General features: G+C 60.4%; 52 protein-coding genes, 1 tRNA gene and 1 riboswitch (2 of these 54 only partly in view). Of the genes, 29 read left to right on the forward strand and 24 right to left on the reverse strand.

The window, feature by feature from the left end; translation table 11 throughout:
• On the reverse strand, nucleotides 1–462 hold the beginning of the coding sequence (locus N434_RS08425; protein ID WP_181423913.1) for an LTA synthase family protein. Its footprint begins 1479 nt before the window's first position; 462 of the gene's 1941 nt are visible here — the first part of the coding sequence; its start codon is at nucleotides 460–462; its stop codon lies beyond the left edge, outside the window.
• A gap of 223 nt (nucleotides 463–685) precedes the next feature.
• On the opposite strand from N434_RS08425, the gene N434_RS08430 reads away from it, so the two are divergent.
• The gene (locus N434_RS08430; RefSeq protein WP_110757121.1) at nucleotides 686–2365 is read left to right on the forward strand and encodes an NAD+ synthase; all 1680 of its coding nucleotides are present in this window, start codon (nucleotides 686–688) and stop codon (nucleotides 2363–2365) included.
• A 280-nt stretch (nucleotides 2366–2645) separates the two neighbouring features.
• On the opposite strand, the gene N434_RS08435 is transcribed toward N434_RS08430, so the two are convergent.
• Nucleotides 2646–3023 (reverse strand): glyoxalase superfamily protein, encoded by a 378-nt coding sequence (locus N434_RS08435; RefSeq protein ID WP_065115805.1) that lies wholly within the window; start codon nucleotides 3021–3023, stop codon nucleotides 2646–2648.
• Between the two features lie 191 nt (nucleotides 3024–3214).
• On the opposite strand from N434_RS08435, the gene N434_RS08440 reads away from it, so the two are divergent.
• Nucleotides 3215–4045, forward strand: a complete 831-nt coding sequence (locus N434_RS08440; RefSeq protein ID WP_110757123.1) for a TolB family protein — start codon at nucleotides 3215–3217, stop codon at nucleotides 4043–4045.
• 72 nt (nucleotides 4046–4117) lie between these two features.
• A riboswitch (cobalamin riboswitch) is annotated at nucleotides 4118–4299 on the forward strand.
• Between the two features lie 97 nt (nucleotides 4300–4396).
• Nucleotides 4397–5113, forward strand: coding sequence for a 5,6-dimethylbenzimidazole synthase (gene bluB / locus N434_RS08445; protein ID WP_181423914.1), 717 nt, complete (start codon nucleotides 4397–4399; stop codon nucleotides 5111–5113).
• Nucleotides 5114–5383: 270 nt separating this feature from the next.
• Here the strand turns inward: bluB and N434_RS08450 are convergent, their stop codons facing one another.
• Nucleotides 5384–6484, reverse strand: coding sequence for a DUF2865 domain-containing protein (locus N434_RS08450; protein WP_181423915.1), 1101 nt, complete (start codon nucleotides 6482–6484; stop codon nucleotides 5384–5386).
• A gap of 136 nt (nucleotides 6485–6620) precedes the next feature.
• The gene (locus N434_RS08455; protein WP_110757237.1) at nucleotides 6621–8936 is read right to left on the reverse strand and encodes an NADP-dependent malic enzyme; all 2316 of its coding nucleotides are present in this window, start codon (nucleotides 8934–8936) and stop codon (nucleotides 6621–6623) included.
• A 229-nt stretch (nucleotides 8937–9165) separates the two neighbouring features.
• Between N434_RS08455 and N434_RS08460 the strand changes: the two genes are divergently transcribed.
• A complete protein-coding gene (locus tag N434_RS08460) occupies nucleotides 9166–10005 on the forward strand; it encodes a UDP-2,3-diacylglucosamine diphosphatase (RefSeq protein WP_181423916.1) in 840 nt (279 codons plus the stop codon).
• Between the two features lie 286 nt (nucleotides 10006–10291).
• Here N434_RS08460 and dgcA read toward each other — a convergent pair whose 3' ends face one another.
• The gene (dgcA, locus tag N434_RS08465) at nucleotides 10292–11275 is read right to left on the reverse strand and encodes an N-acetyl-D-Glu racemase DgcA (protein WP_110757128.1); all 984 of its coding nucleotides are present in this window, start codon (nucleotides 11273–11275) and stop codon (nucleotides 10292–10294) included.
• Nucleotides 11276–11418: 143 nt separating this feature from the next.
• Here dgcA and N434_RS08470 point away from each other — a divergent pair, with 143 nt between their 5' ends.
• From N434_RS08470 to N434_RS08490, 5 genes are all read left to right on the forward strand, one after another.
• Entirely contained in the window at nucleotides 11419–12579 is a 1161-nt protein-coding gene (locus N434_RS08470; protein ID WP_110757129.1) for an ABC transporter permease, read from the forward strand.
• A gap of 10 nt (nucleotides 12580–12589) precedes the next feature.
• Complete coding sequence (locus N434_RS08475) at nucleotides 12590–13426, forward strand: ABC transporter ATP-binding protein (RefSeq protein ID WP_110757131.1); 837 nt, start codon at nucleotides 12590–12592, stop codon at nucleotides 13424–13426.
• Nucleotides 13427–13433: 7 nt separating this feature from the next.
• Nucleotides 13434–14804 carry an MlaD family protein gene (locus N434_RS08480; RefSeq protein ID WP_065115797.1) on the forward strand — a complete coding sequence of 457 codons (1371 nt, stop codon included), beginning with the start codon at nucleotides 13434–13436 and terminating at the stop codon, nucleotides 14802–14804.
• Between the two features lie 27 nt (nucleotides 14805–14831).
• Nucleotides 14832–15425: an ABC-type transport auxiliary lipoprotein family protein gene (locus N434_RS08485; RefSeq protein ID WP_181423917.1), complete on the forward strand. Its 594-nt coding sequence runs from the start codon at nucleotides 14832–14834 to the stop codon at nucleotides 15423–15425.
• 104 nt (nucleotides 15426–15529) lie between these two features.
• On the forward strand, nucleotides 15530–16498 hold the full coding sequence (locus tag N434_RS08490) for an alpha/beta hydrolase family protein (protein ID WP_110757238.1): 969 nt from the start codon (nucleotides 15530–15532) through the stop codon (nucleotides 16496–16498).
• Between the two features lie 30 nt (nucleotides 16499–16528).
• On the opposite strand, the gene N434_RS08495 is transcribed toward N434_RS08490, so the two are convergent.
• A complete protein-coding gene (locus N434_RS08495) occupies nucleotides 16529–16963 on the reverse strand; it encodes a PACE efflux transporter (protein WP_065115795.1) in 435 nt (144 codons plus the stop codon).
• A 360-nt stretch (nucleotides 16964–17323) separates the two neighbouring features.
• Here N434_RS08495 and N434_RS25740 point away from each other — a divergent pair, with 360 nt between their 5' ends.
• Nucleotides 17324–17482 (forward strand): hypothetical protein, encoded by a 159-nt coding sequence (locus N434_RS25740; RefSeq protein WP_181423918.1) that lies wholly within the window; start codon nucleotides 17324–17326, stop codon nucleotides 17480–17482.
• Nucleotides 17483–17633: 151 nt separating this feature from the next.
• A complete protein-coding gene (locus tag N434_RS08500; protein ID WP_046798386.1) occupies nucleotides 17634–17885 on the forward strand; it encodes a hypothetical protein in 252 nt (83 codons plus the stop codon).
• A 175-nt stretch (nucleotides 17886–18060) separates the two neighbouring features.
• Here the strand turns inward: N434_RS08500 and N434_RS08505 are convergent, their stop codons facing one another.
• The 3 genes from N434_RS08505 to N434_RS08515 form a co-directional block, all read right to left on the reverse strand.
• Nucleotides 18061–18249 carry a hypothetical protein gene (locus N434_RS08505; protein ID WP_110757135.1) on the reverse strand — a complete coding sequence of 63 codons (189 nt, stop codon included), beginning with the start codon at nucleotides 18247–18249 and terminating at the stop codon, nucleotides 18061–18063.
• 293 nt (nucleotides 18250–18542) lie between these two features.
• Complete coding sequence (locus tag N434_RS08510) at nucleotides 18543–18767, reverse strand: hypothetical protein (protein ID WP_110757137.1); 225 nt, start codon at nucleotides 18765–18767, stop codon at nucleotides 18543–18545.
• Nucleotides 18768–18978: 211 nt separating this feature from the next.
• Nucleotides 18979–19221 carry a hypothetical protein gene (locus N434_RS08515; protein WP_065115792.1) on the reverse strand — a complete coding sequence of 81 codons (243 nt, stop codon included), beginning with the start codon at nucleotides 19219–19221 and terminating at the stop codon, nucleotides 18979–18981.
• 370 nt (nucleotides 19222–19591) lie between these two features.
• Between N434_RS08515 and N434_RS26225 the strand changes: the two genes are divergently transcribed.
• Complete coding sequence (locus N434_RS26225) at nucleotides 19592–19726, forward strand: UCP034077 family protein (protein ID WP_502695774.1); 135 nt, start codon at nucleotides 19592–19594, stop codon at nucleotides 19724–19726.
• Nucleotides 19727–19895: 169 nt separating this feature from the next.
• On the opposite strand, the gene N434_RS08525 is transcribed toward N434_RS26225, so the two are convergent.
• Together N434_RS08525 and N434_RS08530 are read right to left on the reverse strand one after the other, a co-directional pair.
• Nucleotides 19896–19971: transfer RNA gene (locus tag N434_RS08525), tRNA-Lys, on the reverse strand.
• A gap of 154 nt (nucleotides 19972–20125) precedes the next feature.
• Entirely contained in the window at nucleotides 20126–20380 is a 255-nt protein-coding gene (locus N434_RS08530) for a GlsB/YeaQ/YmgE family stress response membrane protein (protein WP_065115791.1), read from the reverse strand.
• 147 nt (nucleotides 20381–20527) lie between these two features.
• Here N434_RS08530 and N434_RS08535 point away from each other — a divergent pair, with 147 nt between their 5' ends.
• The 3 genes from N434_RS08535 (at nucleotide 20528) to N434_RS08545 (ending at nucleotide 27000) form a co-directional block, all read left to right on the forward strand.
• Nucleotides 20528–23140, forward strand: a complete 2613-nt coding sequence (locus N434_RS08535; RefSeq protein WP_110757139.1) for a mechanosensitive ion channel family protein — start codon at nucleotides 20528–20530, stop codon at nucleotides 23138–23140.
• Between the two features lie 349 nt (nucleotides 23141–23489).
• A complete protein-coding gene (locus tag N434_RS08540; RefSeq protein WP_110757140.1) occupies nucleotides 23490–26003 on the forward strand; it encodes a GcvT family protein in 2514 nt (837 codons plus the stop codon).
• 163 nt (nucleotides 26004–26166) lie between these two features.
• Nucleotides 26167–27000 (forward strand): response regulator, encoded by an 834-nt coding sequence (locus N434_RS08545; RefSeq protein ID WP_003524770.1) that lies wholly within the window; start codon nucleotides 26167–26169, stop codon nucleotides 26998–27000.
• 16 nt (nucleotides 27001–27016) lie between these two features.
• On the opposite strand, the gene N434_RS08550 is transcribed toward N434_RS08545, so the two are convergent.
• Complete coding sequence (locus tag N434_RS08550) at nucleotides 27017–28573, reverse strand: phospholipase D family protein (protein ID WP_110757142.1); 1557 nt, start codon at nucleotides 28571–28573, stop codon at nucleotides 27017–27019.
• A 159-nt stretch (nucleotides 28574–28732) separates the two neighbouring features.
• On the opposite strand from N434_RS08550, the gene N434_RS08555 reads away from it, so the two are divergent.
• Genes N434_RS08555 through N434_RS08565 form a run of 3 tightly spaced genes read left to right on the forward strand, consistent with a single transcriptional unit; the run spans nucleotide 28733 to nucleotide 30047 of the window.
• The gene (locus tag N434_RS08555; RefSeq protein WP_110757144.1) at nucleotides 28733–29047 is read left to right on the forward strand and encodes an ArsR/SmtB family transcription factor; all 315 of its coding nucleotides are present in this window, start codon (nucleotides 28733–28735) and stop codon (nucleotides 29045–29047) included.
• Nucleotides 29044–29397, forward strand: coding sequence for an SRPBCC family protein (locus tag N434_RS08560; RefSeq protein ID WP_065115787.1), 354 nt, complete (start codon nucleotides 29044–29046; stop codon nucleotides 29395–29397). The genes N434_RS08555 and N434_RS08560 overlap by 4 nt, the downstream gene beginning before the upstream one ends.
• Before the next feature lie 41 nt (nucleotides 29398–29438).
• The gene (locus N434_RS08565) at nucleotides 29439–30047 is read left to right on the forward strand and encodes an ATP-dependent Clp protease proteolytic subunit (protein ID WP_065115786.1); all 609 of its coding nucleotides are present in this window, start codon (nucleotides 29439–29441) and stop codon (nucleotides 30045–30047) included.
• A 10-nt stretch (nucleotides 30048–30057) separates the two neighbouring features.
• On the opposite strand, the gene N434_RS08570 is transcribed toward N434_RS08565, so the two are convergent.
• Together N434_RS08570 and parE are read right to left on the reverse strand one after the other, a co-directional pair.
• Complete coding sequence (locus N434_RS08570; protein ID WP_110757146.1) at nucleotides 30058–30948, reverse strand: NAD-dependent epimerase/dehydratase family protein; 891 nt, start codon at nucleotides 30946–30948, stop codon at nucleotides 30058–30060.
• A 233-nt stretch (nucleotides 30949–31181) separates the two neighbouring features.
• Complete coding sequence (gene parE, locus N434_RS08575) at nucleotides 31182–33296, reverse strand: DNA topoisomerase IV subunit B (protein ID WP_065115784.1); 2115 nt, start codon at nucleotides 33294–33296, stop codon at nucleotides 31182–31184.
• 225 nt (nucleotides 33297–33521) lie between these two features.
• Here parE and N434_RS08580 point away from each other — a divergent pair, with 225 nt between their 5' ends.
• From N434_RS08580 to pyrG, 4 genes are all read left to right on the forward strand, one after another.
• Nucleotides 33522–34403, forward strand: coding sequence for an alpha/beta fold hydrolase (locus N434_RS08580; protein ID WP_065115783.1), 882 nt, complete (start codon nucleotides 33522–33524; stop codon nucleotides 34401–34403).
• A gap of 212 nt (nucleotides 34404–34615) precedes the next feature.
• Nucleotides 34616–35386, forward strand: coding sequence for a triose-phosphate isomerase (gene tpiA / locus N434_RS08585; RefSeq protein WP_110757147.1), 771 nt, complete (start codon nucleotides 34616–34618; stop codon nucleotides 35384–35386).
• Between the two features lie 115 nt (nucleotides 35387–35501).
• Nucleotides 35502–35966: a preprotein translocase subunit SecG gene (gene secG, locus N434_RS08590; protein WP_059760449.1), complete on the forward strand. Its 465-nt coding sequence runs from the start codon at nucleotides 35502–35504 to the stop codon at nucleotides 35964–35966.
• A 159-nt stretch (nucleotides 35967–36125) separates the two neighbouring features.
• Nucleotides 36126–37754 (forward strand): CTP synthase, encoded by a 1629-nt coding sequence (gene pyrG / locus N434_RS08595; protein ID WP_181423919.1) that lies wholly within the window; start codon nucleotides 36126–36128, stop codon nucleotides 37752–37754.
• A 99-nt stretch (nucleotides 37755–37853) separates the two neighbouring features.
• Here pyrG and N434_RS08600 read toward each other — a convergent pair whose 3' ends face one another.
• Nucleotides 37854–38786, reverse strand: a complete 933-nt coding sequence (locus tag N434_RS08600) for an alpha/beta hydrolase (protein WP_110757151.1) — start codon at nucleotides 38784–38786, stop codon at nucleotides 37854–37856.
• Nucleotides 38787–38993: 207 nt separating this feature from the next.
• Nucleotides 38994–40385: a class II fumarate hydratase gene (gene fumC, locus N434_RS08605; protein WP_110757152.1), complete on the reverse strand. Its 1392-nt coding sequence runs from the start codon at nucleotides 40383–40385 to the stop codon at nucleotides 38994–38996.
• 410 nt (nucleotides 40386–40795) lie between these two features.
• Between fumC and N434_RS08610 the strand changes: the two genes are divergently transcribed.
• Complete coding sequence (locus tag N434_RS08610; RefSeq protein ID WP_502695773.1) at nucleotides 40796–42742, forward strand: L,D-transpeptidase family protein; 1947 nt, start codon at nucleotides 40796–40798, stop codon at nucleotides 42740–42742.
• Between the two features lie 295 nt (nucleotides 42743–43037).
• On the opposite strand, the gene N434_RS08615 is transcribed toward N434_RS08610, so the two are convergent.
• On the reverse strand, nucleotides 43038–43739 hold the full coding sequence (locus N434_RS08615; protein WP_110757154.1) for a phosphoglycolate phosphatase: 702 nt from the start codon (nucleotides 43737–43739) through the stop codon (nucleotides 43038–43040).
• 190 nt (nucleotides 43740–43929) lie between these two features.
• Between N434_RS08615 and rpiA the strand changes: the two genes are divergently transcribed.
• The 4 genes from rpiA to N434_RS08635 all read left to right on the forward strand — a co-directional run bounded on the left by rpiA (nucleotide 43930) and on the right by N434_RS08635 (nucleotide 48436).
• Entirely contained in the window at nucleotides 43930–44625 is a 696-nt protein-coding gene (gene rpiA / locus N434_RS08620; RefSeq protein ID WP_003524809.1) for a ribose-5-phosphate isomerase RpiA, read from the forward strand.
• 16 nt (nucleotides 44626–44641) lie between these two features.
• Nucleotides 44642–45211 carry a DUF2059 domain-containing protein gene (locus tag N434_RS08625; RefSeq protein ID WP_003524811.1) on the forward strand — a complete coding sequence of 190 codons (570 nt, stop codon included), beginning with the start codon at nucleotides 44642–44644 and terminating at the stop codon, nucleotides 45209–45211.
• Nucleotides 45212–45422: 211 nt separating this feature from the next.
• A complete protein-coding gene (gene gor / locus N434_RS08630) occupies nucleotides 45423–46811 on the forward strand; it encodes a glutathione-disulfide reductase (protein ID WP_110757156.1) in 1389 nt (462 codons plus the stop codon).
• 248 nt (nucleotides 46812–47059) lie between these two features.
• The gene (locus N434_RS08635) at nucleotides 47060–48436 is read left to right on the forward strand and encodes a class II 3-deoxy-7-phosphoheptulonate synthase (RefSeq protein ID WP_065115776.1); all 1377 of its coding nucleotides are present in this window, start codon (nucleotides 47060–47062) and stop codon (nucleotides 48434–48436) included.
• Nucleotides 48437–48505: 69 nt separating this feature from the next.
• Here the strand turns inward: N434_RS08635 and N434_RS08640 are convergent, their stop codons facing one another.
• From N434_RS08640 to N434_RS08665, 6 genes are all read right to left on the reverse strand, one after another.
• Nucleotides 48506–50245 carry a TadG family pilus assembly protein gene (locus N434_RS08640; protein ID WP_110757157.1) on the reverse strand — a complete coding sequence of 580 codons (1740 nt, stop codon included), beginning with the start codon at nucleotides 50243–50245 and terminating at the stop codon, nucleotides 48506–48508.
• Nucleotide 50246: 1 nt separating this feature from the next.
• Nucleotides 50247–50669, reverse strand: a complete 423-nt coding sequence (locus N434_RS08645; protein WP_065115774.1) for a TadE/TadG family type IV pilus assembly protein — start codon at nucleotides 50667–50669, stop codon at nucleotides 50247–50249.
• 241 nt (nucleotides 50670–50910) lie between these two features.
• Entirely contained in the window at nucleotides 50911–51753 is an 843-nt protein-coding gene (radC, locus tag N434_RS08650) for a RadC family protein (protein WP_110757242.1), read from the reverse strand.
• Between the two features lie 13 nt (nucleotides 51754–51766).
• Entirely contained in the window at nucleotides 51767–52600 is an 834-nt protein-coding gene (gene map, locus N434_RS08655) for a type I methionyl aminopeptidase (protein WP_110757159.1), read from the reverse strand.
• Nucleotides 52601–52631: 31 nt separating this feature from the next.
• The gene (gene sfsA, locus N434_RS08660) at nucleotides 52632–53351 is read right to left on the reverse strand and encodes a DNA/RNA nuclease SfsA (protein WP_110757161.1); all 720 of its coding nucleotides are present in this window, start codon (nucleotides 53349–53351) and stop codon (nucleotides 52632–52634) included.
• 32 nt (nucleotides 53352–53383) lie between these two features.
• Nucleotides 53384–55243 (reverse strand): PHA/PHB synthase family protein, encoded by a 1860-nt coding sequence (locus N434_RS08665; protein ID WP_110757162.1) that lies wholly within the window; start codon nucleotides 55241–55243, stop codon nucleotides 53384–53386.
• Between the two features lie 184 nt (nucleotides 55244–55427).
• Here N434_RS08665 and N434_RS08670 point away from each other — a divergent pair, with 184 nt between their 5' ends.
• Nucleotides 55428–55808 (forward strand): hypothetical protein, encoded by a 381-nt coding sequence (locus tag N434_RS08670; RefSeq protein WP_262517021.1) that lies wholly within the window; start codon nucleotides 55428–55430, stop codon nucleotides 55806–55808.
• A 434-nt stretch (nucleotides 55809–56242) separates the two neighbouring features.
• Here N434_RS08670 and fnrN read toward each other — a convergent pair whose 3' ends face one another.
• A complete protein-coding gene (fnrN, locus tag N434_RS08675) occupies nucleotides 56243–56968 on the reverse strand; it encodes a transcriptional regulator FnrN (protein ID WP_110757164.1) in 726 nt (241 codons plus the stop codon).
• A gap of 213 nt (nucleotides 56969–57181) precedes the next feature.
• Between fnrN and hemN the strand changes: the two genes are divergently transcribed.
• Nucleotides 57182–57403: the 5' portion of an oxygen-independent coproporphyrinogen III oxidase gene (gene hemN, locus N434_RS08680; protein WP_110757166.1), read on the forward strand. Its footprint extends 1128 nt past the window's final position; only the first 222 of its 1350 coding nucleotides appear in the window; it begins with the start codon at nucleotides 57182–57184; its stop codon lies off the right edge, out of view.

Here is a 57403-nt window from a genome sequence, read left to right on the forward strand (position 1 = left end):
GGCCACCAGCACCGCCGTCAGCGGCTGCGCCTTGAGCATCGTGGGCAAAAGCTCGAGAATTTGGCGGCCGAACAGCAGGTCGGAGGGATAAAGCGGATCGGAGAGATAGGTCTGTTTCTGCGCGGAAATCAGTCCCGTCAGCGCGCAGAGCGGCGCAATCAGGATCAGGGACAGGTAACGCCTGCCAAGAAGTGCATCCAGCGCCACGAGAAGGGCAAGCACGGCGGCGATGGTGGTCATGCCGGGGCGGGCGGCGGAGGTGAGGAAAGCACCGATGTCATGGAGCGAACCGCGGGCGATCCATTCCAGTGCCACGACGAGCACGATGGAGGCGACCGTCAGATTGGCAAGCGTATAGGCCGTGCCCGAAAGCTTCGAAAGGCTCCTTGTCCATGCAGGCGAAAAGACGAAACCAGCCTTTTCGGAAGCCGTTGTTTTTGGCGCCGAATGTCTCAAACCCATACTCCGGTATTGCAGGCGGCACGACCGATCCGGGGAGGTGAATCGGGGTGTCGCAAAAGTGTCATGTAACTGTCACATAAGCGCGATGAACGCGACATGAACTTTGCGCAACCTGACCGGTGCGGCGATAACCTTAGCGTGAACGCCCGCTGGCCATGCGTAACGGGCGTCGCCATGCAATTGTCGCGTTGCGGAGCGGCCACGGGCGCGGTATTGAAAAACCATGAGCGACAGACACGATATCCAGAACCATCTCCGGATTGCCGTCGGGCAGTTCAATCCCACCGTTGGCGACGTGGCGGGCAATCTCGTCAGGGCGCGTGAGGCAAGGGCCGATGCGGCAACGCAGGGTGCCGATCTTCTGCTTCTGACCGAGCTGTTCATTTCAGGCTATCCGCCTGAGGATCTGGTGCTGAAGCCGGCTTTCCTGAAGGCCTGCCTTAAGGCTGTGGAAGAACTGGCAGCGGACACCGCCGATGGCGGGCCGGGTGTCGTCATCGGTTTTCCACGCCAGGGCGAGACGGGCCGGCACAATTCGGTGGCGCTTCTGGATGGCGGCAAGATCATTGCGCTGCGCGACAAGATCGACCTGCCCAATTACGGCGAGTTCGACGAGAAGCGGGTTTTCGCCGAAGGTTCGATTTCCGGCCCCTATAATTTCCGCGGTGTGCGGATCGGCATTCCGATCTGCGAGGAAATCTGGAATGACATGGGCGTGTGCGAGACGCTGGCCGAAAGCGGAGCGGAAATCCTGCTGGTGCCGAACGGTTCGCCCTATTATCGCGGCAAGCTGGATGTGCGCCATCAGGTGGCGCTCAGGCAGGTGATCGAGAGCGGCCTGCCGCTGGTTTTCGCCAACCAGCTGGGCGGGCAGGACGAGTTGGTGTTTGACGGCGCAAGCTTCGCCTTCAATGCCGACAGGACGCTTGCCTTCCAGATGAGCCAGTTCGAGGCCACGCTTGCCGTTACCGACTGGAAGCGCACGGAAGAAGGCTGGCGCTGCGAAAGCGGACCTTTCTCGAAAATTCCCGAAGGCGAGGAGGCGGATTACCGTGCCTGCATGCTGGGCTTTCGCGACTACGTCAACAAGAACGGCTTCAAGAGCGTGGTTCTCGGCCTTTCCGGCGGCATCGATTCGGCGATTTGCGCCGCACTTGCCGTTGACGCGCTGGGCGAGGAGCGGGTGCGCTGCATCATGCTGCCCTATCGTTATACCTCGGAAGAATCGCTGAAAGACGCCGCCGATTGCGCGAAAGCGCTGGGCTGCCGGTACGATATCGTGCCGATCGTCGAGCCGGTGGAGGGTTTCCTTTCGGCGCTTTCCGATCTCTTCGAGGGTACGGAAGAGGGCATTACCGAGGAAAACCTGCAAAGCCGCACGCGCGGCACCATTTTGATGGCCGTCTCGAACAAGTTCGGCTCGATGGTGGTGACGACGGGCAACAAGTCGGAAATGTCGGTGGGTTACGCCACGCTTTATGGCGACATGAATGGTGGTTTCAACCCCATCAAGGACCTCTACAAGATGCAGGTCTATGCCATTTCCAGCTGGCGCAACGCCCATGTGCCGCCGGGCGCGCTCGGCCCTTCCGGCGAGGTCATCCCCGCCAATATCATTTCCAAGGCGCCATCGGCCGAATTGCGACCCAACCAGACCGACCAGGATTCGCTGCCGCCTTATCCGGTGCTGGACGATATTCTGGAATGCCTTGTCGAGAAGGAAATGTCGGTCGAGGAAATTCTGGCGCGAGGCCATGATGTGGCAACCGTGCACCGGGTGGAGCATCTGCTCTATCTCGCCGAATACAAGCGCCGGCAATCGGCTCCGGGTGTGAAGATCACCAAGAAGAACTTTGGGCGTGACCGGCGTTATCCGATCACCAACCGGTTCCGGGATCGGTGATTAAGGCGGTTTCCGGAAGGGGGCCTTTAACGCCGGTCCTGTGTCATCCAGAGTAATTGTCTGTAAGGCGGCGCGGCAAGTTTCTTCTCCCCGCTGGGGAGAAGGTGGCCCGAAGGGTCGGATGAGGGGGCAACGTTGCCGTACCTCACGATCCTTGCCCCCTCATCCCGCTGCCGCGACCTTCTCCCCATCGGGGAGAAGAAACAAGCGGCATGCGCTCGGTCCACGATGGGGGTTCATGAATGGCGCAGAGAAAACCCCGCGCCACTCTTCACTCACCTCAAATAACCTGCCCCACATCGATGCGGTTGCCGTCAGGATCTTCAAACACGAAGGCCCTGAGGCCATAATCCTTGTCCTGCAGGGCCTTGATGATGCGCAGCCCATGGCTTTTGCAAATCTCATGCAGCGTATCGACATCGCTGACCAGCATATGCGCCACGTTGAAGGGCGCTGCCTTGTGGGTGGGCTGCAATGTCAGGTGCAATTCGGCATTGCCCTGTTTGAGGATCATGAAGCCGACGGGGTTGCCGTTTTCGAAGGTTTTTGTGAAGCCCAGCACACCGACATAAAAGTCATGGGCCTTTTCGATATTCTTGACAGGAAGCATTGCGGCGATCCGCCCGAAGCGGATGCCGTGATCGGCGATGGTATTCATCGCGGAACCTCGGATCTGGGAGAAACGGGAAGGGTTACGGGCGGTGCCGGAACGCTGGCGTTTTTTCCGATTTGAATTTGCAGGACGGTGCCTGCGGCCATAGGATCATAATCACCATGGCGGCGAAAGCAAACGGAATGTCTGCGTCTGCCAAGGGTTCGTCCAGACTATCGACAGCCCCGGGAGGCAGCATGCGCAGTTCCATCGAAATCTTCAACATCCGCACCCGGCAGATGCGGGTGGTGTGGCAGACGCCGGAGCTGTTCGAAGCGCCGAACTGGTCGCCGGATGGCAAATATCTGCTGTTGAACAGCGAGGGGTTGCTCTATCGCCTGTCTCCATCCGGTGATGCTTCACCGGAGAAGGTCGATACCGGTTTTGCGACGCAATGCAACAACGACCACGGCATTTCGCCTGATGGTTCGCTTTATGCCATTTCCGACAAGGTGGAATTCGGCAAGAGCGCCATTTATCTTCTGCCATCGGCGGGCGGTGCGCCAAGGCTGATGACGAAAAACCTTCCTTCCTACTGGCATGGCTGGGCGCCGAACGGCAAGAGTTTCGCCTATTGCGGCATTCGCGATCAGGTCTTCGACATCTATTCCATGGATATCGACAGCGGTATCGAGACGCGCCTGACCCATGGCGAGGGCCGCAACGACGGGCCGGATTATTCGCCCGATGGTGCGTGGGTCTATTTCAATTCCAGCCGCACCGGACTGATGCAGATCTGGCGGGTGCGGGTGGATGGCTCCGCTGTGGAGCGCATTACCGACAGTTCCTATGGTGACTGGTTTCCGCACCCGTCTCCCAAAGGTGACAAGGTGGTGTTCGTCTCCTATGACGGCGACGTTTTCGACCATCCGCGTGATCTCGATGTGCGCGTGCGGCTGATGGATATGGATGGCGGTAATGTCGAAACGCTGTTTGCGCTTTTCGGCGGCCAGGGCACGATGAACTCGCCCAACTGGTCGCCGGACGGTGATGAGTTCGCTTATGTGCGTTATTTCCCAGTGGGGTAATGTGATTGCGGTTTCGTCAAGGTCACATTGCCGCACCGCCTTAGCGATACTTGCATTCGCAAGTCTTCTTGATCATAAGTTTCCTCGTCAGGTGCCCGCCCTTGTGGCGGGAGAATCGGGAATCCGGTGAAAGACCGGAACGTGCCCAGCGCTGTGAGGCGGATGCTCTTTTCACAAGCCACTGAAGTCATTCGGGAAGGCGAAGAGGGCGGATGAAGCCGAGTCAGAAGACCGGCCTGACAGGATAGACCGAACCGCGCGGACGGCGGCAGGTTGCTGAAGAGGCGCGTCGTGCATGCGAAAACCGGCATGGTTTCGGCATCCGCGCGCCCGCATTGTTGGGGTTAAACGATGCCGACCGACCCGTCCGCTGGTAATCCATTGCAAGCCAGCCCATTCGATCATGCGCTTTCGCCCGCCCAGCCGTTCTCCGGTGCGGAGCGGGAGGCGATCTACCGCGCCATCGAGACACGCCGCGATGTGCGCGACCAGTTCCTGCCTGATCCGCTGCCGGATGAGCTTGTCGAGCGTCTCCTGAAGGCGGCGCATTCGGCTCCCTCTGTCGGTTTCATGCAGCCGTGGAATTTCACGCTCGTCACCGATGGCGCCGTGCGCCAGGCCGCCTTTGTGGCCTTCAGCCGGGCCAATGAGGAGGCGGCGGCGATGTTTGCGGGCGAGCGGCAGGCGCTTTATCGCAGTCTCAAGCTCGAAGGCATCCGCAAGGCGCCGCTCAGCATCTGCGTCACCTGCGATCCCACACGCGGCGGTAAAGTGGTGCTGGGGCGCACCCACAATCCGCGCACGGATGTCTATTCCACCGTCTGCGCCATCCAGAACCTCTGGCTCGCCGCCCGCGCCGAAGGCGTCGGCGTCGGCTGGGTCAGTATTTTCCACGACAGCGATATTCGCGCCATTCTCGATATTCCCGAGCATATCGAAATTGTCGCCTGGCTGTGCCTTGGCCGGGTCAACGAACTTTATACCGAACCGGAACTGGCGGTGAAGGGCTGGCGCCAGCGTGTGCCGCTGGAGGAACTGGTGTTTCGCAACCGCTGGGGTGGGCGGTAAGAAATGTGATGCGCATAGCGTCGCCTCTCGTTTCACAACGCACGTTTGGGCATGATGGCGGAGGAGAGGAAACGCTGCTTTTTGACGCAGCAGCGGCCGCGCGTTTCTTCTCCCCGGCCGGGGAGAAGGTGGCCCGAAGGGTCGGATGAGGGGGCTAGCTCTCGGTATATCTCTACCCTCGCTCCCTCATTCCGCTGCAGCGGACTTCTCCCCCTCGGGGAGAAGAAACAAGGGGTGGGCGCTCGCCCCGTTGCGCGGGCGGAAGAGATTTCACTGCTGTGGCTGAATGCCTTTCAGAGCCGGGTTCTTCAGGTCGATCCGGCCCGTCTGGTCAGGCAGGAATTTCGGGCCGATGACGCGCACCCTGGTGTCGTTCGGATCATAGTCGCGTTCAGGAACGGGTTGCTCCGGCGGCTTTGCGGCCTGCTGTTCAGCGGGTTTCCGGGGCTTGTCACCTTGCGGTGATGGAATTCTGGTGATGCCGGAATAGGGCTTTTCGGATTCCGGCCGGGCGGCCTCTTCCTGCTTCTGCATGTCCTCGTGATAGGCGGCCATATTGCAGGCGCAGCCCGGCGCCTTTGCCGAGGCGTTCCTGTAGGCAAAGGCGGTTGGCAGGTCCTTGTAGGGTTTGCCGGTTTCGGCGGAGACCATGTCGGCGGTTTCCTGATCCGTCATGGAGTGAAAATAAAGCTCGGTCTGTGTGCCCGGGCACATTTTCTGGCACTGCTCCGCCTGGGCGCGGAAATCGAGCGGCGAAGCGTTGGAGGCGATCGGGAAAAACGAGCCGTCGCAGGTGCGCACGCAGAGTGTGCGAAGCCCGCCCTCGGCGGCGGCGTTGGGGTAGGGCGATAGCCCCGCCTGTCCCGGCTCACCACCGTTCTGCCGGAAGGCATCGGGATAACGCGTCACATCGGGCGCAGGCGACACTTGCGGGTTGATATCCTCTGCGGGGCTGCAGCCATTGGCATCGAGGGCCGCGAGAATGCGCTGGCGCCTGATGTCGCCGTCGTCACTGCGCGCGGCCGCCATGGCATCGTCGCGGTCGCGGATGATGGCGTCGCGTTCGGCTTCGGCATCCGCCAGCGCATCGCCGATCTCGGTGCAGAGGCCGGCATTGGGGTTGCCGTAGACAACGACGCTGCCGGATGAGCAGCCATAGCCGCGCAGGTCGTTCCTGATCTTGCGGATGACGATGTTCTGGCGGGCGAGCGCATTGGCGTAACGCCGAACCTCGGCCGTATTGCCGATGACACGTGGCGGTTCGCGCAATTGCGCATAAAGCGTATCGCAGACCTGATCCGCGAAAGCGGCGGCCGGGGCGAGGAAAACAAGGGGAAGCAGGAGGCCGATGATGCGGCTGCGCCGGGTCAATTGTGCGATCCGTTCGATGTCCCCGGCCGGTGGCAGGGGTGTTATACTTCACGAAATCCGTATTTCAGGAAGATAACATAAGCTGTTGCCGCAAGGCGGCAACAGCCTGTTCAAAATTGCGTTAATGCGGCCTCTATCACACCGAAGGATGCGAGGCCTGCACTACGGCAAACGCTGCCATGTTGACGACGCCGCGCGAGGTGACGCTGGGCGACAGGATGTGGGCGGGCAGGGCCGTGCCGAGCAGGATTGGGCCGACATGCAGGCCCTCCGTCAGCGTGCGGGTGACGCCGAGCGTGATGTTGGCGGCATCGAGGTTCGGGAAGACCAGCAGGTTCGCCTCGCCGGTCAGCACGCTGTTGGGCATGGCGCGCTTGCGCAGCGCTTCGGACAGTGCGGAGCCGCCCTGCATTTCGCCGTCCACTTCCAGTTCCGGTGCGGCTTCCTGCACGATCTTCAGGGCGCGGCGCATCTTGCGGGCGCTTTCGGAATCGCGCGAGCCGAAATTGGAGTGGCTGGCGAGCGCGATCTTCGGCGTGATGCCGAAGCGGCGGATTTCCTTGGCCGCGAGAATGGCCATTTCCGCCACTTCCTCGGAGGTCGGGTCATAGTTCACGAAAGTATCGGTGAGGAACAGCGCACCCTGCTGGGTGATGAGCAGGCTGAGGCCGGCGAAGGAGCGCACGCCTGCCTGCTTGCCGATGATCTGGTTCACGTCGCGCAGGTGGCGGTCGTAACGGCCTTCGAGACCGCAGATCAGCGCATCCGCTTCGCCGCGCTTCACCGACAGCGCGCCGATGACGGTCGTGTTGGTGCGCACGATGGTGCGTGCTGCTTCCGGGTTGATGCCGACGCGGCCGACAAGGGCGAAATAGTCATCAACGTAATCACGGTAGCGCGGATCGTCTTCCGGGTTGACCACGGCGAAATCCGTATGCGGACGGATGCGCAGGCCGAAGCGCTTCAGGCGCGTTTCGATGATCTGCGGGCGGCCGATGAGGATCGGGATGCCGGTGCCTTCTTCCAGGAGCACCTGGGCGGCGCGCAGCACGCGTTCGTCTTCGCCTTCGGCAAAGATGATGCGCTTCTTTTCGGCGGCTTTTGCGGCATTGAAGACCGGCTTCATGATGAAGCCGGAGCGCCAGACGAAACGGTTCAGCTGGTCGAGATAGGCTTCGAAATCGGTGATCGGCCGGGCGGCGACGCCGCTTGCGGCGGCAGCGCGGGCAACGGCGGGCGCGATACGCAGGATAAGGCGCGGATCGAAGGGCGAGGGGATGAGGTAGTTCGGGCCGAAGACCGGGGTTTCGCCGCTATAGGCTTTTGCCGCGACTTCGGAGACTTCCTCGCGCGCCAACTCGGCGATGGCCTGCACGGCGGCCATCTTCATTTCCTCGTTGATCGTCGTCGCGCCGCAATCCAGCGCGCCGCGGAAGATATAGGGGAAGCAGAGCACATTGTTGACCTGGTTCGGGAAATCCGAACGGCCGGTGCAGATCATCGCGTCCGGGCGGGCGGCGCGCGCCTCTTCCGGCATGATTTCGGGCTTGGGGTTGGCAAGCGCGAGAATGAGCGGGTTTTCCGCCATGCGCTCCAGCAGTTCCGGCTTCAAGACGCCGGCGGCGGAAAGGCCGAGGAAAACGTCTGCGCCGTCGATGGTTTCGGCCAGCACGCGCTTGTCGGTCTTCTGGGCGTAAACTTCCTTCCACTCATCCATCAGCGTGTTGCGGCCGTCATAAACGAGGCCTTCGATGTCGTGGACCCAGATGTTTTCCTTTTTCGCGCCCATCGAGACCAGCAGGTTGAGGCAGGCAAGCGCCGCAGCACCGGCGCCCGACGCGACGATCTTGACGCTGGAGAGCGACTTGCCGGCGAGTTCCAGCGCGTTGGTGACGGCAGCGGCGACGATGATCGCGGTGCCGTGCTGGTCATCGTGGAAGACGGGGATATTCATCTTCTCGCGCAGCTGGCGTTCCACCTCGAAACATTCCGGCGCCTTGATGTCCTCAAGGTTGATGCCGCCGAAGGTGGGCTCCAGCGCCGCGATGGTGGAGACCATGTCGTTGATGCCGGGTGCGTCGATCTCGATATCGAAAACGTCGATACCGGCGAATTTCTTGAAGAGGACGGCCTTGCCTTCCATGACGGGCTTGGAGGCGAGCGGGCCGATATTGCCAAGGCCAAGCACCGCCGTGCCGTTGGAGATGACGGCGACGAGATTGGCGCGGGCGGTATAATCCGCCGCCATTTCAGGGTTCTCATGGATGGCGAGGCAGGGTGCGGCGACACCCGGCGAATAGGCCAGCGCCAGATCGCGCTGGTTGCCGAGCGGCTTGGTCGCCTGGATTTCCAGCTTGCCGGGGCGGGGATAGCGGTGGAAAAAGAGCGCCTGTTCCTCGATGTCGGCCTTGGCCGCGTTGGCGGGCGTGTTGTTCTTATCGTGAGAGGTCATGTCTTCCACCGTCATGTCTGGTTCAATTCCGGCCCCCTGAATACAACAAACTTCCCCGCGGTACAGCCGTTATTTGCCCCGTGCTCATGCAAATGCGCGCATGGCTTATTCGCGTTTTCGTGAAGCGCTTCGTCATATTCCATACAAAAAACCGTCTCTGTCATGTTGCTGAAACACGAGTCTGGTTCTGAGAGGTGAGAAAGCCGCAGGGACGCAACCGAACAGGGGGATGAAATCCGTGGCCGGTCAAATCGAAACCAGACAGTTCAGAACGCTTTTCATTTCGGACATTCATCTTGGCTCCAAGGCGGCCAAGACGGATTTCCTGCTCGACTTCCTAAAGTATCACGAAGCCGAGACGATCATCCTTGTCGGCGACATCGTCGACGGCTGGCGCCTGCGCCGCAGCTGGTACTGGCCGCAGGGCTGCAACGACGTGGTGCAGAAGCTCCTGCGCAAGGCCCGCAAGGGAACGCGCATCGTCTATATTCCCGGCAACCACGATGAGTTCCTGCGGGAATTCCCCGGCATGCATTTCGGCGGCATCGAAGTGGCCGAGCGCATGATCCACGAGGCGGCCGACGGCAAGAAATACCTCATCATTCATGGCGACGAGTTCGACGTGGTGGTGCGCAATGCCCGCCTGCTCGCCTATCTCGGCGACTGGGCCTATGACGCGGCGATCGCCATCAACATCGCCATTGCCGCCGTGCGCCGCCGCATCGGCCTGCCTTACTGGTCGTTTTCGGCCTGGGCCAAGCTGCAGGTCAAGCACGCCGTCAACTTCATCGGCGAATTCCAGCGCGTGGTGGCCGAAGAGGCGCGGCGCAACAATGTCGACGGCGTGATCTGTGGCCATATTCACCATGCTGTCATGGAAGACATGGACGGCATTCGCTACATCAACACCGGCGATTGGGTGGAAAGCTGCACGGCGATCGCCGAAAACGCCGATGGCAGCTTCGAGCTGATCACCTGGATGCAGACCAGCGACGCCACCGCTGAACATGCTTCGGATGAAATGGAACCGGTGAATATTCCGGGGTTGATCGGCAAGCACGCGGCCTGATTTGGGCGGATGGTAGGCTCACCTGTAAACGAAGTGTTTGGCAAAAATTGTAGCATCCGCATACCGTCATCCCGGCCCTGAGCCGGGATCCAGTGCGATCAAGTCTTTGATCGCGTAAGACCTATTTCTCACGGCGCAGACGCGCCGTGGCTGGATGCCGGATCAGGTCCGGCATGACGGAGGTGAGGCTTTAGAGCCTTCTTAGTAACCTTCCGGTGAGGCACCGGAGAGATGGTGCGAATGTAGCCTCTCGACACCAACCCAGTGCGGACCCTTGGCGAGAGTTCTATCCCCACAATTCCGGCCGTGCCGGATAAACCAGCGAACCCTCATAAACCAGCCCAGGCTCCCGATCCTGCGCCAACAACAGCGGCCCGTCGAGATCGGCAAAGGCCGTGCCTTGGGCTGCCAGCACAGCAGGTGCCATGCCGAGCGAGGTGCCGAGCATGCAGCCGACCATGATAGTGAAACCGAGCCGTTCGGCCTCCGTTTTCATGACAAGCGCTTCGGTGAGGCCGCCGGTCTTGTCGAGCTTGATGTTGATCGCATCGTAACGGTCGCGCAGGCCGGCGAGATCCTTTGTGGAATGCACGCTTTCGTCGGCGCAGATCAGTACCGGGTGATCGATGCGGGAAAGGATCGTATCCTTGCCGGCCGGCAGCGGCTGCTCGATCAGCGATATCTTCAGTTCCGCCGCAAGTCCAAGATAATATTCGATATTATCATCGTTCCAGCCTTCATTGGCATCGATGATGATACGCGCATCGGGTGCTGCGGCGCGCACGGCGCGCAGGCGGGCTTCGTCGTCAGTGGTGCCGGTCTTGATCTTGAGAAGCGGGCGGCCTGCATTCTCCGCGGTTTTCGCGGCCATGGTTTCGGGGTCGGCAAGCGAGATCGTATAGGCTGTGACAAGCGGTTTTGCCGCCTGTCCGAGAACTTGCTCGGCGGCGCCCCTGCCGCTGATCTTGGCCTCGAGGTCCCAGAGCGCGCAATCCACCGCATTGCGGGCCGCACCCGGCTTCATTGCCAGCTGCAATTCCTGCCGCGTCAGGCCGGCGGCGACCCGCTCGGCCATCGCTTCGATATCGGCAAGAACACCCTCGATGCTTTCGCCGTAACGCGGATAGGGCACACATTCGCCTCTGCCGGTGAAGGAACCTTCGCGGATGATGCACGTTACGACATCCGCATGCGTGCGGGTGCCGCGTGAGATGGTGAAGCTGCCGGCGACGGGGAAGCGTTCTGTTGTGGCTTGCAGGTAACGGGGCATATTTTTTCACTTCCGATTGGGCGGCAAAAGACACATGACGCCAAATTTATCACGAATTGTCAGCCGTCACTGTGGCTTGCCGGAGGCCAAAACGTTATGAAACCTTTAAGAATCTCGTGACGGCTGCACTCGCTCGGAGCATTATGCAAGAACAGGACACACGGCAACAGGCGAACCCGGCCGCAATCACCGAAGACGGTTCCGTCTCCGGCGGCGGCTTGCGTTATGTCATGAGCGGCTCCTGGCGCAACAGCAATCTCTCCGGCATTTTCGAGAGCCTCGACAGGATTGAAAAAAGCAAATCCGGCGGTTCCGTCGAAATCGATCTTTCCGCTGTCGAAGCCATCGACACGACGGGTGCCTGGATCATCCAGCGCCTGCGCAAGGATCTGGAGGCGAACGGCGCGACTGTAACGCTCACCGGCAACGACCGGATCGAGGACGTCATCGGCCAATTGCCTGACAAGGCGGAGATGCAGGCCGAGCCCGTCGCCAGGCCGGGGCTGGTGGAGCGTATTTTTGCGCCGATCGGTCAGGCCGTCATCCAGAACGGCGCGGATTTCCTGGCGGGCATGTATATTCTCGGCTCCGCCGTGCGCGGCGCGCAGATGAAGCTCGGGCGCGGGCGCGGCGTATCGCCCGCGGCGATCGTCAACCAGATCGACCATATGGGCGTGCGCGCCGTGCCGATCATCATGCTGATGTCGTTCCTGATCGGTGCGATCATCGCCCAGCAGGGCGCGTTCCAGCTCAGATATTTCGGTGCGGAAGTCTTTGTCGTCGATCTCGTCGGCATTCTGCAATTGCGCGAAATCGGTGTGCTTCTGACCGCGATCATGATCGCCGGCCGTTCCGGCAGCGCGATCACGGCGGAAATCGGCTCGATGAAGATGCGCGAGGAAATCGACGCGCTGAAGGTGATCGGCCTCAACCCGGTGGGCGTGCTGGTGTTTCCACGGCTGGTGGCGCTCACCATCGCACTGCCGCTTTTGACCATTCTCGCCAATTTTGCAGCGCTTTTTGGTGCTGCCATCGTGGCCTTTGCCTATTCCGGCATCACTTTCGAGGTGTTCCTGTCACGCCTGCATGGCGCGGTCGAGGAATCGACCATTGCTGCTGGCATGATCAAGGCGCCGTTCATGGCGCTCATCATCGGCATCGTCGCGGCGGTGGAAGGCATGAAGGTGGGCGGTTCGGCGGAATCGCTCGGCCAGCACGTCACCTCCTCGGTGGTGAAGTCGATCTTCGTCGTCATTCTGGTCGATGGTCTTTTCGCCATCTTCTACGCAGCCATCGATTTTTAGGGAGGGCGCGTTGGAGCAGCAAGACCAGACACAGCAACAGATCAGGACCGGGAAAGACGGCCGCGAGGTGGTGCTTTCCGTCGAGGGCGTGACCGTTGGTTTCAACGGCCGCAACGTGCTCGAAAATCTCGATCTCGATGTCTATCGCGGTGAAATCCTCGGCTTCATCGGTCCCTCCGGCGCGGGCAAATCCGTGTTGATGCGGGCGATCTTGCGGCTCCTGCCACGGCAGGCGGGCGCGATCCGCATTCTCGGCACTGACTATGACAAGGCGAGTGAAGACGACCGCATGATGCTTGACCAGCGGCTCGGTGTGCTGTTCCAGCAGGGCGCGCTGTTTTCCGGCCTGACGGTGAAGGAAAACATCCAGCTGCCGATGCGGGAATATCTCGATCTGCCGAAGAAGCTGATGGACGAGCTCGCCTATCTGAAGATCGAGATGGTGGGGCTGAAGCCCGATGCGGGCGACAAGTATCCTTCCGAGCTTTCCGGCGGCATGATCAAGCGCGCAGCCCTTGCCCGGGCGCTGTCGCTCGATCCCGACCTCGTCTTCCTCGATGAGCCGACATCCGGCCTCGATCCCATCGGGGCGGCGGAATTTGATATGCTCATCGCACGCTTGCGTGATTCGCTCGGCCTGACCGTCTATATGGTGACGCACGACCTCGACAGCCTGTTCTCCGTCTGTGACCGTATTGCGGTTCTTGGCCAGAAGAAGGTGCTGGTGGAAGGGACATTGCAGGACATGTTCGCCTGCGACGACCCGTGGGTGCAGTCCTATTTCCGCGGCAAACGGGCACGCTCTGTCGTTCTTCCGGACGGCAAACACGAAAATCCGGTGGAGTAACAGAAGCATGGAAACCAAGGCGAACTACACCATAGTCGGAATTTTCACGCTGATCGTGATCGCCGCCGCATTCGGCTTCGTGTACTGGATGGCGGAATTCGGCCGTGGCGGCCCGACGGCGCAGCTTGTCGTGCGTATTCCCGGCTCCGCCAACGGCCTTTCTGTCGGCTCGCCGGTGCGCTTTAACGGCATTCCTGTCGGCACCGTGCGCGGGCTTGCCATCGACCGCGACGATCCGGCCTATTCCATCGCCTTTACCGAGGTGCAGGCCGATGCCCCGGTTTTCCCTTCGACCCGCGCCGTGCTTGAAATTCAGGGCCTGACGGGCGCTGCTTATATCGAGCTTTCCGGCGGCAACAAGGATGGTGAGCGTATTCTGCAGAAATCCGCCGAGACCGGCGTTCCCGCGGAACTGACGGCCGATCTTTCCAGCGTCACCAACCTGCTTGCCACCGCCGACAAGATCTTGAAGCGTGCGGACGGCGCCATCGGCGAATTGCAGGGCTTCGTGCAGGACGCCCGTGGCCCGCTGACGCAGACGGTGCGTAACGCCGAGAAATTCTCCGACGCGCTGGCGGCCAATTCCGATGGCATCAAGAATTTCATTGCAAGCCTCAGCTCGCTTTCCACCACCGTGCAGTCTGTCTCGGTGCGTCTCGACGGCACGCTGACCGCCATCGAGGATCTGGTGAAGGCGGTGGATGCCGGCAAGATCGATTCCATCCTGTCGAATGTCGACAAGGTGACGAAGGATGTCGCGTCGGCTTCCAGCGATATTCAGGGCATCATGGAGACGGTGCAGAGCACGGCGCGCAATTTCGAGGCGGCGAGCACGGAAGTGCAGACCGTGGTGAAGCGCGCGGATGAGCTTCTGGCCTCCGTCGATCCCGCCAAGGTCAGCACCGTGGTCGGCGATGTTTCCGCCGCGACCGCCGATGCGCGTGACGCCGTGGCGAATTTCAAGCGGATCGCCGATGATGTCGGTGCCCGCCGCGCCGATATCGATCAGGCGGTTTCCGACTTCACCGACATGGGTCGCAAGCTGAACCTCGCTTCCAGCCGTGTTGACGGCATTCTCGCCAAGGTGGACGGCATGCTGGGCACCGATGACGCCAATTCGCTGTTTGCCAAGGCGCGCGAGACGCTGACCTCGTTCAAGGCCGTGGCCGACAATCTCAATGCCCGTATCGGGCCGATTGCCGACAATCTGACCCGCTTCTCCAGCTCTGGCCTGAAAGATTTCCAGGCGCTGATTGGCAGCACGCGGCAGACGGTCGACAATCTCAACAATGCCATCACCAATATCGACCGCGATCCGCAGCGGTTGATTTTCGGCGGCGAAACCGTGAAACAATATGACGGCAGAACAAGGCGTTAAGAGGGGTATGGGCCAATGATACGATCGATGACCGACCAGAAGCGCCGTGCCCTTCTTGCAGTGCCGCTGCTTGCCGCCCTGATGACGGGCTGCGCGGGTGCGCCGAAGAACGATACGTTCGATCTCTCCGTGTCGTCTGCGGCTGTTGCGCAGGGACCTTCGCTCAAGAGCCGGCAGCTGCTGATCGCCGATCCGACCGCGCTGAAGGCACTGGACAGCGAGAATATCGTGGTGCGCCTTTCCGGTTCGGAAGTGCAATATCTCGGCAATTCGCAATGGAGCGACCGCCTGCCGCGCATGGTGCAGTCCAAGCTCGTGGAAGCTTTCGAAGATACCGGCAAGCTCGGCGGCGTCGGTCGGCCGGGGCAGGGGCTGGCGATCGACTACCAGGTCGTCACCGATATCCGCGCTTTCGAGGTGGATACGGCGAAAAACATCGCCAATATCGAAATGTCGGTGAAGCTTCTGAACGACCGCAATGGCACGGTGAAGGCGCAGGAAGTATTCCGCGCCAGCGCCCGTGTCAGCGGCTCCGGCAACGCCAATTTCGTGAAGGCGCTGGATCAGGCCTTTGCCGTGGCGACGCGGGAGATCGTGGCCTGGACGCTGAAGTCGCTTTAAGCCTTCGCGCCGGTCGTCAGCGATATAAGAAATTGCCTTATGTTTCGGGCAGGGCTGGTCGATGACCGGCCTTGCGCTCCATGTTTTCGATCCGCGAGTTTCTGATGCGATTCCTGGTGGTGTGTTGCCTTCTTCTGATTTCCGTTCTTTCCGGGACGAGCGCTGCCACGGCCGCCGGCTTGCGGTTGATCGAGGTTCCATCCACTGATGGCAAAGCTCCCATCAGGGCGGCGGTCTGGTCGCCCTGTGCGACAGCGCCGGTGGAAAGCCGTATCGGTCCCTTCGTACTGCCTGCGGTGCGCGATTGCCCGATCATTGACGGGCAATATCCGCTTATCGTCATTTCCCATGGTTTCGCCGGCACATATTTCAGCCACCGCGATACGGCGGCGGCGCTGGCGGATGCCGGTTTCATCGTCGCGGCGCTTAATCATCCCGGCGATAATGCGATCGATATGAAGCGGGCAGGCGAGCTTTCCGCGCTGACCGACCGGCCGGCTGATATTGTGCGCCTGCTTGATCATATGCTGGCGGGCTGGAAAGAGGCCGGCGTCATCGATGCCGGGCGGATCGGTGTCTTCGGATTTTCCCGCGGCGGTTACACGGCGCTGGTGCTTGCCGGCGGCGTGCCGGATTTTTTAAACAGTAGATTGCCATGCCCGGACGAGCAGGCGCCGATATGCGCGCAGATGCGGGACAAAAGCGCTGTTGCGAAAGACCGGGTTCACGATAAGCGGGTAAGGGCCGCGGTTCTTGCGGACCCGCTCAATGCCTTTCCCGGCGCTGAAAATCTGAAAGATATCGGTATTCCTGTCCAGCTGTGGCGTTCGGAACAGGGCGGTGATGGCATTGTGCCGCAGGATATTGCGAGATTGCGCGATGAACTGCCGAAGAAACCGGACTACCGGACGGTGAAGGGGGCAGGGCATTTCTCGTTCATCGCGCCTTGCCCGGCAGAAATGGCAAAAGCTTTGCCGCAGGTTTGCAGCGATGTGCCCGGTTTCGACCGGGCAGAGTTTCATCGCGGTTTCAACGCCGATGTCGTCAGCTTTTTCAGGGCCTCGCTGCGCTGAAACCCTGCCGTTTTCAGCCGTGCCCGTCGATCAGACGGCATCCTGCGACTGCCATTCCGGCAGCGGGAAAATCCGGTCGTAGCTCCAGTTGAAGACAAAAGCGTAGACCACGTAAAACAGCGCAAACGAGATATCCATCACCAGAGCATGGGCGAGGCTGATGCCGAGATACCAGGCGATGAAGGGCATGAGCACGATCAGCAGGCCGAGTTCGAACAGAATGGCATGGGCGACGCGGATGGCGGGTGTTTTCAACGTCGTGCCCTTCAGGCGCTGCATGGCGTGGTCGAAGCCCAGATTGTAAAGATAGTTCCAGGCGGTGGCGAGGGTGGCACTGACGAGGCCGACAATGCCGATATCTTCCATCGGCATATGGAACACAAGCGCGCCAAGCGGCACGATGAGCAGAAGGCCGATGATTTCGAAGCTGAGCGCATGGCGGATACGATCGGGCAGGGAACGCAATTTATTCTCCGGTATGTGACCGGGCCGTCCCGCATGCTGTCGCCATGATGGCCGAGGTCGTCCTCGCGATGAGGCATATAGAGGTTTTGGGCGGAATTTTCAAGCGTGGGGGATGGATGGGATTGGGAGTGCGCCGCCTGTTTCTTTTCCCCGCCGCGGAGAAGGTCGCGGCAACGGGATGAGGGGGCGAGCTCTCCGAAATCCGGCAAGATTGCCCCTCATCTGACCCTTCGGGCCATCTTCTTTCCGGCGGGGAGAAGAAACGAGCAGTGACGTCTTGCCCTTTCTCGTTCGCAACGAAACCGCAGCGCGGAACAAGACCGGCGTTTTTTCGTTATCGCTCATGTAAGGAGGCGTGCCATGCAGCAGAATTCCTCTGATGGAAGAACGATAAAGGCCGCCAACACGGCAAAGGTCTCAATTTACAAGCCAAGCCTCATCTCCCTCAAGGGAAGTTACGTGGCGATGATATTTCGCAGGCCGCTTTGCCAAAATTCGCTGGATGTGCGGAAAAAATAAGGGCGAGGATACCGTCCAGCCGTTTACTTGCACATCAATGACGACGACTGCCGAAATGATCGAGTGCTTTAGATGTCTCTAAAGTGTGATTTTCAATCCGGTTCGTCTCCACATAGACTGGAGATTGCCATAAAAGCGAAGGGAGAATGACATGAAATCAGTTCTCATTATCGCCGCTGTCTTTGGTTTTTCCGCCAGTGCAGCGCTTGCGGAATGCGCGGGTCATGAAAAGATCAACGCTTCCGTTCCTGCCGTCGACCGTGAATTCAAAACTGCAAGCATCGTTCCGCCGACGGAACCGGTGGACAAGCCAGTCGTCATCCTGAAAAAGACCGACCGCCTTCCTGCGGCAACGGTTGCGACGACCGGTGAACCCGAAGCCGCAATGCAACGCATGCAATAAGACAAGGCAATGACCTCTTCATTCAGAAAATCCCGTGCGCGATGTCATCCGCACGGGATTTTATCTATGGGCAACATGACACGGCGAACGATCTGTCGTCGCGCGGTTTCCGGTCCGGGCCATTCTGCCGGCGCCGGTTTCGCCGCAGGTGATGCTGCCCTTTGGGAGGATATGGCTAGCTGTCGAGTTTCAGCGACAGCTGACGCGGTCCCTCGTTCTTTTTCAGCACATAAAGCGGACGGGTAATGATGACTTCCGTCCGTCGCTGCAATTCGCGGCGCCGCTCCAGCGCGCGCTCCCGCATGTCACGGGAACGGGCGACCACGGAGAGGGCGTTTTCTATGGCTGCGTCTGCTGTGTTCATCGCTGACCTCCATAATGTTCACTATATGTTCTCATTATTGGGTGCTTGTGTCAACAGTGTGGCAGGGGTGTCGACGGATCGTCGATCGCCCTGAAGCCGGGGCCGTTCAGGAATGCGGCGGGCGGGAGAGAAGCTGGAGACTGCGCAGCGGTGAACCCGGCTTGCATCGCGGATGCCGCGCAGCCATGAGGATTTCAGCGGATGCGACGTGGGACGCTCCGGCCGACTCGATCGATTTTTGGAATAATGCTGACGGTGCCGGGCGCTGATCCGCTCCGGCGGGAGGAGGGCTATCAGGACAGGGGGCGTTGATCCGGTGCGGCGAGGGCCGACAGCATGTCGGTGACATGTTCGCTGGCAAGCGCGACGATGGCGAGTGCGGCCTGCTGGCGGTTCCAGCCGGCATCTTCGGCTTTTTCAATAAGGCCCTGGATGGAGGGTTCCAGCGCGAACTGGCATTCCGCCTGGTAGTTCATGGTGTCGATCGACAGCGACGGGGAATTGATTGCGGCCCGCATCCTTTGGTCTCCCTGTTTTCCGTCATGCCCAGCAAACGCGAAACGCAAATCGGAACATGCACATTCAGAGGCCGGTGATATCGGGTTATGCCCTGCAGGCCCGCATATCACTGGCAGCGAATCCCCAGCAGGCGGAGTTAACGGCAAGTGCTGATCGCTGTCAACGAACGTGCGGTGGCGATGAGGCCGCCCCGCGCTTTTTTCAAAGCCGTCAATTACGGAAGGGTTTACGCCGCCATATCAACAGGGCCATGACATAAAGGGCAAAGACCACGAACCATGTGACAGGAAACACCATAAAAAGCGCCGCATAAGCGCAGTTTCCCTCGAAACAGGAACCGAGCAGCCCGGAATCGGCAAGCGCTCCCGACAATAGAAACGCACATATCCCGCTCCCGAGCGCGCCGAGGACGAACAGCAATATGTTGACGATCAATCTCATGGCGCCAATCATAGGGATGATTGAGACAGCTTTGCGGACGAGGGCGGCGCGGCAGCGTCTATAATCATCGTTCCCCGTGGTTTTCCGCGGCTTCATTGCCGCTGAGGGACGGCGGTCGTGTCAGGGCCGTCCGCTGCTGCCAGCCTCGCCTTTATCGGGCAGGGCCGCATTGCCTCCCATTTATTCGGTAATGGTATATTCGCCGAGTTCGCAGAGGTCCTGCGTGTCCTCGAGGTCCTCCAGCGCATTGCCCTGGAATTCGAAACGCATGTCGTATTTGCAGACGCTGCGGTTCATTCTGCACAAGGACGGGCAGATCCGGGGCAAGGTGGTCGTCATCGCCGCACGCCCTCAGGAAGAGAGCTCGTGACGGCAGGCTTTTATCGATTCCGCCATCGACGCGGTAAAGCAGGCCGCGCCCGTTCCTTTCACGGAGGAATTCGAGAGCCGTATTGCCGGTCGGCCATTGGAGCCGCGCTTCATTGGGGCAAGAAGCGCGCCGGAAACGAAGTTGTAGACGTTGCGGCCAGTTGTGCCACCGGCGCGGTTGCGTGATGCGGTATTGTGGGCGACAAGTGCTGTTTGTTGTTGTGCAGGTGCTGCCGGCGATGGGCTATAGTATAGGCCCGAACGCCAAGGCAATGCTTTAAGTAAGCATTGCAACATATTGTCATCAAAAGAAAGATTGGTGGGTGATGTAGGGCTCGAACCTACGACCCGCTGATTAAGAGTCAGCTGCTCTACCAACTGAGCTAATCACCCGACCGGCACCGTGTGGCGGTGTGAGGGGGCGTATAAAGGGGAAGTTTGGGCTTGTCCAGCGCGGAAATGAAATTTCTTCGATTTTTGTGACGAAAAAATTTCAGTCGCGCTGGAAAAGGTTGGAAATCCGGGGTTTTACGGATTTTCCTTTTGTTCAGCCACGTCTGAAAGCTCTGCCGATGGCGATGAGGATGCAGGCGCCGATGAAGCCGGCGATGAGGTAACCGAGCCAGCCCGTCAAAACGATTCCGAACACCGACAGGATGGCGTTGGCGACGATCGCGCCGACGATTCCAAGAAGGATGTTCATGAAAACACCCATATTGCTTTTCATGAATTGTTCGGCGAGCCACCCGGCGACACCACCGATGATGATAGCTGCGATCCAGCCAATACCAGCAGATTCCATGATTTCCTCCCATGTTTGCTGCACTATCAAAGGTGATGATTCTCGTGGTGAAAAGCAAGGTAAACTCCCGAAAACCTCGCTTTCTGCGGGTGGTTTTCCGCGCGGCAGGCGCTAAATAGCCTGAGACGGCGTGAAGAGACGAAAGGCATGGATGTGCGGTTGATGTTCGGCGGATTGATGTATGGCGGGCGGGTGCTCGGCGAGCGGCGGGGTGCATGGCGGCGAGACGGCGCCGTGGCTGCGGTGCTGCTGGCGGGATTTTCCCTTCTTTGCGCCTTCCTGCTGTCCACGATGCCGGTCTCGGCGCAGGATGGCGCGAACCCCGCTCCGGTGGTTATCCAGGCCTCCACCGTCGAGCAGGCGAGGACGGATCTCGACAAATGGAAGTCCGATGTCGCGGCCATTGCCGGGCAGGTGGAGGCGGGCGGCAGCGATGACGTCCAGCTGGTCGACCTGAAAGGCCGGGCCGACGGCATCGCCGCCGATGCGGCGGCGAGCAACACCAAGCTGCGCACGCGGCTGGACCAGATCAAGACCCGCCTCGAAGCCCTTGGCGAACCGCCGGCCGAAGGCCAGCCGCCGGAAGCGAGCATGGTGACGGAGGAGCGCGCCCGGCTGACGGCGGAGCGTGCGGAAGTGAATGCCATTGCCGGCGAGGTGGAGAGCATTTCCACCAATGCCGCGCAGATTTCCAACAATATCACCGCAATTCGCCGGGCGCTCTTTGCCGCCACCCTGTTCAAGCGCACCGAAATTTCGGCGCAGACGCTGGGTGACGCATCCTCCGCCTTTGTCACGGAGCTTACCAATCTCAACAACGCCTTCAGCAGCTGGGCGGGTTTCGTGTGGAACTACAAGCGGCTGCCGATGTTCGGCGCCGTGACGCTGTCGATCATGGCGGCGCTGCTGTTTCTGGTCGGCGGTTACCGCTTTTTCGGCAGCCGCATGGACCGGCGCGCCTTTACGGGGGAGCCTTCCTATCTCAGAAGGCTTTCGGTGGCCTTCTGGTCGACCATGGTGCAGTCGCTGTCGCTGCTGCTGTTTCTGGTCACCTCGGCGTTCTTCCTCGATAATTTCAACGTGCTGCGGTCCGACATAGCGCCGATCCTGTTCGGGGCGATGGCGATCACGGGCTTCGTTTATTTCGTCTCGCGGCTGAGCTATGCGATCTTTGCGCCGACGCAGCCGGAGTGGCGTCTGCTGCAGGTTTCCAACAAGGGCGCGCATACGCTGTCCTCGGCGGTGCTCCTGATGGCGCTCGTCAACGGTCTCGATTATCTGTTCGGCACGATCAGCGAGACGCTCTATTCGCCGCTGATCGTCACCGTCGCCAAGAGTTTCGTTGCCTCGATCATCATCGGCATCATACTGTTGACCGTATCGTTCCTGCGGCCGGTGATCGGGGAGGGGCAGGATTACGACACCGGCAACCAGCGGCTGCCGCGCTGGCTGGTCATTCTGCTGCGTGTCGGCGGTCTCATTCTCATCGGCGCGTGCTTGACGGGTTATGTCGGTCTTGCGCGTTTCCTTGCCACGCAGATCGTCGCCACCGGCGCGGTGCTGGCGACGATGTATATCGGCATTCTCTCCGGCAAGGCGATTTCGAGGCAGGGCGCCTTTGCGGAATCTCTCGCCGGTCGTTACTTCGCGCGGCGTTTCGGTCTCGGTGTGGTTGCGCTCGATCAGGCCGGCCTTGCCGCGGGCCTCGGCATCTATGCCGTGGCACTGGCCTTCGGCGTGCCGCTCATCCTGTTTTCCTGGGGTTTCCAGCCGGGCGATATCGAAAGTTGGGCCTATCGCCTGCTGACCGGCATCACCGTCGGCAATGCCTCCATCTCGCTGATCGGTCTGTTCGGTGGTGTCCTGGTCTTCGCCATCGGTTATATCATCACCCGCTGGTTCCAGAGGTGGCTGGACAACAACGTCATGGCGCGCGGGCAGGTGGATGCCGGCGTGCGCAACTCGGTCAAGACCGGCATCGGTTATCTCGGCATCGCCGTTGCGGCCATCTTCGGCGTTTCCTCCGCCGGCCTCAACCTCTCCAGCCTGGCGCTGGTCGCCTCCGCCCTTTCGGTCGGTATCGGTTTTGGCCTGCAGAACATCGTGTCAAACTTCGTGTCCGGCCTTATCCTGCTGGTGGAGCGCCCCTTCAAGGTGGGTGACTGGGTGGTGACCGGCACCACGGAAGGCACCGTCAAGCGGCTTTCCGTGCGCGCGACCGAGATCGAGACCTTTCGCGGCCAGTCGATCATCGTGCCGAACTCGGAGTTCGTCAATTCCTCGGTCGGCAACTGGACGCATCGCAATCGCATCATGCGCGCGGAAATCCCGGTTTCCGTGGCGTACGATTCCGATCCGCAGCAGGTCATGGATATTCTTCTGGAACTCGTGCGTGCCCAGCCGCCGGTGCTGCGCAACCCCGAACCGCATGTGGAATTCCTGCGCTTCGGCGATTTTTCGCTGGATTTCGAGCTGCGTTTCCATCTCGCCGATCTGTCGAACGGGCTTGGCGTGAAGAATGCGCTGAGGATCGCAATCCTGCAGCGTTTCCGCGACGAGGGGATCGCCATTCCGTTCCCGCAGCGCAACCTGAACATCCACGTGGAAGGCGACGCCAACCCGCAGATGCTGGCGGCGTTGCTTTCGGAGGAGGGTGACAAAGCGGTGGTGGCCCATACGGGTGCCGCAGCGCCGGAGAAAGAGGCCTTGAAGAGCGAGAAGCCGACTGAGCCGAAGGAGAAACCCGGCGCGAAAGCGTAGATCGCTGTTGCTTGTGGACGTTGAGTTCCGGGCAGGGGCTCGCCGCTTGTCGCCTTCTCCCCGCCGGGGAGAAGGTCGCGGCAGCGGGTTGAGGGGGCAAGCTCTGCGAAATCCGGCAACGTTACTCCCTCATCCGACCCTTCGGGCCACCTTCTCCCCGGTGAGGAGACGGCAAGGAGCGGCAGAGCTGTGCAACGTTCGTCCGGCATGCTCCGCATTTTCACGCCTGTCGCAGCACCCTATGGCCATGTCGCAATCAGGCGGCTGAACAACCCGCAAGCGCTTCATATTCCTCCCATCCAATGTCGGCGGAACAAGGCAAGGCCGGCGCTTTTCAGGGGTTCTGTAAATGAAGACACATGCACGGGCGGTGGTGATCGGTGGCGGCGTCGTCGGCGTTTCGACGCTTTATCATCTGGCCAAAAAGGGCTGGAGCGACAGCGTGCTCATCGAGCGCAAGGAGCTGACCTCGGGTTCCACCTGGCATGCGGCCGGGCTTCTGCCGCTGTTCAACATGAGCTATTCGGTCGGCCAGATTCACAAATATTCCGTGAAGTTCTATGAGGAGCTTCAGGAAGAGACCGGCATGAATGTCGGTTTCTCCAAGGTCTCGAATATCCGTCTCGCCCGCACCAAGGACCGCTGGGACGAATATATGTATTATGCCGGCATTGCCGAGACCATCGGCGTGCGCGTCAACATGCTGACGCCGGAACAGGTTAAGGAAATCTGGCCGCTCTGTGAGACGGACGGCCTGCTTGGCGCCATCCAGCATCCCGATGACGGTTATATCCAGCCTGCCGATCTGACGCAGGCGCTGGCCAAGGGGGCGCGTGATCGCGGGGCGACCATCTATCGCAACACGACCGTCACCGCTATCGAGCAGCTGGAAGACGGTCACTGGAAGGTGACGACCGACAAGGGCGAGATCGTCGCCGAGCATATCATTTCCTGCACGGGCTCCTTTGCCCGCAAGACCGGCGAGATGGTCGGCATCAACATTCCGGTCATTCCGGTCGAGCATCAATATATCGTCACCGAGCCGCACCCGGCCATTCAGGAGCGCCGCCGCCAGGGCCTGCCGGAAATGGGCGTGCTGCGCGAATCCGACTCGGCCTGGTATATGCGCGAGGAAGCGGGCGGCCTGATCCTCGGTCCTTATGAAGTCGGCGCGCCGGTCTGTTATGTCGACGGTCCCTCCGATGACAGCGAATATGAGCTGTTCCAGGAGGAACTCGACCGCCTGATGCCGCATATCGAAACCGCCATGGTGCGCGTTCCGGCCTTCGGCGAAGTGGGCATCAAGAAGGTCTATAACGGTGCTATCGCCTATACGCCCGACGGCAACCCGATTGTCGGCCCCGCACCGGGCCTGAAGAATTTCTGGCTGAACGAAGGCCATTCCTTCGGCATCACCGCTGCCGGCGGTGCCGGCTGGCAGCTGGCCGAATGGATCGTCGATGGTGAGCCGACACTCGACCTGATGGGTGTCGATCCGCGCCGCTTCGGTCCTTACGCGACGGAAGGTTACCTCATCGCCAAGAATGAGGAAGCCTATGCCAACGTCTTCACCATGCATTACCCGGATGAGGAGCGCTCCGCCGCCCGCCCGCTGAAGACGACACCGGTTTATGACCGTCTGAAGAAGCTCGGCGGCGTCTTCGGCTCTGTCTATGGCTGGGAGCGCGCCAACTGGTATGCGCCGGAAGGTTATGCGCTGCGCGAGGAAGATCTCGGCGTGGGTGCCGATGTCATCACCAGCCACAACCATGCGCCGGCTTTGGATGACGGCCGTATCGTCGAGAAATGGTCGTTCCGTCGCTCGAACTATTTCGAACATGTCGGCAACGAGGTGAAGAATGTCCACCAGAATGTCGGCGTGCTCGATATGTCGGCCTTCGCCAAGATGGAGGTTTCCGGCCCCGGTGCGCGGGCATGGCTCGACAGCATTCTCGCCAATGCGGTGCCGAAGAAGCGTGGCCGTATCGCGCTTACCCATCTTCTGACGCCGAATGGCGGCGTGAAGGCGGAATTCACGGTCTATGAATGGGCGCCGGGCCGTTTCTACATGGTTTCGGCCGGTGGTCTCGAAGCGCATGACCATGACGTGCTGCGCCGCCTTGCGCCCACCGATGGTTCCGTGGTGCTGCAGCCGATCACGCAGAAATACGGCGTGCTGGTGCTTGCCGGTCCGAAGTCGCGCGATCTCCTGAAGAAGCTGACCCGCACCAGCCTTGAGAACAAGGATTTCCCCTGGCTCACCGGCAGGCAGATTTCCGTCGGCGTGGCGACGGCGCATGCGCTGCGCGTCAACTTCGTGGGTGAGCTTGGCTGGGAACTGCACCACCCGATCGAGATGCAGAACTACATCTTCGACCGGCTGATGGAAGCGGGCGCCGAATTCGGCATCAAGCCCTTCGGTATCCGCGCCATGGTGTCGATGTCGCTCGAAAAATCCTATCGCAACATGGGACGTGAGCTTTCGGTCGAATATAACGCCTATGAATCCGGTCTCGACCGCTTCCTGCGCCCGGAGAAGAGCTTCATCGGCCGCGATGCGCTGGTGGCCTACAAGGAAGCCGGGGTGAAATGGGTGTTCTCGACGCTCACCGTGTCTGGCAATACGGATGTCGATGCGCGCGGTTCGGAAGCGATCTTCGATGAAAGCGGCGCGCTTGCGGGCCGCGCGACGAGCGGCGGTTTCGGCTGGCGTCTCGGCAAATCAATCGCGCTCGCCATGCTCAAGCCGGAATATGCGGCCGTGGGCACCAAGCTCAAGATCCGCATTCTCGGCGCCTCCTATGATGCCGAAGTGGTGGAAGAAAGCCCGTTCGATACGGATAATGCGCTTCTGCGCGCCTGAGACAAAATATCCCCTCCCAAAATTTGGAATACGGCCCCTCGTGGGCCGTATTTCCGTTTAGGTAAGCATGTGCTCAACTGCTTTTCCGGCAAAAGTGTTATTAATCATTCTGAAAAATGAGCCTGCTATCTTTCCCTGACATACGATGGGGGATCGGGGCAGAATGAATTTTCTAGGCATTACGGGCATGCAATATTCTGGCGTGCCTTTTACCAACAGCCGCATCTTGCTGGCGGAAGATACCAATGTGTTCACCCAGATGGTGAGCATGCGCCTGAAGGAACTGCTGGGCGTTACCGTGGAAGTGTGCCGCAATTTCGAGGAATTGCAGGCCTGTTACGAACATTCGCCGGAGCCTGTGACGCTTGCCATTTCCAACATCAACCTGCCGGGGGCGGAAAAGGGCGAGGCGCTGGAATATCTGATCGATCTTTCGATCCCGACCATCGTTTTCACCAGCACCTTTCATGAGGCGACGCGCGAAACGCTGATCGCCAAGGATGTGGTCGATTATATCCTGAAGGACAATATTTTCGCCGTGGATATGCTGACGGAATCCGTCTGCCGCTTTCTCACCAACCACCGCCACCATGTGCTGATCGTCGATGACAGCCCGACGGCGCGAGCGCTGCTTTCGAGCCGTCTCAAGCGTTATAATTTCCGCGTCAGCCTGGCGGATAGCGGTGCGAAGGCGCTCGATATCCTGAAGGCCAATCCCGATATCGGCCTCGTGGTGACCGATTACAACATGCCCGATATTGACGGTTTCGAACTGACGCGGCGCATCCGCACCGTGCGCGGGTCGCATGAACTGCGCATCATCGGCGTGTCTTCCTCCACCAACCGGCTGCTTTCCGCGCGGTTCCTGAAGGCGGGCGGCAATGATTTCATGCTGCGGCCCTTCATCGACGAGGAGTTTTATTGCCGCGTCAACCAGAACCTCGATACGCTGGTGCAGATACAGCTGGCGAAAGCGGGGGTAAGGCCGGCGGCCTGAGCCCAGGCTTTCCCCGCTAAAGCTGCGATTCCAGCGGCAGGAAGCGCATGATGCCGGCAACGATGCGGCGGCTGAGAGCGGCGTCGGGCTCGCGTCGGTATGTCCTTGTCCGGCCCTGTTCTTCCGTCATCCAGATGATGCGGTTGGCGCTGTCGACATTCAGTTCGAAGCTCATCGTGCGGCGAATTTCTTCGGCGAATATTTCGTCCATGCGGGCCACCAGCGGTGGCGAGGTGAAAACCACGCCCATTTCCGTGTTCAGCGAGGCGGAGCGCGGGTCGAAATTCAGTGAACCGATATAACCGGTCCTGCCATCGCGGGTGAAGGCCTTGGTGTGCAGGCTTGCCTGTCCCGAACCGCGCAGGGTGAAACTCGGCTGATCCGCCTGCGAGCGCAATTCATGCAGGCGCACGCCACCCAGCAGAAGCGGCTTGCGATAACGTGCATAACCGGCGTGAACGGCCGCCACATCCGTTGCGGCCAGAGAATTGGTGAGGATGGCGAGCGATACGCCGCGTTCGGCGAGATCGAGAAAAATCTCCATGCCCTCTCTGCCGGGGATGAAATAGGGCGAGGTGATGTGCAGGCTCTCATCCGCGGCCTGCAGCAAGGGCAGCAGGCTTTCCATCAGGAAGTTATGACCCTTGCGGCGTTTGCCCGCCGCCTTTTCCGGTGGGTCGGCGAGGATATCCGCCGCCTCGACCCAGTGCAGACGGTCCGACATCAGGAAATGGTCGCGGCCATACTGGCTTTTGACGCGCTCCAGATAGGGTTTTGCCGCTTCGCTTTTCGGCAGGGCATCGAGTTCGCGCCGCAATCTGGCGAGTTTGCTCGGCCTGCGTGACAGGAGCGAGCGCACTGGCACGGAAACGGCGCTGTTCCAGTAATCGTCGAAGATTTCCGTGGCGTCGGCGACGATCCTGCCGAAACCGAGAATATCGAAATCGTGGAAATTCGCCCGCTCGGCGGCGTCGAAATAGGCGTCGCCAATGTTGCGCCCGCCGACGATCACGGCCCGGCCATCGGCAATCCAGGCCTTGTTGTGCATGCGCCGGTTGACGCTTCGGAAGCGCAGCACCAGTTCGATGCTTCGATGCAGGATGTTTTCCCGCGCCCGGGTGGGGTTAAACAGTCGGAGTTCGATATTGGGATGGCTGTCGATGGCGTGGAAGATGCGGTCGGAGATGGAAACGCCGAGATCGTCGAGCAGCAGGCGCACGCGCACGCCGCGATCGGCGGCGGCGATGACTTCGCGCATCATCAGCCGCCCGGTCAGGTCAGCATTCCACATGTAATACATCAGATCGAGGCTGCGCCCGGCGGCACGCGCCGCCGCCACGCGCACCGCGAAGGCATCGAGGTTGGAATGCAGCAGGCAGAGCGCATTCTTCTCGTTCCAGCCGTTCCTGATCGATTGCCAGTGCCGGTCCAGCGTCGTCGCGTCTTCGGCAAGGGGCAGGGCGGCGGAAGGGCGCTTGGGAATGGCCTTTTCCCGCTGCTTGCCGATGACGACGAACAGGCTCGGCCCGATGACCATGAGAAGAATGACGATGAAGACCGTAAATGCAGTCACTTGTTTTGATCGCTCCCGGCCCGAAGATTATCAGGCGGGATGAAAACGCGCGAGCGGATAAAGTGTTCACGGCACCTCCTGCCATCGGAGTGAAAAAGGCGCGTTTTCCACGCGCCGAAAGGGCTTGTGAATCACATAAGTGTGTGCTTATGTGTTGTCATGACAGAGAATGATATTTTCCGGGCGCTGGCCGATCCGACGCGCCGCGCCATTTTCGAAAAGCTGGCGGATGGCGCCATGAATGCTTCCGCCCTGCGCGAAGGTATCGAGATCAGCCAGCCGGCCATGTCGCAGCATCTTTCGGTGCTGCGCGGGGCAGGGCTGGTGGTTGAACGGCGTCAGGGCCGTTTCGTCAATTACGAGGTCGATCCGGAAGGGTTGACCCGCATTGCGGCATGGCTTGGCAAATACCGCACCTACTGGCCGCAGCGCATTGAGGCTCTGAAGCTCTTGCTGAAGGATATGGATCAATGAACAGGCAAAAGCCGGAAGCACCTGATGCCATCGAGCTTGAATATGATCTGGACGAACCGCCGCAGAAGGTGTGGCGGGCGATCAGTATTCCGGCGTTCCGCGCCATATGGTTGCCGGCAGAAGAACTGGCGGAACCGGAGGCGATTGATATCAAGCCCGGTGAGGAGGTGCGCTACCGGCTGCGCGAGGATAATCCGCCATTTCTGGAAAGCACGGTCACCTTCAGGATCGCCGCGAATGCCCAAGGTGGCACCAGCCTGCGCATTATTCATGACCTGCCCGTCAATACCGGCCGGATGATAAAGGCCGCTGCAAACCACAACGGTTCGCCGATCAAGCTCGCGGCCTGATCCGGAACGTTCCCCGACATCTCAACGACAGGAGTTCGCCGATGCGCGAAGCGATGCAACTCGTCCCCATGGTAGTCGAACAATCGTCAAGGGGAGAAAGGTCTTTCGACATTTATTCCCGCCTGTTGCGGGAAAGGATCATTTTCCTCAACGGCGAGGTGAACGATACGGTTTCAGCGCTGGTCTGCGCGCAATTGCTGTTTCTCGAGGCGGAAAACCCGAAGAAGCCGATCCATCTCTACATCAATTCGCCGGGCGGTGTGGTGACCAGCGGTCTCGCCATGTATGACACCATGCACTATATCCGCGCACCGGTTCATACGCTCTGCATGGGAACGGCCCGTTCCATGGGATCGTTTCTGCTGATGGCGGGTGAACCGGGCGAGCGGAGCGCCCTTCCCAATGCCAGCATCCACATTCATCAACCGCTGGGCGGTTTCCAGGGACAGGCGTCGGATATGCTGATCCATGCCGAAGAGATGAAGCAGACCAAGCACCGCATGACGCGGCTTTATTCCGAACATTGCAAACGCAGTTATGAAAAATTCGAAGCGGCCATGGACCGGGATTTTTTCATGACGGCGGAGCAGGCTCTGGAATGGGGCCTGATCGATCGCATTCTGGGCGTTCGTGAGGATGTCGCGGCATAAGGCCGGACGCTTATTCGGATTTCCTGCTGATATCGGCGCCCACAGGCAGGACCTCCAGACTGCGTCGGTCCAATTGCGCAAGCACCTCCCCGAAGCCGAAGCGGGATGTCCAGCCCAGCCCCTCTGCGGCGCGGGCGGGCGAATAGATCCGGTTAATCGTTGCCGGCAACGTCCATCCCCGCTGCGCGAAAGCTTCGGAGAGGGCCGGCGTCCGCTGCCGGAGAACGGAAGCGGCATCCTTGGCGAGGCTGTCGCAGTCATCAGCGGAAAACGGCGTGGTTGCCGATATGATATAGCGCTGGAAATCGCCTCCCGCATTGGTCAGCGCCAGCACATGGGCATCGGCGACATCGCGCATATCGACGCCGCGATGCAGCCGGTAAGCCGCCATCACGTCGGCGGGCTCCGGGAAACTTCTGGACATGCGCAGCACGCGCACGGCGAGATGCGGGCCTGCCATTTCCTCCAGCATCCGTTCGGCTTCGAGCTTGGTGCGGTGATAGATGCTTTTCGGCCGGGGCGGCGTCTCTTCATCGATGAAGGTGCAGGACCCTGCGGACACCGTGCGTCCATAAAGCGCCGTGGTGCTGGTGAAGACCAGCCGTGGCACGCCCGCCGCCATCGCCGCTTGCGCCACCATGCGGGTTCCCTCGACATTGATGCGCTGGAATTCCGCATCCGGAACCATGCCGACATGCGGAGCGTGGAGCGCTGCCGTATGGATCACCGCATCCGCCTGTTCGAAAGCGGAGCGCAACAGCGCCGCGTCCGCGAAATCGCCGACGATATGGGTGGTGGAAAAGGGGGCGCGATCCATGCCGGTGACATCGTGCCTGCCGGCCAGGGCGCTGAAAATCGCGCGGCCAACCCGGCCGGAGCTGCCCGTCAGCACTATCCGCATGATGTTCCGCTCTCCATCGACATAGCTAATACGAGGCCCATTGAGGGGGATCGTAACCTGCCCTCATACGCGACGTCATCCTTGGGCTTGTCCCAAGGATCTAATCACGTCCAGTAAAATCGAGACGTTGCAGATGCTCGGGACAGGCCCGAGCATGACGGAAGAGAGCGTTCGGTACTTTCTCCGCAATCTGACGGCAGCTGGGCGAGCCGTCCCAAAACCCATCCGGACGATCAGATATCCAGATTATCCGCAAAGGCCGCCCGTTCCTGAATGAAACGGAAGCGGGCATCGGCCTTGGTTCCCATCAGATTGTCGACGGCCTCGCGGGTGCCTTCGAAATCTACATCGTCGATCTCGACGCGCAGCAGGGTGCGCTTTTCGGGATCCATGGTGGTTTCCTTGAGCTGCTGGGCCATCATTTCGCCGAGGCCTTTGAAGCGGCCGATTTCGACTTTCTTGCCCTTGAAGACGGTTTCCATCAGCTCGGCGCGGTGGGCGTCGTCGCGGGCATAGGCGCTCTTGGCACCCTGACGGATGACGTAGAGCGGCGGCACGGCGAGATAGAGATGGTTGCCGCGAATGAGTTCCGGCATTTCCTGATAAAAGAAGGTGATGAGCAGCGAGGCGATATGGGCGCCGTCGACATCGGCATCGGTCATGATGATGATGCGCTCATACCGCAAATCCTCTTCGCGGTATTTGGTGCGCGTGCCGCAGCCAAGCGCCTGGATGAGATCGGCGATCTGCTGGTTGGCGGAGAGTTTTTCGCGGCTGGCGCTGCCGACGTTGAGGATTTTACCGCGCAGCGGCAGGATGGCCTGGTTGGCGCGGTTGCGCGCCTGCTTGGCCGAGCCGCCCGCCGAGTCGCCTTCGACGATGAAAAGTTCCGCATTTTCGGCGGTGTTCTGGGCGCAATCCGCCAGCTTGCCGGGCAGGCGCAGCTTGCGCACGGCGGTTTTGCGGTTGACTTCCTTTTCCTTGCGACGCCGCAGGCGCTCTTCAGCGCGTTCGATCACCCAGTCGAGCAGCTTGGCCGCTTCGCCCGGATTGCCGGCGAGGTAGTGGTCGAAGGGATCGCGCAGCGCGTTTTCGACAATGCGCTGGGCTTCGACGGTTGCGAGCTTGTCCTTGGTCTGGCCGACGAATTCCGGCTCGCGGATGAAGACGGAGAGCATGCCGGCGGCGGAGATCATCACGTCATCGGTGGTGATGTCCTTGGCGCGCTTGTTCTGGGTCAGATCCGCATAATTCTTCAGACCCTTGGTGAGCGCGATGCGCAGGCCAGCCTCATGCGTGCCGCCTTCGGGTGTCGGAATGGTGTTGCAATAGGAATGGATCTGCGTGTCGCCGCCATACCAGGTGACGGCCCATTCCAGCGCGCCGTGGCCACCGGTCTTTTCCGTGCGGCCCGAGAAAATCTCGCGGGTAACGGTGAATTCCTTGCCGAGCGTGGCGGCGAGGTAATCCTTCAGGCCGCCGGGGAAATGGAAGACCGCCTTTTCGGGGATTTCACCATCGGCCGGCACCATGCCGGGATCGCAGCTCCAGCGGATTTCGACGCCGCCGAAGAGATAGGCCTTGGACCGGGCCATGCGGAAGATACGGGCCGGTTCGAACTTCGCGTGATCGCCGAAGATTTGCGGATCGGGATGGAAACGCACGCGGGTGCCGCGACGGTTGTGCACGTCGCCCAGCTCTTCCAGCGGACCGATCGGCAGGCCGCGCGAGAAACGCTGGCGGTAAAGCTTGCGGTTACGGGCCACTTCCACTTCGAGAAGATCGGAGAGCGCATTGACCACGGAAACGCCGACGCCGTGCAGGCCGCCCGATGTCTCATAGGCCTTGCCGTCGAACTTGCCGCCGGCATGCAGCTTGGTCATGATGACTTCGAGCGTCGATTTGCCGGGCACCTGCGGGTGGTTTTCCACCGGAATGCCGCGGCCGTTATCGGTGACCGTCAGGAAACCTTCGGCGTCGAGATGGACCTCGATGAAATTGGCGTGGCCGGCGACGGCCTCGTCCATGGAGTTATCGATGACTTCGGCGAACAGGTGGTGCAGCGCCTTTTCATCGGTGCCGCCAATATACATGCCGGGGCGCATGCGCACCGGCTCCAGCCCTTCGAGCACGCGGATCGATGAAGCGCCGTAGTCGTCACCGGACGGTGATACGGGGGCGGGCGGCGTGACGGCCGCAACGGCTGCGGGTTTCGGCTGCACATTCGCGTTGGCGGGCACGTTGGCGGCCGCGGTCACCGGTGTCTTCACGGCATCCCCGTCCGTTTCCGTTTCGCTGTTTCGTGCCGCCGGAAGACCGGAGAAGAGATCGTTGCTATCGTCCATCATGTCCAAAGTTCAAAGTCGTGTGTCAGAATTTCGCCATGCGAATCATTATGCCAGTAGCGTCAATCATAACGCCAAACGCGGTTCCCGTCCGATTTGAAGTGGGTCCGTCTGGCAAACGCGGCGCATCCTATGCCACGATTGTGTCAGGGTTTCGCAACAGGAGGATTGCGCTGGCGAGGTTGCAATGGCAAGTCTCGCAGCCACGAATGAACGGTTAGCCAAGGCATGTCCACAGCTCATTTCACGTTTTGTACTCTTTTCAGCCTGACTGTTGCGGCCATGCCGGTTGCAGCCTTCGCCTCCGATGGGCCGTTGCGTCCCTTCAAGGATGAGCTGTTTTCCGCCCAGACGGTGCTCTCTACAGCCGATGGCGGCGCGTCCGAGGTCATCGACTATCAGGAAATGCGCGATATCAACGGCCGCGACGAGGTGCCGGAGCGGCGGGTGAAACGGCAATATGTCGATATGACACCGAAAAAGGCGCAGGCGCTGGAAACCGTGTCCGTTGAGGGCAGGGCGCTTGATGTCGGCCGTGTCGGGCCGGCAAGCGGGCAGGCCTTCACGGTCATTTTCATCCATGGGCGTGGCGGTGACCGGCGGCTCGGCATGAACGACTACACCTTCGGCGGCAATTTCAACCGGCTGAAAAATCTAGCCGTCGCCAATGGCGGCACCTATTATGCGCCGAGCGTTCGCTCCTTCGATGAGAACGGCGTTGCCGATATCGCGGCGCTGATTGCCGATGCGGCCAAAAAATCGGGCGGTAAGCCTGTCGTGTTGACCTGCGCCTCGATGGGCAGTTTCATCTGCTACGGCATCAGCAGGGACAAGACTGCCGTCGCCAATCTCAAGGGCATGGCGATCCTCGGCGGTGCGGTCGATCCGGATTTTCCGAAAAGCGTCTTTGCCAGGGCGAAGAAGCCGGTCTGGTTCACCCATGGCAGCGCCGACAAGGTCTATTCGGCGGACCAGCAGGCGACGATCTTCCGTTCCTTGCTGAAGGCCGGCGAGCCGGCACGGTTCACGCGGTATGAGACCGGCAGCCACGGCACACCGGTGCGCATGACTGACTGGCGGGCGGTTTTGAACTGGATTTTGAGCCGCTGAGGTCGTCATTTGGGTCAGCAACGGCAATTTTTTGGAAATTGCCCGTCGTTTTGAACCTTTGGGCCGCTTTTTTGTACCATTTGTTGCCGGCTGAGGTTAAAGGAATATCCCGGGATTTCCGGCAGTGTTTCTGTCGCGATTATGGGCCGTGATACGGCTGAGGGAAGGGGTGCCGCCAAGGGCGGCCTCAAGACAAAGGGAATGGGATACGCATGACGCCGAATGTTCGACCGCTTGTTGCCGGAAACTGGAAGATGAACGGCACCCGTGCCTCGCTCGATCAGATCAAGGCCATGGCAGAGGGCGTCAAGGGCGCGCTGTCCGAAAAGGTGGATGCGCTGATCTGCCCGCCCTCGACATTGCTCTACGTGGCAACGGCGCTGTGCGATGACAGCCCGCTGATGATCGGCGCGCAGGATTGCCACCAGAACGCATCGGGCGCCCATACCGGCGATATTTCCGCCGAGATGATCGCCGACTGCTTCGGCACCCATGTCATCGTCGGCCATTCCGAGCGCCGCACCGACCATGCCGAGACCGATCATCTGGTGCGCGCCAAGGCATCTGCCGCCCATCAGTCCGACCTTATCGCCATCGTCTGCATCGGCGAGACGGCGGATGAGCGCAAGGCGGGCCAGACGCTCGACATCCTCAAGCGCCAGCTCGCCGGCTCCCTGCCGGATGAGGCGACTGCCGAAAATACCGTCATCGCCTATGAGCCGGTCTGGGCGATCGGCACGGGCCTGACGCCGACCGTGGACGATGTGCGCGAGGCCCATGCCTTCATGCGCGACGAACTCGTCAAGCGCTTCGGCGACGCCGGCAAGACCATGCGCATCCTTTATGGCGGCTCGGTAAAGCCCGCAAATGCGCTGGAACTGATGGGCGTCGAGAACGTGGATGGTGCGCTGATCGGCGGCGCGAGCTTGAAAGCCTCGGACTTCCTGTCCATCTATGCGGCATACGAGCAACTGACGGCTTGATCGGAGCTTTCCTGCGCGTGGAGCGGGAAAGGGGCTTGGAATAAGCCTTCGCCTCATGTAAAGAGCCGCAAAACCTTCTTTATGGTGCTCCGCGCGGGGCATGGAATGGATTGTCATGCAGACCGTTTTGATTGTTATTCACCTCATGATCGTGCTGGCGCTTGTCGGCGTGGTCCTGATCCAGCGTTCCGAAGGCGGTGGCCTCGGTATCGGCGGCGGTTCGGGCTTCATGTCCGCGCGCGGAACGGCCAATGCGCTGACGCGCACCACGGCGATCCTTGCCGCGCTGTTCTTCGCGACCTCGCTCGGCCTCGGCCTTCTGACGCGCTACGAATCGCGCCCGACCGACATTCTGAACCGTATTCCGGCCACGCAGGGCCAGGGTAACGGCATTCTCGATACGCTCGGCCCGGCGACGACGCCTTCGACGCCCGCTCCGGCTCCGGCTGAAAATGGCGTTCCGACCAATAATGGTGCTGCCGCTCCGGCGCAGACCACTCCGGCTCCGGCCGCATCCGGCACGGCCGCTCCGGCCCCGGCGCAGCCCGCCGATCCGAACGCAGTTCCGACCGGTCAATAAGCCCGGTTTTGATTTAACGCTCCGGCAGGCCAAAAGCCTGCCGGTTTTCTTTTGTTCGCATTCCGGCCAGTTGAATTGTGAATTCGTCAACAGCGAATTTGCAACAGCATGAATTTTGGGCTGGCGGAATCAGAGGTAAAAAGGTATCCGGTGAATCCCATGGCGCGATATGTATTCATCACAGGCGGCGTGGTCTCCTCTCTCGGTAAGGGCATCGCAGCTGCTGCACTCGGAGCTTTGCTGCAATCCCGTGGTTATCGGGTGCGGCTTCGCAAACTCGACCCCTATCTGAACGTTGATCCCGGCACCATGAGCCCGACACAGCACGGCGAAGTGTTCGTGACGGACGACGGTGCCGAGACGGACCTCGACCTTGGCCACTACGAGCGCTTTACCGGGCGTTCGGCCACCAAGACCGACAACATCACCACCGGTCGCATCTACAAGAACATCATCGACAAGGAACGGCGCGGCGACTATCTCGGCGCAACGGTTCAGGTCATTCCGCATGTCACCAACGAGATCAAGGATTTCGTGATCGAAGGCAATGACGATTACGACTTCGTCATCTGCGAGATCGGCGGCACGGTGGGTGACATCGAGGCGATGCCGTTCATGGAAGCGATCCGTCAGCTTGGCAACGACCTGCCGCGCGGCACGGCGATCTATCTTCACCTGACGCTGATGCCTTACATTCCGGCAGCCGGTGAGCTGAAGACCAAGCCGACCCAGCATTCCGTGAAGGAACTGCAGGCGCTTGGCATTCACCCCGACATCCTGCTGGTGCGCGCCGACCGGGAAATCCCGGAAGCCGAACGCCGCAAGCTTTCGCTGTTCTGCAACGTGCGTCCGTCCGCCGTCATCCAGGCGCTGGATGTGGCGAATATCTATGACGTTCCGATTGCCTACCACAAGGAAGGCCTCGATTCGGAAGTGCTGGCCGCTTTCGGCATTGAGCCGGCGCCGAAGCCGCGTCTGGAGCCTTGGGAAGAGGTCTGCAACCGCATCCGCACGCCGGAAGGCGAAGTGACGATTGCGATTGTCGGAAAATATACCGGCCTCAAGGATGCCTATAAGTCGCTGATCGAGGCGCTGCATCACGGCGGTTTTGCCAATCGCGTCAAGGTCAAGCTGGAATGGATCGAGTCGGAAGTCTTCGAAAAGGAAGACCCGACGCCCTATCTCGAAAAGGTCAACGGCATTCTCGTGCCCGGCGGCTTCGGCGAGCGCGGTTCGGAAGGCAAGATCATGGCGGCGCAGTTCGCGCGTGAGCGCAACGTGCCCTATTTCGGCATCTGCTTCGGTATGCAGATGGCGGTCGTGGAAGCGGCCCGTCACCTTGCCGGCATCGAAAATGCTTCCTCCACCGAATTCGGTCCGACCTCCGAGCCGGTCGTTGGCCTCATGACCGAATGGGTCAAGGGCAACGAGCTGGAGAAGCGCTCCTCCAAGGGCGATCTCGGCGGCACGATGCGTCTCGGCGCCTACAAGGCGGCGCTTAAGAAAGACACGAAGATCGCCGATATCTACGGCACGACGGATATTTCCGAGCGCCACCGCCACCGCTACGAGGTGAATGTGGACTACAAGGACCGGCTGGAAGAATGCGGCCTGGTCTTCTCGGGCATGTCTCCGGATGGTGTCCTGCCGGAAACCGTGGAATATCCCGATCACCCGTGGTTCATCGGCGTTCAGTACCACCCGGAACTGAAGAGCCGCCCGCTCGACCCGCACCCGCTGTTTGCGAGCTTCGTCGAAGCAGCGGTGGAGCAGAGCCGGCTGGTTTGACGGTTTGAATGATTACGGAGAGGGCCGCTTTTGCGGCCCTTTTTTATTGGGGTGGCAACAGGTCTCAAGACGCGCGGCGCGATGGATTGCCGGGAGGCCTCATGCCAGAAAGTTCTGCTTCCGCAACCACGCCTCATACCAGTTTGGCCATGCCTCTGTTGGGGTGCCGGCCTTGCCCATGCCGAAGCCGTGGCCGCCGGATGCGACCGGATGAAACTCGACATCCACGCCAGCCTTTTCACAGGCCTCCCGCATGATACGGCTGTTGGCGGGATTGGAAATCCGGTCGTCATCCGCCTGTGTGAGGAAGACCGGAGGGCAGTCTTTGCTCACATGGCTTTCCACCGACCATTCCCGCGTTGCCTCGTCTGCCGGGTGTCTGCCGACAAGCGATCTGCGGGTTGATGTGCGGTCATAGGGTGCTGCAAGCGTGATGACCGGATAGATCAGAGCCGCAACATCCGGCCGGGCTGATTGCCTGTCGATCTCATCCACGCCTTCGTAAGATGTGAAGGCCGAGCGGGCGGCGGCAAGCCCCATCAGGTGCCCGCCTGCAGAAAAACCAAGCGCGCCGATCCTGTGCGGATCGATCTGCCATTCCGGGGCGTGTGCACGTACCAGACGAAATGCGCGCTGCACATCCTGAAGCGGTGCCAGCGGTCCGGCCGCCCATCCTTCGATCGGCAGGCGGTAGCTGAGGACAAAAGCATAAATGCCCCTGGCCGCGAGCCAGCGCGCGGCGGGATAGGACTCCTTGCCTTCCTCGATGCGCTTATATCCGCCGCCACCGGCAATGATCATTGCAGACCCATTGGGCTTGCCGGGGGCAAATATCTCAAGGCTCGGTATGGCGATATTGGTGACGGCGCCTTTTTCGCTGATATCCGCGGGACCATCCGGACCGCGGCCACCGGGAGGCAGGTCGGGCCAAAGGGCGATACGAGGCCGATTGTCCTCAGCAAGCAGATTTGGGACTTTCATCGCCGTGGCGAGGAATGCACCGGCAAGAAGCAGGCTGCGGCGGCAGATCATGATGTCATCCTCAATCGGGCATTTGGCTCCGGCATTATCCCGGAAGAGCAGTTTATGAAGACGATATAAAAAACCAACAGGTCAATATGGGGGCAGCCCGATATTCCGGCCCGGGTCGCCCATGTCACGGCTTCCCAGCGCCGCGTCAATCGAACAAACAAAAACGGGCCCGAAGGCCCGTTTCCATGTCCGTTGAATATGGTTGGCTCACTTCGGGCCGATCATGTTTTCCGGGCGCACATACTGGTCGAATTCCTCATTGGTGAGGTATCCGCCGCCGACGGTTTCTTCGCGCAGGGTCGTGCCGTTCTTGTGCGCGGTCTTGGCGATCTTGGCGCAGATGTCGTAGCCGAGCTTGCCGTTCAACGCCGTCACCAGCATCAGCGAGTTCTCGACGCCCTTTTTGATGTTGTCTTCGCGGGCCTCGATGCCAACGACGCAATTGTCGGTGAAGGAGACGGCGGCATCGCCCAGAAGCTGGACCGACTGCAGGAAGTTGTAGGCCATCATCGGGTTATAGACGTTGAGCTCGAAGTGGCCCTGCGAGCCGGCAAAGGACAGTGCCGCATTGTTGCCGAAGATGTGGGCGCAGACCTGCGTCAGCGCTTCCGACTGGGTCGGGTTGACCTTGCCCGGCATGATCGACGAGCCGGGTTCGTTTTCCGGCAGCGACAATTCACCGAGACCGGCGCGCGGGCCGGAGCCGAGGAAGCGGATGTCGTTGGCGATCTTGAAGAGTGCAGCGGCAGCCGCATTGATCGCGCCATGCGAGAAGACCATGGAATCATGCGAGGCGAGCGCTTCGAACTTGTTCGGCGCGGTGACGAAGGAAAGGCCGGTGATCTTGGAGATTTCTTCGGCAACCTTTTCGGCGAAACCGATGGGAGCGTTGAGGCCCGTGCCGACGGCCGTGCCGCCCTGGGCGAGCTTGGAGAGCGCGGGCAGGGTGGTTTCAATGTTGGCGATGGCGGAGGCGACCTGCGCGGCATAGCCGGAGAATTCCTGCCCGAGCGTCAGCGGGGTCGCATCCTGCGTGTGGGTGCGGCCGATCTTGATGATCTTCTCGAACTGCTTGACCTTGGCTTCCAGCGCCTTGTGCAGGTGCTTGAGGGCGGGCAGCAGGTGGTGAACGATCTCTTCCACGCAGGCGATGTGCATCGCCGTCGGGTAGGTGTCGTTCGAAGACTGGCTCATATTGACGTGGTCATTGGGGTGGACGGGCTTCTTGGTGCCCATTTCGCCGCCGAGCATTTCGATGGCGCGGTTGGAAATCACCTCATTGGCGTTCATGTTGGACTGGGTGCCGGAGCCGGTCTGCCAGACGACGAGCGGGAAATGTTCGGTCAGCTTGCCGTCGATGACTTCCTGCGCGGCGGCAATGATGGCGTCACCGACCTTGGGGTCGAGACCGGCAAGCGCCATGTTGGCGCGGGCTGCGGCCTGCTTGACGATGCCCAGCGCGCGAACGACAGAGGCGGGCTGCTTTTCCCAGCCGATTTTGAAGTTGCCGAGCGAGCGCTGCGCCTGCGCGCCCCAATAGCGATCGGCCTGAACTTCAATGGGTCCAAATGTATCGGTTTCCGTCCGTGTGGCTGTCATCAATCTTGCCTTTTTACTCGTTTTCCTCCGCCAAAACGGCGCCTTCGCCCGCCTTGCGCGGCCGATATATAGAATCATCGCGCCGGCAATGAAAGCGCTGCAATGCGGCAGAGGCAGATATTTCCCGCCGCGTTAAAGCGATTTCGACACCGGGGCAGGGCCGGGATGAAAAACGGACCGGCGTGTCATTTTTACTACGTCGCGAAATGGCCGGAAAACCGGGCTTTCCGCGGCATGTCAGCGGTGCCTCAGGCCACGGTAAAGTGAATGAAATAAATAGAAATTTAACCATTCTCGCCAATTCTGGAAATTACGTTTTTATGGCTTTGGCTGTATCATAAGGTTCATTTCGGCACGGTTGTGGACTTTGGGCGTTTCTTTTCAACGGGCCGTTGATCGGCTAGACAGGCATGAAACTGATGCCCGCCCTTTCGCTGGCGGTGCTGGGTGCTACGAGGATCAAATTGCAAGTCACATCTGGAAAAACATCGGCAGCGCTGGTGCTGGCTCTCGGTCTTTCCGTTTCCACCGCTCTTCCCGGCAGCGCCGGCGCGGTAACGCTGATGGACCTCCTGCGCGGCGGCCCGGGCAAGGTTGCGCGCGATCGCGGTGAGCTGCCGCCGGCCGGCATCGTCACCTCGCCGCCGAGCGCGCGGATGAGCGCCGATGCCTCCGATCCCGAGCCCCTGCCGCGCGTTTCCGGCCCGCGTTATTACGATTACAAGGCGGATGCGGCCCGCGCGGTGAACACGGCGAATTTCGGCGAGGGCCTCGCCAATCTGAAGTTCAGCGCCACACCCGAAATCGCCAAGGCGCTGGAAGCCTATTACGGCGCCGGCGGCAAGACGCTGTGGGTTTCCGGCGGCGAACTGACCGAGCGCGCCAATGCCGTCATGGCCTTCTTCGAGACGGTTGGCGAAAGCGGCCTCGATCCGGCCGATTACAGCATTTCCGCACCGGCAAAGGATGTGACAGCCAGCATCAGCAGCAATGCGACGGGTGCGACGGCGACCGGAACGCCGGTGGAGACGGCCTCCGCATCGACCTTTGACGTCTACCAGCGGGCGCAGATGCAGTTCGAGCTGGCGCTGTCGGCGAAGGTTCTGGCCTATGTGCAGGATACCGTTCGCGGCCGTGTCGATCCGAACCGGCTCTCCGGCTACCATGATTTCAAGCGCAAGACGGTGAACCTTGCGCCCGTGCTGAAGCTCGCGGGCCTGAGCCCCGATGTCGCTGCCTATCTGCGCAGCCGCGAGCCATCGAGTGCCGAATATCAGGCGCTGAAGGCTGACCTTGCCCGCCTGCGCGGTGAGGGCGATGCGGCGCACACCGTCCGCGTTCCCGCCGATCTGGTGCTGAAGCCCGGCAACAGCAGTGCCGATATGGCCAATGTGGTCAAGGCGATCGAACACCGCGCCTCGCCGGCCTTCAAGGCCGAACATGCGGCGATCATTTCCGGTTATCAGCAGACGCCGGATTATACGCCTGATCTCGTCGATCTGGTGAAGGCGTTCCAGAGCGAGAATGGCCTGAAGCCGGACGGTGTCATCGGCCGCGCCACCGTGCGCGCCATGGTCGGCGAAAGCAACGAGGCGAAGATCGCCAAGGTGCAGGTGGCCATGGAGCAAATCCGCTGGCTGCCGGCGGATCTCGGCCAGCGTTATGTTTTCATCAACCAGCCCGCTTTCATGGCTTATTACCATAATGACGGCCAGGAACAGTTCGGCATGAAGGTTGTGGTCGGCTCCAAGGCCAACCAGACCTATTTCTTCCAGGACGAAATCCAGACCGTCGAGTTCAACCCCTATTGGGGCGTGCCGCAGTCGATCATCGTCAACGAGATGCTGCCGAAGCTGCGCCGCGATCCGTCCTATCTCGACCGGCTGGGTTACGAAGTTCAGGTGGGTGGCCGTGCGGTCTCCTCCACCAGCGTCAACTGGTATGGCTCCACCAATTCCATTTCCGTGCGTCAGCCGCCGAGCAGCGACAATGCGCTGGGCGACCTGAAAATCCTGTTCCCCAATGCACATGCCATCTACATGCATGACACGCCGGCCAAGAGCTTCTTCAACCGCGACATGCGGGCGCTGAGCCATGGCTGCATCCGTCTGGTCGATCCGCGCCGCATGGCGGCTGCGGTTCTGGGCACCAGCGTCGACAAGGTGGGCGAGCAGATTGCTTCGGGCAAGAACCGCGCCGTGCAGGTGCCGGTGAAAATCCCGGTCTATGTCGCCTATTTCACCGCCTGGCCGGACAAGGATGGCAAGGTGCAGTTCTTCGACGATGTCTATGACCGCGACAGCTATGTGCAGAAGGCCTTTGCCGTGACGACGAAGGCGCGGGCCGCGTCGATCTGATAAATTGCATTGAGAGAGAAGGCGCCGGAAACGGCGTTTTTTCGATCGAAATGGAAGACGTGCGTGCGTATGGATGTTTGGCTCAACAGTAGCATCCGCACACCGTCACCCCGGACTTGATCCGGGGTCCAGTGCGATCAAGTCCTTGATCGCGAGAGACTCTTCTCATCTCACGGCGCAGACGCGCCGTGGCTGGATGCCGGATCTAGTCCGGCATGACGGAAGAAGGGGCGCGCAACTTTCAGTGCGGTCGAGTGTGCCGCTCCCTCGCTTTTTCCGCCTTGCCCCCAGCCTCTCAGGCCGCCGCTGCACCCTTCGCAACCAGTTCTTCGAACAGCGCCGGCGTCAATTCAGTGAAATCGTCGATCACGACATCCGGTTCGAGTTCAACCATTGGCACATCCGAATACCCGAAGGTCACGCCAATCGACGGGACGGCGGCGTTCTTTGCCGCGAGGATGTCGTTGATGCTGTCGCCGACCATGATGGAGCGCCTGATATCGCCACCGGCCTTTTCGATGGTGCCGAGAATATGGCGGGCATCCGGCTTGCGGAAGGAGAAAGTGTCGCCGCAGGTGATGGCGGCGAAATAGCGTGTCAGACCGAGTTTTTCGAGCAGCGGCAGAGCGAGGATTTCAGTTTTGTTGGTGCAGACGGCAAGCGTGATGCCGGCCTCCGAGAGCGCATCCAGCGTGTTGATGATGCCGGGGTAGGGGCGGCTTTCACCCGGCATTTCGGCGCGGTAATGGGTGATGAAACGCTCATAGAGCGGATCGATCTCGGCTTCCGGCAGTTCCGTCTGGCGCAATGCGAAAGCCCGCTTGATCATCACCCGCGCGCCCTGGCCGACGAGGTGGGTCAGGTCGTCATAGGTGACAGGGGCAAGGCCAGCAACGGCAATGGTATGATTGAGGCTCGAGACCAGATCGGCGGCGGTATCGACCAGCGTGCCGTCGAGATCGAAAATGGCGAGCGGGGGGAGCGGGCGGGATGTCACGGGAACTGGCCTCTTGGAGAATGCGGATGCTGGAATATGGGTGCTTTCATTCGCGCCAAGCCTAGGCAAACGGGCCTGTCTTTGCAACCGCGTCACAACGTTCTGTTCGTTGGCTTGAAAAAGGCTTTCGTTTGGCTTTCGACCCGTGTAAACAGCACGGCGACGACAAAGCTACCGGAGTTTCAGGCACATGGATGCCCGCCAGATGAAGATCAAGGCCGCCGAGGCCGCATTGTCCCATGTGCAGGATGGGATGCGGCTTGGTATCGGCACGGGTTCGACGGCTGAGGAATTCGTCCGGCTTCTGGCCGAAAAGGTCGCCGCCGGTCTGAAAGTCGAGGGCGTGCCGACATCCGAGCGCACCGCGCGCCTGTGCGTCGAGCTTGGTGTTCCCTTGAAATCGCTGGATGAATTGCCGGAGCTGGATTTGACCATCGACGGTGCGGACGAAGTCGATCATGCGCTGCGCCTCGTCAAGGGCGGCGGCGGCGCGCTGCTGCGCGAAAAGATCGTTGCGGCGGCATCCGCCCGCATGATCGTCATCGCCGACCAGAGCAAGGTGGTGGAGACGCTGGGCGCCTTTCCGCTTCCCATCGAAATCAATCCCTTCGGCCAGGTGGCGACGCGTATCGCCATTGAAAAACTGGCGTCGCGTTCCGGGCTTTCCGGCACGCTGACGATGCGTTCTTCCGGCGACGGCGCCTTCATGACAGATGGCGGACACCTGATCCTCGACGCATCTTTTGGCCGTATTCCTGATGCAGAAGCGCTAGCACGCGAGCTGAACACGATTCCCGGTGTCGTCGAGCACGGACTTTTCATAAATTTGGCATCGCTTGCCATTATCGCGGGTCCTGAAGGCGCCCGCGTGATGCAGGCAGTATAACAGGAGCGAGATTTTCATGGTCAAATTAGCGGGACTGGGCAAAGCTGCCGCTGCTTCGATCCTCATTTCCGGCATCGTGTTCGGTACTGCCGCACGCGCTCAGGAAATTTCGGAAGCGCATATCGCTGCCGCACGGCAGGCGATCACCTCTCTTGGCGTTACCGACCGTTTCGACGACATTCTGCCTGGACTGGCGGAGCGTCTGAAGGCCGAACTCATTCAGGCCTCGCCGAACGTTCAGGATGCCATCACCGAGACTGTCGACGCGAAGGCTCTCGAGCTTGCGCCGCGCCGCGCCGATCTGGAGCGCGAAGCAGCGCTCACCTATGCGCGCGCCTTCACCGTCGAAGAGCTGAACGCCATTTCCACCTTCTACAGCAGCGAAGCCGGCAAGAAGCTCCTGAAGGACGGCCCGATCGCCACGCGCGAACTGATGAAGGCCGCCGACATCTGGGCCGCCGGCATCAACCGCGATCTCAACGCGTCCAGCATGTCGGAACTGCAGAAGGTTGCCGGCGCCGATCTGAAGCCGCTTCCGGCCGATCAGAACGCTACGGGCGGCGCTCCGGCGGCTCCCAAGCCCTGATTGGATGAACAGGCTGAGCATCGGACCGGAAAGTGTAATGCGGTTTCCGGAGAATCCGATGCTTAATCAAAAAACCTATCTTCAGAAATATTCAAAGCCCGGCCGCAAGACCGGGCTTTTCATTTGTGCGTCGCAGCACCTATATGTGCCGTGAATGCGCCACCGCCCGTCCTGAGGCTGATGGCGGCGGTTTTGATCAGGGGTTTTGACTATGACAGCTTATGACTACGATCTTTTCGTCATCGGTGGCGGTTCCGGCGGCGTGCGCAGCGGCCGCGTGGCGGCCTCGCTCGGCAAGCGCGTGGGGATTGCTGAAGAATATCGTTATGGCGGCACCTGCGTCATTCGCGGCTGCGTGCCGAAGAAGCTGTTCGTTTACGCCTCGCAATTCCCCGAACATTTCGAGGATGCCGAAGGTTTCGGCTGGAGCGTCGGGGAACGCAGCTTCGACTGGAAGAAGCTGATCGCGGCGAAGGACAAGGAAATCACCCGTCTGGAAGGGCTCTACCGCAAGGGACTTGAGAACGCCAAGGCAGATATTTTCGACAGTCGCGCCGAACTGGTCGATGCCCATACCGTGAAGCTGACAAAAACCGGTGAGACCTTCACGGCAGAGCGTATCGTGATTGCCGTCGGCGGCACGCCGAACGAGCACAAGGCGCTGCCCGGCCATGAGCTGACGATCTCGTCCAACGAGGCGTTTAATCTGGAAGAACTGCCGAAATCGATCCTGATCGCCGGCGGCGGTTATATCGCCGTGGAATTCGCCAATATCTTCCATGGGCTTGGCGTCGAGACGACCCTGATCTATCGCGGCAAGGAAATCCTGTCGCGGTTCGATCACGACATGCGCAAGGGCCTGCACGAAGCGATGGAGGCCAAGGGCATCCGCATCCTTCTGGAAGATATCATCGAAGACGTCAGCAAGGACTGGGCCGGTGGCTTCGTGGCCCGCACCAAGCAGGGCGCCTCGCTGCACGTCGGCCTGGTGATGCTGGCGCTCGGCCGCGATCCGAACACCAAGGGTCTGGGTCTGGAAAATGCCGGTGTGAAGGTGGACGCGCGCGGCGCGATCATCGTTGATGATTATTCGCGCACGAACGTGCCGAACATCTTCGCGCTGGGCGACGTCACCGACCGGGTACAATTGACGCCGGTGGCGATCCACGAGGCCATGTGTTTCATCGAGACCGAATACAAGAACAACCCGACCAAGCCGGATCACGAGCTGATCGCGACGGCGGTGTTCTCGCAGCCGGAAATCGGCACCGTCGGTCTTTCGGAAGAGGAAGCCGGCAAGAAATATCCGGAACTGGAAGTCTATCGTGCCCAGTTCCGGCCGATGAAGGCAACGCTGTCCGGCCGTCAGGAAAAGACGATCATGAAGCTGATCGTCAATGCCGCCGACCGCAAGGTTGTCGGCGTGCATATTCTCGGCCATGAGGCGGGTGAGATGGCGCAGCTTCTCGGCATCACGCTGAAAGCCGGCTGCACCAAGGATGATTTCGACCGCACCATGGCGGTTCATCCCACAGCCGCCGAAGAGCTGGTGACGATGTATTCGCCGAGCTATCGCGTCGTGAATGGCGAGCGTGTGTAACGCCGGTACAGGCGTGATATAATCGCCGCCCGCATCAGCCTGCCGCCCTTTGAAAGCGAAGTTTTCGAATGGCGGCGGGGTTGTTAAATCGTTTGAATTGACTTTTGTGCGTCTGGAGCGCGCAAAACGGGCAGAATGAGCCGGATGGCTCAGGGATCGGCTATGCAAAGCCGATGCTTGGAGCTATAAGCCGCTCAATTTTTCGAGGCGGCCGCGCGACGTCGCGCGGGCGAGAAAAGGGTGAGAACATGGCACAGAATTGGACCCCCGGCAGCTGGCGGCAGAAACCGATCCAGCAGGTTCCCGAATATCCGGATGCGGCAGCGCTTGCGGCAACGGAAGCCACGCTTGCGACCTATCCGCCCTTGGTCTTTGCCGGTGAGGCCCGCCGTCTGAAGAAGCAGCTCGCCAATGTGGCGGAAGGCAACGCCTTCCTGCTGCAGGGCGGCGATTGCGCCGAAAGCTTCGCCGAACATGGCGCGGACAATATCCGCGACTTCTTCCGCGCCTTCCTGCAGATGGCCGTCGTGCTGACCTATGGCGCGCAGCTGCCTGTGGTGAAGGTCGGCCGCATTGCCGGCCAGTTCGCCAAGCCACGCTCTTCCAACGTCGAAGCGCAGGACGGCGTGACGCTGCCGTCTTACCGCGGTGACATCATCAACGGCATCGAATTCAACGAAGCTTCGCGCATTCCGAGCCCGGAGCGTCAGCTCGACGCCTATCGCCAGTCGGCCGCGACGCTGAACCTCTTGCGCGCTTTCGCGATGGGTGGTTACGCCAACCTCGAAAACGTTCACCAGTGGATGCTCGGTTTCATCAAGGACAGCCCGCAGGCGGATCGCTACCGCAAGCTGGCCGACCGGATTTCCGAAACCATGGACTTCATGAAGGCGATCGGCATCAGCGCGGACAATAATCCGAGCCTGCGCGAAACCGATTTCTTCACCAGCCATGAGGCTCTGCTGCTCGGCTACGAAGAGGCGCTGACCCGCATCGATTCCACCTCCGGCGACTGGTACGCAACGTCCGGCCACATGATCTGGATCGGTGACCGCACGCGCCAGCTGGACCATGCGCATGTGGAATATTTCCGTGGCATCAAGAACCCGATCGGCCTGAAATGCGGTCCGTCGCTGACGCCCGACAATCTGATCGAACTGATCGATGCGCTGAACCCGGCAAACGAGGCCGGCCGCCTGACGCTGATTTGCCGTTTCGGCCATGACAAGGTTGCCGACAGCCTGCCGAAGCTCATTCGCGCCGTCGAGAAGGAAGGCCGTAAGGTTGTCTGGTCCTGCGATCCGATGCATGGCAACACGATCACGCTCAACCACTACAAGACGCGTCCGTTCGAGCGCATCCTGTCGGAAGTCGAAAGCTTCTTCCAGATCCACCGCGCCGAAGGCACGCATCCGGGCGGCATCCACATTGAGATGACCGGCAAGGACGTGACGGAATGCACGGGTGGTGCACGGGCCGTGACGGCGGATTCGCTGTCGGACCGTTACCACACCCATTGCGATCCGCGCCTCAATGCCGATCAGGCACTGGAGCTGGCGTTCCTTCTCTCCGAGCGCATGAAGAGCGGCCGCGACGAGAAGCGTCTGGCGATTGCCAACGCCTGATATAAAGAGCGATCAAATGAAAAGCCGCCGGGATATTTCCCGGCGGCTTTTTTGTGCGTGAGGATGGAATTATTGGACCAGTGCCGGCTGCTGGCAGCGAACATCCGTGACGCGCACATCGGCTTCGCCGATCTTGACGCCGAGAACCAGAAGCACGTTGTAGAGCAGCTGATCGACTGGAGCGGTGACGACAGCAAGCGTGTTGGCAAGCGCCGTCTGGATGCCCGCCAGGCCCCCCAGATCAAGGTTGAGAAAGAGCAGCCTGATATCCAGATTGAGGTTCTTCAGCAGTGAACTGACGAGAGTGGTCACGGTGTCCTTGGTGGAAACACTCTTGATCTTGCCCTGGGTAATATCCGACTGCGTGAAGGTCAGCTTGGTCTTGGTCATATTGGTGGCGTTGATGAGGGCGCTGCCATTGATGGCAAGCAGCGCCGAATCCACGATTGCCGCCTTGGTGACGCGCGGGTCCTTGCCGAAATTGGCAAAGGCCGTGGTATCGACATTACCAAGGGCGATTTCCGCAACACCCGGCACGACTTCCACATCCACCGTGCCCTGTCCGCCGCCCGTGCAGCGAATATCGGCGAGCCGCGCTTCGGCATGGGCGACTTCCACATAAAGCGGAAGATTGACCTTGAGGCCGGCAATGGCCTGAAGGCCATCGACCACGACATTGACCGCCAGACGGGTCTGTGCGGTGCGCACCACGGTGCCCTGACCACCGACGGCGAGCGACGGCGTTTCGACGGGCGGTTCACCGATGGCGAGCGTTGCCTTGACCGAGGCGAGGCCGAGAATATTGGCATTGAGATTGAGCGCCAGCTGGTTGCCGCCATTGCCCGCCACCGCGGCGGCATTGATGAGGTCGAACACACCGGCGGTGACCTTGAGGTTTTCTCCGGTCCCGATCAGCTTGTCCGAGAACGGGCCGAGATTGAGGATTTCCTCAAGCCTGATGTTGACGTTGCTCTTGTTGACGGTCTTTTGCAGCGTCTTCAGAATGTTGGCGACCGCCGGCTGCAGGCCCGTGGTTTTCGTCAGCGCATCGAGGAATTTGCCGTAGGTGATGTCGGTCTTCAGCACATCCTTATAGGTGCCGGCGGTGAGGTTGAGATCGATGGCCAGCGCCTCGACAACCTTCAGCGCATTGACGTCGGCGGCGAGAAGCGCCTGATAATCCATGAGCTTGAGTGAAACCGTGGTGCCGAGCAGGCCGCCTAGCAGGCTGTTGAGAATTCCCTCATCGAGGCTGGCGAGCCGCGATCCCACCGAAAATGCCGCGATCCTCTGGGACGATGCCGTTCCAACGGCGGAAACCTTGGGTGGCTTGGTGAAGGCGGATGCGAAGAATATCTGGCCCTGTTCGACGATGTTCACTTTCACCGCATTGGTGGGCAGGGCGTTATCGACGAAACGTTGCCCAACGGGAACGGTCGCATCCGGCTCATAGTGACCCTTGATGACCTCGGCGTAACCCTTGCTGCTAGCAAATTCGTTGAGGGGATCGAAGGGTTGCAGACCGGCCGGGGTGAGCAGGCCCTGCGCCGTCCTGACACCGAGATCCATGCCGTTGAGAGCGAAATATTGCTGCACGGCCTTTTCCGGGTCGGCGGCATTTGCCGCCGCCGATATGGCTGCGAGATCGGCGGTCTGCTGCAATTGCCGTTTCTGCAGGGTCAGATAGCCGTAATCGACGCCAAGTGCCAGGATACCGATGAAAAGCGGCGCGGTAAGTCCGGCCGAAATGGCGATGTTGCCGGCCCGGTCCTTCAGGAAACGGGGAAGCAGGGAATGGAAAGTCTGCATGTCATGCTCCTCCGATCCGGATGGTGGAAAAACGCCGGATGACCGGCTCGGGCAGGGTGTAGCTGTAGAGGCTCCAGATCGGCAGGTCGCGGGCGTCATATTCGACCTTGACCGTGAACTGGTTGGCATTGGCGGGATCGGTCGCGACATCGACGGTGAAACGCTTCTTGTCCATGAAAGCGTAACTGAGATCGCTTCTGGTGACGAAATCCCGGGCAAGCTGCTGGCGCTCGGTGGTATTCAATCCGGCAACAGCCGTCCTTGCCGCGTCAGCGGCGATCTGCTGCACCGAATAGGCCGCCATCAGATAGATTCCGTAGGCGATCATGGTCAGCAGGACGAGAAAGAAGATAGGCGCGACGATGGCGAACTCGACGGCTGACGAGCCGGATCGATCGCGAAAGAAACGTACTCCATTACGCATAAAGCACCCCCGTTCCTTAAGGCATCAAGGTTCGATGCCTTGATTTATTATTTTCGGAAATGCTAATTTATAGGTGTTAATTTTGTGTTGATGTCGCTCTTATGGGTTGCAGGCGCGTTAAGGCTCTCGCCTCGGCGCCTGAGTGCTTTCATTTTTCGCTGAAGTCTGAGGATTGTCTATATCGTTGTTTTAATTGTATTTTTTAGAGCTTCGTACTTTTTCAGAAAGCCTTCCGGCGATCTCAGATCAGCCGCAGACCCTTGAAGCTGGCGTGGCCGTCCTTGCCGATGATGATGTGGTCGTGGACGGCGATGCCGAGCGGTTTGGCCGTATCGATGATGGTCTTGGTCATCTCGATATCCGCACGCGAGGGGGTAGGGTCCCCACTTGGGTGATTGTGGATTAAAATCAAGGCGGTAGAGGATAATTCGAGGGCGCGGCGCACCACTTCGCGCGGATAGACCGGGGTGTGGTCCACGGTTCCCTGACCCTGCACCTCGTCGGCGATCAGGACGTTGCGCTTGTCGAGGAACAGGATGCGGAACTGTTCGCGCGTTTCATGGGCCATGGCGGCATGGCAATAATCGATAACCGATGACCAGGAACTCAAAACCTGCTTGTTGCGGATCTCGCTTTTCAGCATGCGCTGGGAGACCGAAGCGACGAGCTTCAGATCGAGCGCCACGGCCTCGCCGACGCCCTTCACCTCCTGCAACAGCGGCAAAGGCGCGCCGAGAACACCGCCGAGCGTTCCGAAACGGGCAATCAGCGCCTTGGCGATCGGTTTGGTATCGCGCCTCGGGATCAGCCGGAACAGCAGGAGTTCCAGCAGTTCGTAGTCGGCAAGTGCAGCGTCGCCGCCATCGCGGTAGCGCGCCCGCAGCCGGTCCCGGTGGCCGTGATAATGGGCGGCATCCGCTTCCTGTTCTGCAATGGCTGCGGCCCGTTCGGGCTTTCTGGGCGCGCTTCGCGGTTCGGCAAAAAAACCTCGCTCATCCGCCTCGCCGAAAAAATCGCCTTCGCCCGCCTGAAAGCCTGACGTCGGGGAAAGATCGGCGGGAGGCGGGGCAGGGCGTTTTGCCATAGGCGGTCTGGCCTTATGCGAGCGGCGGCAGGCCTGGGCGATCGAAACCACCCGGTGACAGCGTGAAGATTTCGCAGCCGGTGGCCGTGACGCCAACGGCATGTTCATATTGCGCGGAGAGCGACCGGTCGCGCGTCACCGCCGTCCAGCCGTCGGAAAGCACCTTCACATGCGGCTTGCCGAGATTGATCATCGGCTCGATGGTGAAGATCATGCCTTCGCGGATTTCCGGCCCTTCGTCCGGTCGGCCGTAATGCAGGATGTTCGGCGTGTCGTGGAACAGGCGTCCGACGCCGTGGCCGCAGAAATCGCGCACGACAGAGCAGCGCTCCGCTTCCGCATAGGCCTGGATGGCCGCGCCGATCGCGCCGGTGCGCACGCCGGGCTTCACCGCCGCGATGCCGCGCAGCAGGCATTCATAGGTCACTTCCATCAGCCGCTCGGCGGCGCGCTTGATCTGGCCGACCGGATACATGCGGCTCGAATCGCCATGCCATCCATCCAGCACATAGGTCACGTCGATATTGACAATATCGCCTTCGCGCAGCGGCTTTTCATCCGGAATGCCGTGGCAGACGACATGGTTGATCGAGGTGCAGACGGATTTCGTGTAACCGCGATAATTCAGCGTCGCCGGCAGCGCGCCGTGGTCGGCGCCGAATTCGAAGACGAAACGGTCGATGGCATCCGTCGTCACGCCGGGCTTGACGATCGCCGCCAGTTCATCGAGGCAACGCGCCGTCAGCTGGCACGCCTTGCGCATCCCGTCAAAGTCCTCAGGGGTATAGAGGCGAATGACGCCGGTGTTCTTGAGGGGGGCGGAGGCTGCGTCGATATAGGTGACCATCTTGGTGCTTTCTGTCTCTTTACGTCCCTGTTCATAAAACAGCTGGACGCCATTCGTCCATCTTAACCGTTCCGCTGACCGAAATTTGTGCCGGGGAGACCGTGCATTTCACCGCATAGGCCTCCACGCCGCGCGTCATGGCCCGCTGAAACGCCAGCGCATAGACCGGATCGAGATCGTCGCAGATGCGCATCCGGTCGCAATCGTCGCGCTGGATGAGATAGAGCATCACCGAACGATAACCTGCTTCCGCAGCGTCACCCAGTTCCTCCAGATGCTTCGCACCGCGTTTGGTGGCGGTATCGGGGAATTCGGCCAGCCCCTTCTCGCGCATGAAATGCACGTTCTTCACCTCAACATAGGCATCCGGCCGGCCGGGTTCGGACAACAGGAAATCGATGCGGGAATTGCGGCCGTATTTCTGTTCGCGCCTGATCGTCGAATAGCCGCCGAGTTCGGGGATACGGCCGGTGAGGATCGCTTCTTCCGCCAGCCGGTTCGGCATGCCGGTATTGATGCCGACCACGGTGCCATCGGCCTCGACCATTTCAAACATGTGCCGGTATTTGCGGGTCGGGCTGTCATGTTCGGACAGCCATATGCGGGAGCCCGGTGTCGTCAGCCCGCGCATGGAGCCGGTATTGGGGCAGGAGCCGGTAATCGCCGTGCCGTCCTCCAGAACGGCATCGAAGAGGAAACGCTTGTAGCGGGAAATCAGCGTGGCGGGAGTAAGCGGGGGTGTGAAGAACATGTGACCTGAAAGATGGGAAATGATGGGTGTGGTCAGGAAAGGACGTAGGTTCCCGGCGCATCGCCGAGTACGGCGCGCTTGCCGTCTTCCGGTTTTCGCGCCTTTACCTTCTCGCCATCCTGGCTTTCGATCCAGTTCTGCCAGTGCACCCACCAGGAGCCCTTATGGGCGGTGGCGGCGGCCTGCCAGGCGTCGAAGTCTCCGGCTGGTGACGATCCCGTCCAATATTGGTATTTCTCAAGCTGCGGCGGATTGACGACGCCGGCGATGTGGCCGGAAGCGCCGAGCACGAATTCCACGGGTCCGCCGAACAGCGCAGCACCCGCGAAGACCGATTTCGCCGGCGCGATATGGTCATCGCGGGTGGCGAGATCATAAACGGGTATCTTGATGTCGCCGAGATTGATCCGCTTGCCGGCGACCCGCATCAGCCCGCGGGCAAGATTGTTCTCGAGGTAACAATTGCGCAGATAGAAGGAATGGCTGGCGGCCGTCACCCGGGTCGAATCGGAATTCCAGTAGAGCAGATCGAAGGGCAGGGGTTCGGTGCCGCGCAGGTAATTATCGACCATGTAGGGCCAGATGAGATCGGAAGCGCGCAGCATGTTGAAAACGGTGGCCATGATCGAGCCATCGAGATAACCGACCGCCTGCATGTGCCTGTCGAGCGCGGCAAGCTGGCCCTCATCGATGAAGACCTTGAGATCGCCGGCATGGATGAAATCTGTCTGGGCGGCCAGCAGCGTGGCGCTGCGGATGCGCTCATCGCCCTGCTGCGCATGCAATGCCAATGCGGAGGATAAAAGCGTGCCGCCGACGCAATAACCGATGGCGTTGATTTCCTTCTCGCCGGTCCGTTCCTCGATGGTGTCGAGGGCGAAATCGATACCTTCGCCGATGTAGTCGTCCCAGCCCTTGTCGGCGAGGCTGGCATCCGGGTTGATCCAGGAAACCATGAAGACGCTGTGGCCCTGTTCGAGGCACCAGCCGACGAAGGATTTTTGCGGATTGAGATCAAGAATATAGAACTTGTTGATCCATGGCGGCACGATCAGCAGCGGCCGTTTGAAGGCCTTTTGCGTTGTCGGCGCATAATGGATGATTTCGCACAGCGGACTTTTCGCCACCACCTTGCCTGAGGTCACCGCGATATTCTGGCCGATGACGAATTTGCTGTAATCCGTCTGGCGCAGTTTCAGGTGGCCATTGCCGGCCGCGACATCTTCCGCCAGCTGCGCCATGCCCTTGACGAGATTGGCGCCGCTGGAAGCCACCGTCTCGCGAAAGACCTGCGGATTGGTGAAGACGAAATTGGCGGGTGAAAGCGCCTCGGTTACCTGCCGCATGTAAAACAGCGCCTTGGTGCGAGTATGTTCGTCCAGCCCTTCGGCTTCTGTCACCATCCGGTCGGCGAAGCCCACGGTGGTCTGGTAGGCTTTCAGGAGAAAATCGAAGAACGGATTGGCCTGCCAGTCGGCATCGGCAAAACGCCGGTTGCGGCGTTCCGTGGTGCCGCCTTCTGCTGGGGATGCGGCGGGCGAATCAGCATCGCCGGAAAACTGCGCCACCGATTTTGCCCACAGATCGTAATAGCTGGAAAGCAGGTGGGTCTGCGCTTCCAGCGACCGCTTCGGCTCGGCCATCCAGTATTCGGCGACATCGGACAGTGTCTTGACGAGGTCGGTCAGCGGATCGGCGCTGGTTTGAGGGATTTCACCGCGTTCGCGCGGCGCCAGCCATTCGGATGCGGCCTTGCCGAGATTTTCCAGCGCGCGGGCGATGTTGACCGCGAAGGCTTCGGGATCGCGGATCAGGTAGGCCTCGGCGGAGCTGGCGTCGAAACCGGGCGTTTTGCCACCCTTTTTCGTGCCCCCGCCGTCAACACCTGCCATGCGTCGTCCTCCACCAAATTTGTATTTGCACATTCTGCATGAAAACGAATACAAGTTCCACCAGCAAGGGGAGGCCGCAAACGGCCGAACCGTGGTCGAATTCGATATCGGCAGATATCCTTACAGGCGGAACATGACGATGGGCAAGCACATGGGCACATGGGGAACATATGCGGAAAATGCCGTGAGAATCGCTGTGATTTCGCTGTCCGGCGCCCTGCTTGTTACCGGGCTCGCCGCCTGCAAGGCACCTGAACCGATCGTCGCCCCCGCCCATATGCGCCGCCCGACCGCCGAAATCGTCGGTCCGCGCCCCGTCAGCGACAATGCGGTAAGCCAGAAGCGCGATACCGGCACCTATCCGACCTTCTCGGCGCCCATGACGGCGGCCGGCACCCAGATGGGCGACGATGAGGCCTCCACCATGGAATCGAGCCTGTCGCGCCTCGGTGCTGCCCGCCGCAACGGCCAGATTTCTGAAGCCGAATACAAGCGTCGGGTGGCCGAACTGCGGGCGCTTGCCGAAAATCAGAAGCCGGTTGCGACGCCTGCCGCCTCGCAGTGAGATCATGCCGCGCGTTATGCGCGATATAATGGACCGACCCCACATCCTTTCGTGACGAAACACGTCCTGAAACCAAGCAGGCGCATCTGCGCCATGAGGCTTGAGATGGAGCGAGCGTATGCCGCGCCTGGGATGGTGGCACTGACCGCTAACGGGTCAGGCCGGCGCGACATCATAACCCCTTCTTTACCCTGCCTTTGAACCATCCGCTTACCGAAGATGTTAAGCGGATGGATGCGGTTTGGCGCTTATGATGCAGCCATAACAAACAGGCCGCTGAAAAGGCGGCATACAGGGTGAAATATCATGAAATGCATCGCCGCTTTGCTGGTTCTTGCCGGTTTTGCGCTCGCACCGGCTCAGGCGCGCGCGCCATATCTCAACATTGGAACATCCGCGCTTCAGGGACGATGAAGAGGGTGTTGAAGCGCCGGTCAGTCGTTGCCGGCGGCTTCGCTCAGCACATCGAGATCGGGCACCGTGATATGACGGTTGTTTTCGATGCGGATGATGCCTTCCTTGCGCAGCTTGGTCATTTGCCGGCTCACCGTTTCGATGGTGAGGCCAAGAAAATCGGCAATGTCGGCACGGGACAGCGGCAGATCGAAAGCCGATTTGTCGTCGTTTTCCGGATCGATATGGGTGGCGATCATATAAAGGAAGCTGGCAACCTTTTCCTGCGCCGATTTGCGGCCGAGCGTCAGCATCCAGTCGCGCGCTTCGTCCAGTTCTTTCAGGGACTGGTTATGGAGCTTGCGTTCCATGTCGGGCACTTCGGAGACCATGCGGTCGACGACGCGGCGCGGGAAAAGGCAGATTTCCACATCGGTCGCCGCTTCTGCCGTCATCTTGCTTTCGGCCAGGAACGGTCGGCCAAGAAAATCCGGGGCGAATTGCAGGCCGACAATCTGCTGGCGGCCGTCCGCCATCATCTTGGAGAGCTTCACCACGCCATTGAGGATATTGCCATAGGAGGTGACGAGTTCACCCTGGCCAAGCAGCTCATTGCCGGCTTCCAGTTTCTTGCGGCTGGAATGGCGGTTGAGATCACAAAGCTGCTGCGGTGTCAGCGTGCTGCAAAGACCGCCGTGACGCGCCTCGCAGGAGCGACAGACGACGGGCTCTTCCGAATTGTGGATGGTCTTCTGCAGCGTATCCATAAGCCTTTTCCAATGCTGGCTTTTTCGGGACGATTGCGACCTTGGGTATCAAATCCGGTCTCTTTAAAGGCTTGTGCCGCGTAGCCGTCGTCCCCGCGTCTACTTTAGGAAGAACTTATGGCGCAATTTGATTGAAGTCAAAGTTGCAAACTGTCGCAGCCGCTACTGAAAGGGAGGAAATCGACATTTTCTTGATAAAAGGCAAAACCGGTGATGAATACCGAACTTCTTCGCAAATATTCTGGCGCCGTACCCCGTTACACGAGCTATCCGACTGCGCCGCATTTCCACGAGAGAATCGATAATGCGACTTACCGGCAATGGCTGGGTGAGCTCAACCACAGGAACCGGATATCGCTTTACCTGCACATTCCCTATTGCGACCGGTTGTGCTGGTTCTGTGCCTGTCACACCAAGCACACACTGAAATACGAG

It is taken from the genome of Rhizobium sp. UGM030330-04 (genome assembly GCF_003208455.1).
GTDB classification, from domain to species: Bacteria; Pseudomonadota; Alphaproteobacteria; order Rhizobiales; family Rhizobiaceae; genus Agrobacterium; species Agrobacterium rhizogenes_A.

Bases quoted from the DNA above. Each gene is read 5' to 3' on its own strand.
- N434_RS08430 (WP_110757121.1), top strand. From the start codon at position 686: ATGAGCGACAGACACGATATCCAGAACCATCTCCGGATTGCCGTCGGG.
- N434_RS08435 (WP_065115805.1), bottom strand. From the start codon at position 3,023: ATGAATACCATCGCCGATCACGGCATCCGCTTCGGGCGGATCGCCGCA.
- N434_RS08440 (WP_110757123.1), top strand. From the start codon at position 3,215: ATGCGCAGTTCCATCGAAATCTTCAACATCCGCACCCGGCAGATGCGG.
- bluB (WP_181423914.1), top strand. From the start codon at position 4,397: ATGCCGACCGACCCGTCCGCTGGTAATCCATTGCAAGCCAGCCCATTC.
- N434_RS08455 (WP_110757237.1), bottom strand. From the start codon at position 8,936: ATGACCTCTCACGATAAGAACAACACGCCCGCCAACGCGGCCAAGGCC.
- N434_RS08460 (WP_181423916.1), top strand. From the start codon at position 9,166: ATGAAATCCGTGGCCGGTCAAATCGAAACCAGACAGTTCAGAACGCTT.
- dgcA (WP_110757128.1), bottom strand. From the start codon at position 11,275: ATGCCCCGTTACCTGCAAGCCACAACAGAACGCTTCCCCGTCGCCGGC.
- N434_RS08470 (WP_110757129.1), top strand. From the start codon at position 11,419: ATGCAAGAACAGGACACACGGCAACAGGCGAACCCGGCCGCAATCACC.
- N434_RS08480 (WP_065115797.1), top strand. From the start codon at position 13,434: ATGGAAACCAAGGCGAACTACACCATAGTCGGAATTTTCACGCTGATC.
- N434_RS08485 (WP_181423917.1), top strand. From the start codon at position 14,832: ATGACCGACCAGAAGCGCCGTGCCCTTCTTGCAGTGCCGCTGCTTGCC.
- N434_RS08490 (WP_110757238.1), top strand. From the start codon at position 15,530: ATGCGATTCCTGGTGGTGTGTTGCCTTCTTCTGATTTCCGTTCTTTCC.
- N434_RS25740 (WP_181423918.1), top strand. From the start codon at position 17,324: ATGCAGCAGAATTCCTCTGATGGAAGAACGATAAAGGCCGCCAACACG.
- N434_RS08500 (WP_046798386.1), top strand. From the start codon at position 17,634: ATGAAATCAGTTCTCATTATCGCCGCTGTCTTTGGTTTTTCCGCCAGT.
- N434_RS08505 (WP_110757135.1), bottom strand. From the start codon at position 18,249: ATGAACACAGCAGACGCAGCCATAGAAAACGCCCTCTCCGTGGTCGCC.
- N434_RS08510 (WP_110757137.1), bottom strand. From the start codon at position 18,767: ATGCGGGCCGCAATCAATTCCCCGTCGCTGTCGATCGACACCATGAAC.
- N434_RS08515 (WP_065115792.1), bottom strand. From the start codon at position 19,221: ATGATTGGCGCCATGAGATTGATCGTCAACATATTGCTGTTCGTCCTC.
- N434_RS08530 (WP_065115791.1), bottom strand. From the start codon at position 20,380: ATGGAATCTGCTGGTATTGGCTGGATCGCAGCTATCATCATCGGTGGT.
- N434_RS08535 (WP_110757139.1), top strand. From the start codon at position 20,528: ATGGATGTGCGGTTGATGTTCGGCGGATTGATGTATGGCGGGCGGGTG.
- N434_RS08540 (WP_110757140.1), top strand. From the start codon at position 23,490: ATGAAGACACATGCACGGGCGGTGGTGATCGGTGGCGGCGTCGTCGGC.
- N434_RS08545 (WP_003524770.1), top strand. From the start codon at position 26,167: ATGAATTTTCTAGGCATTACGGGCATGCAATATTCTGGCGTGCCTTTT.
- N434_RS08555 (WP_110757144.1), top strand. From the start codon at position 28,733: ATGACAGAGAATGATATTTTCCGGGCGCTGGCCGATCCGACGCGCCGC.
- N434_RS08560 (WP_065115787.1), top strand. From the start codon at position 29,044: ATGAACAGGCAAAAGCCGGAAGCACCTGATGCCATCGAGCTTGAATAT.
- N434_RS08565 (WP_065115786.1), top strand. From the start codon at position 29,439: ATGCGCGAAGCGATGCAACTCGTCCCCATGGTAGTCGAACAATCGTCA.
- N434_RS08570 (WP_110757146.1), bottom strand. From the start codon at position 30,948: ATGCGGATAGTGCTGACGGGCAGCTCCGGCCGGGTTGGCCGCGCGATT.
- parE (WP_065115784.1), bottom strand. From the start codon at position 33,296: ATGATGGACGATAGCAACGATCTCTTCTCCGGTCTTCCGGCGGCACGA.
- N434_RS08580 (WP_065115783.1), top strand. From the start codon at position 33,522: ATGTCCACAGCTCATTTCACGTTTTGTACTCTTTTCAGCCTGACTGTT.
- tpiA (WP_110757147.1), top strand. From the start codon at position 34,616: ATGACGCCGAATGTTCGACCGCTTGTTGCCGGAAACTGGAAGATGAAC.
- secG (WP_059760449.1), top strand. From the start codon at position 35,502: ATGCAGACCGTTTTGATTGTTATTCACCTCATGATCGTGCTGGCGCTT.
- pyrG (WP_181423919.1), top strand. From the start codon at position 36,126: ATGGCGCGATATGTATTCATCACAGGCGGCGTGGTCTCCTCTCTCGGT.
- N434_RS08600 (WP_110757151.1), bottom strand. From the start codon at position 38,786: ATGATCTGCCGCCGCAGCCTGCTTCTTGCCGGTGCATTCCTCGCCACG.
- fumC (WP_110757152.1), bottom strand. From the start codon at position 40,385: ATGACAGCCACACGGACGGAAACCGATACATTTGGACCCATTGAAGTT.
- N434_RS08610 (WP_502695773.1), top strand. From the start codon at position 40,796: ATGAAACTGATGCCCGCCCTTTCGCTGGCGGTGCTGGGTGCTACGAGG.
- rpiA (WP_003524809.1), top strand. From the start codon at position 43,930: ATGGATGCCCGCCAGATGAAGATCAAGGCCGCCGAGGCCGCATTGTCC.
- N434_RS08625 (WP_003524811.1), top strand. From the start codon at position 44,642: ATGGTCAAATTAGCGGGACTGGGCAAAGCTGCCGCTGCTTCGATCCTC.
- gor (WP_110757156.1), top strand. From the start codon at position 45,423: ATGACAGCTTATGACTACGATCTTTTCGTCATCGGTGGCGGTTCCGGC.
- N434_RS08635 (WP_065115776.1), top strand. From the start codon at position 47,060: ATGGCACAGAATTGGACCCCCGGCAGCTGGCGGCAGAAACCGATCCAG.
- N434_RS08640 (WP_110757157.1), bottom strand. From the start codon at position 50,245: ATGCAGACTTTCCATTCCCTGCTTCCCCGTTTCCTGAAGGACCGGGCC.
- N434_RS08645 (WP_065115774.1), bottom strand. From the start codon at position 50,669: ATGCGTAATGGAGTACGTTTCTTTCGCGATCGATCCGGCTCGTCAGCC.
- radC (WP_110757242.1), bottom strand. From the start codon at position 51,753: ATGGCAAAACGCCCTGCCCCGCCTCCCGCCGATCTTTCCCCGACGTCA.
- map (WP_110757159.1), bottom strand. From the start codon at position 52,600: ATGGTCACCTATATCGACGCAGCCTCCGCCCCCCTCAAGAACACCGGC.
- sfsA (WP_110757161.1), bottom strand. From the start codon at position 53,351: ATGTTCTTCACACCCCCGCTTACTCCCGCCACGCTGATTTCCCGCTAC.
- N434_RS08665 (WP_110757162.1), bottom strand. From the start codon at position 55,243: ATGGCAGGTGTTGACGGCGGGGGCACGAAAAAGGGTGGCAAAACGCCC.
- fnrN (WP_110757164.1), bottom strand. From the start codon at position 56,968: ATGGATACGCTGCAGAAGACCATCCACAATTCGGAAGAGCCCGTCGTC.